We start from the raw sequence: 55489 nt of genomic DNA, 5'->3' as shown, positions 1-55489 counted from the left end.
CGATTCTAGGGCGATCACGCCTCTCCGGGCGGGCACATGCGGGCCCACCTGCACATTTCAGTCTGTTACCAGTCCGTTGCAGAGCGTTGCAACAAAAGCCCTTGCGGCCCGTCGGATCTCACGACTACTGTCCAATCTCGTTGGACACGGCGTCCGACATCATTGGACGGACGCCGCCACTGCCACCCCGAGGGGGACTCATGAGCATGGACATGCACGAGCTGGAGGCCGAGTCGGCGGAGCTGCTGCCGGGCCGCGAGGCGCTGGGCCGCCTGAAGTTCAGCTTCACCAAGACGGTCAACGTCACCAAGCACGTGGCGCACGTCAGCGCCCACAACCACTCCAGCGCGCTGAACGTCGACTCGAACTGCGCCACCGCCGCCTCGGACGCGCAGCAGTCGATCGTGATCCACCAGTAAACCTGAAGCTCACCGCAGGGGACCGCACCGGAACCCGAGAAGACCCGAAACCCGAGAAGACAGAGAACAGGGAGAAATCATGAGCATGGAGATGCACGAGCTGGAGTCCGAGTCGGCCGAGCTGCTGCCGGGCCGTGAGGCGCTGGGCCGCCTGAAGTTCAGCTTCACCAAGACGGTCAACGTCACCAAGCACGTGGTGCACGTCAGCGCCCACAACCACTCCTTCGCCGGCAACTTCGGCTCCGACGGCGCGACGGCCCAGTCCGAGGCCGCCCAGTCGATCGTCATCAGCCAGTAGTCCACGCACCAGGCGGGTCCGCGCCGTGGGTCGGCTCAGGGGAGGGGCCGACCCACGCCTACGGGGGAGGACACATCCACATGACAGTCACTGCGGAGACGGGGGCGGCATTCGTCCCCGGGCCAGGTGGCTTCGCGACACCCGTGCAGCCGTCGTGCCCGTTCGGCCCGGAGTTCCCCGTACCCCGGCTCAGCGCGGGGCTGCGGTTGCACGGGGAATACCAGGGCTCCGGCTTCACCGAGCCCAAGTACATCGCCCGCCGGGGGGACGGCCAGGTGGTGCAGCTGTCACGGCTGCTCCACCTGGTCGCCGGGGCCATCGACGGCGTGCGGGACACCGAGGGGATCTCACACCGTGTCAGTGGTCTCTTCGGCAGGGAGGTCAGCGAGGAGAACATCTCCTTCCTGATCGAGAAGAAGCTGATTCCGCTGGGCGTCACTGTTCCCTGGGGGCAGGAACACGACGAGGTCGACGCCCCGCGCTCGGACCTGCTGCTCGCACTCAAGGGACACAAGGTCCTCTTCGGCGAGCGGCGGGTCCACCGCATCGCCCGCTCGCTGGCCTGGCTGCACCGGCCGCCGGTGGTGGCCGCGGTGCTGATCGCCGCCGTCGCCATGGACGTCTGGATGTTCGGCTACTACGGGGCGATCACGCCGGTGCTCCATGTGCTGGACCAGCCGGTGCTGCTGCTCGCCGTCTTCGCGCTCACGGTGGCCTCGCTGGTCTTCCACGAGTTCGGGCACGCCTCGGCCTGCCACTACGGCGGGGCCAGACCCGGCTGCATCGGCTGCGGCCTCTTCCTGATCTGGCCCTCCCTGTACACGGACGTCACCGACGTCTACCGGATCGGCCGCTCCGGCCGGATCCGGACGGACCTTGGCGGGGTCTACTTCAACGTCGTCTTCATGCTCGGCCTGGCCGGCTGCTACCTGTTGACGGGTCAGCCGTTCTTCCTCAGCGCCGTCTACCTCGGCCACTTCGAGGTGCTGGAGCAGTTGATGCCGGCAGTCCGACTGGACGGCTACTACATCCTCGGCGACCTGGCCGGCATCCCTGACCTCTACGGCAAGATCCGCCCGATCCTGCTCAGCATGGTGCCCGGCCGGCGCACTCCCCCCGAGGTCGCCGAGCTCAAGCGCTCGGCCCGGGTGATAGTCACGGTCTGGGTCTGCAGCATGGTCCCGCTACTCCTGGGAGATCTGGGCTACGCACTCTGGAACCTGCCCCGCATCCTGGCTACCGGCGTGCGCTCCCTGACCGGGCAACTCGCCGGCACCGGATCAGCCTTCACCCACGGCCAGCTCGCCGCCGGCGCGGCCGGTCTGGTGGGTTCCCTGATGCTGATCTGCCCACTGGCCGGTATGACCTATCTCTCGGTACGACTGGCCGGACGCCTGCTCCGCGCCGCTCGCCGGGCCACGGCGGGCAAGCCCCGGATACGTGCCGGGCTGTGCGCCCTCGGCCTCGTCGCGGCGGGCGGCCTCTGCTGTGCCTGGGTCGTCGGGTTGACGCCCAAACCGCTGCCGGCCCAGCCGCCGATCGTTCCCGTGCTCCAGCCTGGCGTGCCAACGGTCGTGCCCAGCCCCTCGCCAAGCCGTCCGGCCGAGCCAGGCGGTGCCTCGGCTGTCCCGACCGCCCAGGGACTGGGGGGCTCCGGGCATCCCAGGCACGGTGCCGCGCCGGGCGGGAGCCCGCTTGCGACCAGCGGAAGCTCCGCCTCGGCCGCGCCCTCGGCGACACCTTCCGCCCGCCCCTCGGGCCACCCCTCCCCGCGCCCCTCGGCCTCCGGCTCGGCAGTTGGACCGAGCACCAGCGCGTCGCCCGCGCCGACCGGTACTCCGACGTCCACAAGAACCCCGTCCGCCTCGACGTCTCCCCCGCCCACGCCGGCCGCGTCGGTCAGTCCGCCTCCCAGCCCGGCGCCCCAGCAATCAGCCCACGCAGCCACGTAGCAGAGGAGTCACATCATGGAGCTCAACCACCACAGAAAGGTCCGCCTGCCCGGCGGCGCGGCGCGCCGCGCCCTGCGCTTCGGCCTGCTGGCCACGGCCGGCCTCGGCGTGATCGGCACCACGACGGGCGCCGCGCAGGCGGCCGGCTTCGGCAGCGGCCCGGTCCAGGGCATCGCGGTCGCCGACGACAGCGCGCACACGCTCGCCAACCCCGCCCACGAATCCCGGTTCCAGGATTCGTTCACGGTCCACCAGTACGGCGCGCTCTTCGCGGCCGGGGTGCGCAACCAGGCGACGGCGACGGCCTCCCATTGCAGCGCAGCAGATCCGTGCCGCTCAGTGGCGCTCTCCTTCCAGATCGTCACCATGGCCGGCACGAACATCCACCTCAACGCGGTCAACCTCAGCCGGGCCGCGAACGTCCACTGCCCCGGCTGTGAATCCCTGGCCGGCGCCTACCAGTTCATCGTCTCGACGCCCCGACCGTTCACGCTGGACGCGGCCGCACAACGCCAACTGGCGGTGGTGCACCGCAAACTGGACGCCCTGGGGCGGTCCACGGCCTCCATCGCCGACATCAGGCGCCAGGCGGACGTGCTCGCCGCCCAGGTGGCGGCCATCCTCAAGTCCGCGGCGGCTTCGGCACCCAAGGGGCCCGGGGTGGACGCGCTTGCCCAGCTTGAGCCCCAGGTGACGGTCCACCGGGTCTTCGACCAGAGCTGACCGCCGCCTGCGCCCGGTCCGCGCCGTCGCCCGTCCCGGAGCGGGTCCTCCCCCGCCACGGAGGCCCGCTCCGGGGCGGGTGCGACGGTCTGTCAGTGGCGGCTGCTAGACAGTCCATATGACGGCCACCGAGGAATACGCTCAGCTCATCACGCTCGTCGCCGAGCGCTCCGCCGCCTTCCGAGCGGCGCTCGGCACCGAGGCCGATCTCGGGGCACCGGTCCCCAGCTGCCCCGACTGGTCGTTGCGGGATCTTGTTGCCCATCTCGGCATGGTCCACCGCTTCTGGGCGGCCACGGTCACGGCAGGCCCGGCCGACGGGCCACAGCCCGAGGAGAACTTCGTCTTCGAACTCCCGCAGGAGCGCGAGCAGGTTCTCGCCTGGTCCGCGGAGTCGACGGACTTGCTGCTCTCCGCCCTGCGAGCCACCGACCCCGAGCGCGGCTGCTGGACCTGGTGGGGCCGAGCCGACGCCCCGCAGACGGCAGGCGCCGTCGCGCGCCACCAGGTGCACGAGGCGCTGGTGCACACCTACGACGCGCAACTGAGCATCGGGCGTGTCGAGCCGCTGCCCGGCGTGATCGCGCTGGACACCGTCGACGAGTTCCTGCACGTCGCCTGTGGTGCGTCGGGCGCTTGGCCGCACGAGCCCGTGCTCGTCGCCCTGCACGCGGAGGAGGGGCCCGCTTGGCTGCTCTCCCTTTCCGCCGAGGGCGCGCGCACGCGTCCGCTCGCGCCGGGCTCCGACGAGGCCGCCTCCACCGCGACGGTCAGCGCGCGTGGCACGGCGAGCGACCTCGCCCTGGCCCTCTACGGCCGAGTGCCGCTGGACACCCTGAAGATCGAGGGCGAGCGCAGCGTCCTCGCCCAGCTCCGCGTCTGGCAGCCCTCGGAGTGAGCGCTCAACACATCATCCGCCCCGACGGACTGCCGCCGGTGAACGGATACAGCCACGCCGTCGTCGCCACCGGTCCGCTCGTCGCCGTCTCCGGCCAGGTCCCCGTGGACGCGAACGGCGTGCTCGTCGGCGCCGACGGCGACGCCGAGGCCCAGCTCAGGCAGGTCTTCCGCAACCTCGCGGCCGCGCTCGCCGCGTCGGGCGCGGACTGGGAACACGTCGTCAAACTGACGGTCTTCCTCACCGACCTCGCGGACCTGCCGACGTTCCGTTCGGTGCGCGACGAGTTCGTGGACACGAGCCGCCCGCCCGCCTGCTCGCTGGTCCAGGTCAGCGCGTTGGTGCATCCGGCGTTCCGGGTAGAGGTCGATGCCCTCGCGGTACTGTCCGGACATCCCACGGCCCGGGAGTAGCTCGATCGAGAAAGGCAATGGAAGACGTGAGCGCACTGTCACTGCCAGGTCCCCTGGTCACCGTCGACTGGCTGGCGGAGCGGCTGGACGAGCCGGGGCTGCTCGTTCTCGACGCGAGCGTCGGCAGCCACCGGCGCCCGGTGCCCGCGATACCGGGAGCCCAACTGTTCGACCTCGACGGCTCGCTGTCGGCGCCCGACAGCGCGCTCCCGCACACCATGCCGAGCCCCGAGCAGTTCGAGCGCGAGCTGCGTGAGCTCGGCCTGAACGAGACCGGCACGGTCGTCGTCTACGACAATGCGGGTGTCTACTCCAGCGCACGCGGCTGGTGGATGCTGCGCGCGATGGGCTTCGACGCGGTCGCCGTCCTCGACGGCGGCCTGCCCGCCTGGTCGGCGGCCGGACTTCCGCAGCAGGAAGCGCCGGCGCAGGTCGCTCGGCCGGGCGACTTCACGGCCGGGCCCAGGCCGGAGCTGATCGTCGACAGCGCCGTCGTCCTGGCCGCGCTGAGCGACCCTGGTGCCGCCGTCCTCGACGCCCGCGCCCACGACCGCTTCACCGGCGCGTCCCCGGAACCCCGTCCAGGGCTGCGCGGCGGCCACATGCCCGGCGCGTTCAGCCTCCCCTTCACTGCCCTGCTGGACGACTCCGGCCGCTTCCGGCCGGCGGACGAGCTGCGCGCCCTGTTCGCCGACCGCTTCAGCCCGCAGCCTGAGCGCCTCCTGTTCAGCTGTGGCTCCGGTGTCACGGCCTGCGTACTCGCCCTCGGCGCGACGCTCGCCGGCTACGCCCGGGGCTCTGCGCTCGCGGTATACGACGGCTCGTGGAGCGAATGGGGGCTGCCGTCGGCACTGCCCGTGGTATCCGACGAGTTGTCAGCGGCACCATCTACGTTGTGATCTGTCGGGCCGCCCACCCTCCTCAACAGCCTCCCCGCGGCCCCGACGGAAGGGTGCTGCCATGAGCTACGCGGACGTGAACGGTCTGTCGCTGTACTACGAGGAGCACGGGTCAGGCGCGCCGCTGATCCTGCTCCACGGGGGTCTCGGCTCGGGCGAGATGTTCGCGCCGCTGCTGCCGGAGCTCTCCGCGGGACGCCGTGTGATCGCGGTCGATCTGCAGGGCCACGGCCGGACGGCCGACATCGACCGGCCGCTCCGCCCCGCCCTGCTGGCGGACGACGTCGCCGCCCTGATCGAGCGCCTCGGCCTGGCCGACGCCGACCTGTTGGGCTATTCGCTCGGCGCGGGGGTCGCGCTGCGGACCGCCATCCAGCACCCGACTCTGGTGCGGCGGCTCGTCACGGTCTCCGTTCCGTTCCGGCGCACGGGCTGGCTGCCGGACGTGCTGGCCCAGATGGAGTTGATGAGCGCCGAGACGGCCGAAATGATGAAGCCGTCCCCGATCTACCGGACCTACGCCGCGACGGCGCCGAGGCCCGAGGACTGGCCCGTCCTGGTCGGCAAGACCGCCGAGTTGCTCCGTGAGGACTACGACTGGTCCAAGGAGGTCAGCGACCTGGCCATGCCCACCCTGCTCGTCTTCGCCGACGCCGACTCCTTCAGCCTGGCCCACGTCGCGGAGTTCTACACCCTCTTGGGCGGTGGCCTCCGCGACGCCGGCTGGGACGGCTCCGCCCGCCCGGCCTCCCGCCTCGCCGTCCTGCCCGGCACGACCCACTACGACGTGCTCAACTCCCCACTGCTGCCGGGCGCGGTCCTGCCCTTCCTGAACGCGCCGGCCTGAGGGATGCCGTCCCTGCCCGACCCACGCCGCCGATCCGGCTACTGAAGCCGTCGCAGGCCGTCACGCAGGCGGCGGGCATCACGCAGGCGCTGCTCATAGCGGGCGCCGAGCAGGAGCAGGAGGAGCCCGGCCGCGGCCAGCGGGACCCAGCGCGGGAGCAGTCCGAGGACCTGGAGAACTGTCGGGGCCAGCTCGTGCACGCCGGTGAGGAGGAGCACGGCCCCGCCGATCAGCAGCGGCGCCCGAAGGCGGAACCGAACCCCCAGCACGACGGCGAGCAGCGCGGCGAGGCCGAGCAGGAGCGGACGCAGCCAGTGACCGTCGGTCCAGAGCGTCAGCAGGCTCGGCAGCAGCGCGACGGTCAACCCGGGGCCGTAGGTGGCCGACGACGAGGCCGCCGGGTCGCGCCGGTGACGAAGATGGCCGATCGTCAGCGCGAGGGCGGCGACAGCGATCGTGTACGCCTCCGGCGTGTGCACGTCCCAGAGCGCCAACCGGATCCACGAGGCGCCGATGAACAGGCAGGACGCCGCGATCGTGGCCGCCTTGCGACGGTCGGCGCGCAGGGCCACGCCGAGGGCGGCGACCCCGGTGACGGTCAGGGCGAGGGCAAGGCGGCCCGGGTAGGGAAGAGTGAGCAGCAGCGCGACGGCGGCCAGGCCGTAGCCGGTGCCCTCGACGACGCTGGAGACGTGGGCCAGGTCGACCGCGGTGGTCCGGGCGAGGCGGGCGCTTCGCGCGATGCGGGCGGCTGCCGGCGCCGAGGCGACGGCGACGCCGAGGACCGCCAGCGCCGTGGCCGGGACCGAGAGGCCGGCCGTGGCACCGACGGCCGCGGCCTCCACACCGACCGCGAGCACGGTGCAGGCGGCAGTGAGTGGCGCCGTGGCAGGCGTGCGCCAGGTGAGCCCGGCGCCGAAGACGGCGCAGACGGCCAGTGCGGCGATGCTCGCGGCGCGGTCGGCCGAGGCCCAGAGCAGCGCGAGCCCAGTCGCGACGGCCAGCACCGTCAGCACGGCCGGGCGAGAAGGGCGGGACAGGCGAGCCGGGCTCAGCACGACGGCCGCCGTGGCGAGGGCGGCCATCAGCAGCGCGACCGCGACGGCCAGGCCGTACGGCAGGCCCACGCCGACCGGCAGCAACGCGAGGGCCGGGACGACAGCCGACGCGGCACACGCTTCGAGGACGGCGCGAGGCACCTTGGGCATCCCCAGCACGGCGAAGATCGTGAGAACAGCGGCCAGCAGCCCGAGTCCGGTCAGCGCGGCGGGCGCAATGTGCCAGCTCCAGCCCGGGACGGGAGTGCCGGCCCAAGTGGCCCGGACCCGACCCAGCGGCGCGAGGATCGCGCGGACGAGCTCGGGGACGTCGGCGACCGAGGTGAACACCAACACCAGCCCGGCCGCACAGCCGGCCCCGAGGAGGACGGGGTGTTGCCCGCTCCCGCGACGCAACGCCACGGCGGCGGCCAGGACGAGCGCGGCAGCCGGGGCGCCGTACGCCAGCGGCGTCCAGGCGGGTGCGGCCAGCAGCACCCGGAAGACGCCGGCAGCCGCCAGCAGCAGCGCCGCAGCCGCTCCGCCTGCTGCCACCTGACGACCCGAGTCCGGCAGGCCCGGGTACCGGAGGGACACGGCCAGCGCGAGCACCGCCAGCGTGCCGAGCGGGGCGGCTGCCCAGGCGACGAGGGTGAGATGAGTGGCCGTCATCGATCCGGCACCGGCGACAGAGCCCCCGATCACCGCCCAGATGACGGCGAACGTGGCGGCCACCTGATAGAGCGCCACTCCGCCGAGCCGCTCCCGCGCAGCATCACCTTGAGGCGCCGCGCTGATCCTGTGGACACCCGAAAGCAGCGCGCAGTCGACCACCGTCGCGCTGACGAAGGCGGCCGCGTAGGCCTCGACGCGTCCCGAGCCGCTCGCCGCGACGAGCAGCAGCGCAGGCAGCCGGATCAGGAGGAAGCCCGCCACGAGCGGGGACTTCATCCGCAGCCCCCAGCCGTACACCAGGGCGCCGACGCTGACCAGCGCGGTGGCCACGGCCCAGTAGCCGGAGGGGTTCATCCTGTCGAACCCGCCCAGTCCGGCGGCCCGAGCGCCGTAGCAGTCCAGCAGGACGAGCCCCAACCCGACGGCGGCGGACACCTCGGCGGTGGCCGCCAGCCGCCGACGACGCAACACCACCGGGAGGCTCAGCGCGCAGGCGGTCAGCGCGAGGAGGATGGCGGTGCGCGCAGCGAGACCCAGGGTGCCCCAGCTCACGACGGTGAACACCAATGCGGCGAGGCTGACCAACAAGCCGCCCAGCACCAGCAGCACGGTCTGCGCGGACCGCCCGGACACCTCCCTCACGGCCCCGACCCCGGGCGCGGGCAGTAGGCCGGGCCCGCCGGGCACGGACGTGCCCGGCACGGGCGCTTCCGGCGCGTCGCGTCGGGAACGCAGCTGAGCGAGCAGCCCCTCCCGGTGCGCCACCAGCATCAACCGCTGGTGGTCGATCGCCTGCAGCGCCATCGTCACCTGCCAGAGCGCGGCCGCGTCCGGGCCAACCAACGGCAGCCCGCACTGCGGGCATCGGGCCTGCCAACCCGGACCCAGGGGCGCGCCGCAGTCGGGGCAGATGGGCGAAATGCTGGTCATGCGGCAGAGTGTGACGGCCCCATCGACGCCGTACATGAGTACGGGTACTCAGCTTGTCACCCAAGACGCCTCATGGGCGGAGAGAGCGCGGATCGAACGCGCGCAGGGTTGCCCCTGACTACGGCTCAGCAAGCCGCTGCCTTGCCACTCGGCCATCTCTCCGTAGCGCTGACAGGATTCGAACCTGCACCGTGCGGTCCCTCAGACCGCCGCCTCTACCCATTGGGCCACAGCGCCTCGCGTAGCGTCGGTGCGATTCGAACGCACACTGTTCCGGTCCTGAACCGGATCCCTCTGCCGTTGGGGTACGACGCCGTTGGCCTGGCAGGATTTGAACCCGCCACCTCCCGGTTCGTAGCCGGGTGCTCTGTCCAACTGAGCTACAGGCCATTGAAGCCGCCCGTCGGCGTCCTCGTGGTGACTTCAGCCTACGAATCGAACACGCCATGCGACAAAGGGTTTTCCTTGCTCGCCCCGAGAACGGGCACTGGCGCTGGCACCGACCCTCAGGTTGCCGAGCGCACTCAGCCACTGGCACGGGGCGTCCGGGGATGCCCGGCGCATGGACCTGGACGGCGTCGTTGCGCCGGAGGAGCGGGCGGCGGCTCTTGAGCTGAGAGGTTGATCGTTTCCCGGCCCCGCCTCGTGGTCCACGTCACGTCACTGCTGCGCGGAACGACAGATGCCCTGCCCGGTCTCCCGGGCAGGGCATCTGCGTTGGGTGGAGCTGAGGGGATTCGAACCCCTGACCCCCTCGATGCGAACGAGGTGCGCTACCGGACTGCGCCACAGCCCCAACGAGAAGAAACTCTAGCAGGTCCGGAGGGGTGCTTGCGCACGGGTTACTCGTTGGCGGCGCGGGGGGTGTCCTCGGCGAACTGGTCGAAGAGGGGGGTCGCCGGCTTCGGGGCCGGGCGGCGAGGGGTCGCCGGCTTTGGGGTGGGGCGGCGGGCGGAGGAGTAGGTATTCGGGGAGGAGAGGTCGAGGCCGAGGGTGGCGCGGGGGGCCACCGGGGCGGTGACGTACGTCGGGAGCGGAACCGGGACCGGGCTCCAGGCGTCGTCGGCCGGGGCGGCGTGCGCGGAAGCGGGGGAGGCGTGGTCCGGGCGGTCGTCGTCGGACCACGGCTCCGCCTCGGCAGCGTGCGTCGCGGCCAGGGAGCCGGTGCCCGAGGTCGTCTGCTCGGCCGGAGGCTCGGCGGACGCCGGGGCGGGCGCCGGCGCGCGGCGGGCGGCCGCCTGCTGGCGGACCCGCTGGGCCGCCTCGCTGGCGCGCCTGCTGTCGAGCTTCACCTCGTAGCGGCGACGCTCCTGGCGGCGCATCTGTGCGATGTAGAGGGAGAAGAGGACCGCGGGGACCGCCGGAATCCAGAGCAGCGCGATGCCGCCCACCGCTGCGGCGATCATGCCCACGGTGAACGCGGCGAAGAGGACCACGACCATGCGCCGACGGCGCGCGAGCAGGGCCGCACGCCGGCGCGACTCCGCTGAGGCCGACGCGGGAGGCGAGGAGGGCGAAGAGGCCGGGGCAGGCGGAACGGGCACGGCCGGCACGGGGGTCGGCGGGGCCAGCGGCTGGGTCTCCTCCAACTGGCGGGAGATCTTCCGCTCCATGGCCGCGCGCCCCGACAGCAGCCGGATCGCCGTGCTGAACTTTTCCGTCGGACGCGCCTCGTTCAGCTCGTCCTGACGGCGGAGCCACATGGGGACCAGATACGCGGCCCAGGCCCCAACAATGACCGCGTAAATGAGGCCGCTACTGCTCACGCTTCACACCGTACGGGCGAGAGGGACGGCCCGGCGGCTATTTCGACCGGTGTGTCGCTGAATCATGTTCATATCGACCTATTTGTGATGGCTCTCAATCCCATGCCAACGTGCCAGCAAACCCTCCGGCACCTCGTCGGCCGTCAACGCGAAGACCAGGTGGTCCCGCCAGCCCCCGTCGATGTGCAGGTAGCGGGGGCGCAGCCCCTCCTCGCGGAAGCCCAGCTTCTCCACCACTCGGCGGCTCGGCAGGTTCTCCGGCCGGATGCAGACCTCGATCCGGTGCAGGCCCATGGACTGGAAGCAATGGTCCACGGAAAGCGCGACCACCGTCGGGATGATCCCCCGCCCCGCATATGACTCGTCGATCCAGTACCCGATATTCGCCGAGCACATCGACCCCCACGTGATTCCGCCCACAGTCAGCTGCCCGACCAGCTGCCCCTCATACGTGACGACAAAGGGAAGCATTCGTCCGGCATGTGCCTCGGCGCGCAGAAAGCGCACCATCTGACGGTATGTCGGCCTCGGTCCGGGCGGAAATCCGGGGCGCGGCGGCGGCACGGTGGCCTCCCAGCGCCGCAGCCAGTCGCGGTTGCGGCGGCTGACCTCCTGCCAGGACCGCTGGTCGCGGACCCGGATGGGGCGCAGCGCGATCGGCCCCTCGCTCAGCTCGACCGGCCAGAAGGCGTTCAGTGCGGGCCCCCTCTGCGCTGGTCGCCGCTGGAGGGAGAGTGGCCGCCGGACGGGGCGTGGTCGCCGCCCGCGACCTGGTCGACCGCGTGCGCCAGGATCGGGCCGAGCACGGCCAGGCCGTCCTTGACCCCGCCCGTCGAGCCCGGCAGGTTCACGATCAGGGTCCGACCGGCCAGCCCCGAGAGCCCGCGCGAGAGCGCCGCCGTCGGCACACCGTTCTCGCGCCCATAGGCGCGGATCGCTTCGGCGATGCCCGGCACCGGCCTGGTGATCACCTGGGCGGTCATCTCCGGGGTGAGGTCGAGCGGCGTCAGGCCCGTGCCGCCGGTGGTCACCACCACGTCGTAACCGTCCGCGACAGCCATCCGCAGCGCGGTCAGCACCGGATCCCCGTCCGGCACCACGACCGGGCCGACGACCATGCAGCCGAGCGCCGCCAGGCCGGACGCCACGAGCGGACCGCCGCGGTCCTCGTAGACCCCCGCGTGGGCCCGGTTCGAGACGGTGAGCACGAAGGCGCGCATCAGCGGATCGCCCCCTGCTCGTCCAGGTCCTCGCGGCGCCAGTCCCCGCTCTTGCCGCCTGTCTTCTGCTCGACCTGGACGGCGTCGATCCTGGCGCCCTTGTCGACGGCCTTGACCATGTCGATCACGGTCAGCCCGGCCACGGCGACGGCGGTCAGCGCCTCCATCTCGACGCCGGTCCGGTCCGCCGTGCGGACCGTGGCGCTGATCTCGACGGCGTCGTCCGCGACGACGAGGTCGACCGTCACGCCGGAGACCGCGATCGGGTGGCAGAGCGGGATCAGCTCCGGCGTGCGCTTCGCACCCATGATTCCGGCGATGCGGGCGACGGAGAGCGCGTCGCCCTTCGGCACGCCGTCGCCGCGAAGCAGCTCCACGACCCGTGGCGAGACCAGCACACGACCGGTCGCCCGCGCGGTGCGCGTGGTCGTGGCCTTCTCGGAGACGTCGACCATGCGGGCCGCGCCCGAGGCGTCGACGTGGGTCAAGCCGGACCCGGACGGGTCGGGGCTGGTGCTGTGCACTTGCGCTCCTGCGATCGTGACGGCGGGCTGCGGCGCCAGGGTATCGCTGCCCGGCCGAGACGTCTCTTCGGCCGCCACGACCGCCCGGCGCCGGGCCTTCGGCGCACGGGGCGTGCGGCTGCGGCCGGGACGCGCCGGGCGTGATGCGGCGGTCGGCGGTCAGCTCGTGGGGTCGAGCAGGATCGTGCGGACCTCCGCGCCCTCGGCGACCTCCGTCGCCTCCTCCTCCACCACGATCAGTGCGTTCGCCTGCGCCAACGCGCCCAGCAGGTGCGAGGCCGCGCCGCCGGCCGGCGTCACCGTGCCGGCCTCAGGGTCGTACGCGGCGCGCGCGAACTGGCGGCGGCCGGCCGGAGAGGAGAGGCCCTCGGTCAGTCGGGCCGCCACCACCGGGCGGTGGATGTCGGCGGCGCCCAGCATGGCCCGGATCGCGGGCCGCACGAAGAGCTCGAAGGAGAGGTAGGCGCTCACCGGGTTGCCCGGCAGCGCCAGCAGCGGCACCGGGCCGCTGGACCCGTCCAGCACGCCGAAGCCCTGCGGCTTCCCCGGCTGCATGCGCAGCTTGCGGAAGGAGATCTGCTCGCCCAGCGCCTCCTTGACCACGTCGTAGGCGCCGACGCTCACGCCGCCGCTGGTGACGATGAGGTCCGCGCGGATCAGCTGGTCGTCGATCACCTCGCGCAGCCGCTCGGCATCGTCGGGGACGCCGCCGACGCGGTAGGCGATCGCGCCCGCGTCCCGTGCGGCCGCGGTCAGCGCGAAGCTGTTGGAGTCCGAGATCTGACCGGGACCGACCGGCATGCCCGGCTGGACCAGCTCGCTGCCGGTCGACAGGACGACCACGCGCGGTCGGGGCCGGACCCGAACCATGTCGTGCCCGGTCGCGGCGAGCAGGCCGATCTGGGTCGGACCGAGCCGGGTGCCGGCAGGCAGCAGCGGCTGCCCGACGGAGATGTCGTCCCCCCGCCTCCGGACGAAGGCGCCGGGCTCGACGGGCCGGAAGATCCGCACCTCGCCGGTCCCGACCGGCTGCCCGGCCTGCGGCGACATCGTCGTGGCTGCCTCGCCCGAGCCGGTCCCGGCATCGGTCCACTCGACCGGGACGACGGCCTCCGCGCCGGGCGGCATCGGCGCGCCCGTCATGATCCTCGCGCACTGGCCGGGACCGATCACCGGCAGCGCCGCCGCGCCCGCGGCGACGTCGCCGACGACGGTCAGCACGGAGGGGTACTCGGCGGTCGCCCCGTCGAGATCAGCGACGCGCACGGCGTAGCCGTCCATGGAGCTGTTGTCGAACGGCGGCAGGGCGACCGTGGAGACGATGTCCTCGACGGTCAGGCACCCCTGTGCCTCCAGCAGTTGCAGTTCGAGCGGCGGCAGCGGGGCGACGGCGGCGAGGACGTCGGCGAGGTGCTCGTCGACGGTCCACAGCCGATGCCCACCCGGCTTGGTCACCTCGACCGCGCACGGGTCGTCAGCCGGTCCCGCGCCGTGCCCGTGACCGAGCTTCTGCCCGTGGTCGTGCTGGTGCTGCTGCTGATCGGTCATGGTGCGCTCCCCCATGGTGGTGCGTCGCTGCGCGGTCCCATCGCTGCGCGAGGTCCCGCGTCTGCCTCCTGCGTCGTGGCGTGCCCTGCCGGTCAGCGTCCCGCCGTCCGGTGCCGTGAGGCAACGGCTCAGGGCTGCGTCGCCGCCGGGCCGTCGAGCTCGCCGCTGCCGACGAAGTCCTTGAGCCAGGAGCGGAACTCCGGCCCCAGGTCCTCACGCTCGCAGGCCAGACGCACGATGGCACGCAGGTAGTCGCCCTTGTCGCCCGTGTCGTAGCGACGGCCGCGGAAGATCACGCCGTGCACCGGGCCGCCGCGGCCCGGCGTGCGCTGGGCCAGCACGCGCAGCGCGTCGGTCAGCTGAATCTCGCCGTTCTTGCCGGGGGGCGTCTCGTGCAGCACGTCGAAGATGGTCGGGTCGAGCACGTAGCGGCCGATGACCGCGAAGTTGCTGGGGGCCTCGCCGGGTGCGGGCTTCTCGACGAGGTCGGTGATCCGGACGATGTCCTCGTCGCCACCCAGGGTGCCGTGCCACTCCGCGGGACGGATCGAGGCACAGCCGTAGAGGTGGGCCAGCGCCGGGTCGACCTCGATCAGCGCGACGACGCTGCCGCCCAGCTCGCTCTGGACCTCGATCATCTTCGCCAGCAGCGGGTCACGCGGGTCGATCAGGTCGTCGCCGAGGAGGACGGCGAAGGGCTGGTCGGCGACGTGCGGCTCGGCGCAGAGCACGGCGTGGCCGAGGCCCTTCGGGTCGCCCTGCCGGACGTAGTGCATGGTGGCGAGCTCGCTCGACTCGCGGACCCGGTCCAGCTTGGCCTGGTCGCCCTTGCGGGCGAGCTGCTCCTCGAGCTCGTATGCGCGGTCGAAGTGGTCCTCGAGCGGACGCTTGTTGCGGCCCGTGATCATCAGGACATCGGTCAGACCGGCGGACGCGGCCTCCTCCACGACGTACTGGATCGCCGGCTTGTCGACCACCGGCAACATCTCCTTGGGAGTCGCCTTGGTGGCCGGCAGGAAGCGGGTGCCGAGCCCAGCGGCGGGGATGACCGCCTTGGAGATTTCGCGGATTCGAGCCTTTGTCATACGGACGACTCTAGCTTCCTCAATGTGTCGCCCGCGTGTCTCTCCGCCGTCAAGGACTTGTCAGCCGCGCGCAGCAGGAGGGCCGCGTGCGAACCGTCTGCGGGCAGCCGCCCCATACCGATCCTGGCCGAGAGGCCGTTCCCTGGGAGAGCGCCGCTCTCGTCTGTGAGCACCGGCACTGAGGGCAGCGCGAGCGGATGGCGGCGCACCGTCCACGCCAGTCGGTCGGCGACCGTCCTGGCGCCCGCCTCGTCCGTGTCCGGGAGCAGGACGAGAAATTCCTCGCCGCCGTAGCGGCCGAAGACGTCCTCCTCCCGCACCTCCATCGCCAGCCGCTGGGCCAGATCGCGCAGCACCGCGCCCGAGCGCTGGTAGCCGTGCTCGCGCCGGATCTCGGCGAAGCCGTCGATCTCCACCAGCAGGACGGCGAGCACCCGCTGCCCCGGGCGCCGGTTGCAGCGCGCGATCTCCCGGTCGAGGGCCAGCTGCAGGTAGCGGTAGTTCCAGACGCCGGTCAGCGCGTCCGTGCACGAGGTCCGCTCCAGCTCGGTCCGCCCGGCGCGCAGCTCCTCCAGCTCGGCGGCCTGCGTCCCGAGGACGGCCCGCACCCGCGCCCGGCCGCGCAGCATCGCGCCGACGGCGAGCAGCGCGGGCAGGCAGAGAGCAGCGAGGATGTTCGCGAGGACGGGCGGCATGATCGTCCCTCCGCACAGTGCAGGCCGGTTACGAGACGGAAGGCCGTCCCATCCGATGGTGAACGAGAAGAAGGCGATGAGGTCACGGCTGCTCGCCGCGCGCGCGGCGATGTCACCCGTCGAGCGGGACGCCGCAGCGAACGCGCTGGCCACGGAAGCACTGGCGTTCGTACTCGCCGTCGGCGCCCGGACGGTGGCCTGCTACGTCTCGATGGGCTCCGAACCCGGCACTCGGGCCCTGCTGGACACGCTGCGCGCCCAGGGGATCGAGGTGCTGCTGCCGGTGCTGCTGCCTGACAACGACCTCGACTGGGCCCGGTACGAGGGCGCCGTGCAGCTCACCCCCGCGCGGCTCGGTCTGTTGGAGCCGACGGGACCGCGGCTGGGCGTGGGAGCCGTCTGCGGTGCGGACGTCGTGCTGCTGCCCGGACTGGCCGTCGACCCCGCGAACGGCCTCCGGCTGGGGCGTGGCGGCGGCAGCTACGACCGCGTCCTGGCCCGCCTGGACGCGGCGGCCTCCCCTGCGCGGCTTGCGACGCTGCTCTTCGACGCCGAGCTCGTCCCCGGCCTGCCCACGGAGCAACACGACCGCCCCGTGGACGCGGCCCTGACGCCCACCCGGACGATCACCTTCCCGCGAAACGCGTGACCTGCCGCGCGGGGGCGGCGGCTCAGGGCGTCAGGGCGTCAGGGCGTCAGGGCGTCAGGGCGTCAGGGCGTCAGCGAGAGCTTGTCCTTGGCCGCGGCTTCGACCGTCTTGCGGTCGTACGCCCAGCTGAGCATCTGACCGGAGGCCCACAGCGGGGTCTGGTCGTCGTAATGCGGGCTGAACGCGTGCCCCGAGGCTCCGCCGATGTTGATCCAGCGGGAGCCGTCGAAGTCCGCCAGGTTGACGATCATCCGCATCGACGGTGCCTCGTCGACGGTGAAACCGTTCGCCGAGTCCCAGCTCGCAGCGTCCACCGCGGCGCTGCCGCCGTTGAGCTTGTACGGGCCGCGGTTGAGCAGCCAGTGGACCGCGCTGGAGGCGATGGACGAATCGTCCGTGCCGAGGGTGCGCTCCTTGAGGTCGAGCGTGTGAATCCGGCCCCAGCTCCAACCGCTGATGTCCTTGCCCATCAGCGAGGTCAGCTGCTTGCGGGCGTCGACCATGGCCGCTTTCAGCAGGCTGTCCCGACCCTGGGCCTGCTGCTGGCCGAGGCCGTCGGTCCAGGTCCACCACGGGCTGCTCGGCTGGTCCAGCAGCGAGCCCACGACCGTCGTCCACTGGTCGTTGCCGTCCGGCTGCGCGGTCGCGCCGTCCCGCAGGCCACAGCTGCGGACCCGCTTGGGCTTGCCGTTCACGTCGTCCGCCGGGATGCCGGCCTTGTCGGCCGGGACGACCATGATGCAGTCGGTCGTACTGCGCACCTCAGCGGGGAACTTCGCGTCCAGCGCGAGGTGGAGCAGGTTCGACCAGACGGCGTTGTAGTACGCCGCCGCCGCCGACCCCGCGTCCTGCTGGAAGTTCCAGCCGCGGAGCAGGTCCTGTGCGTCCCTGTAGTAGGGGTCGTTCAGCTGGATCTTGAGCAGGTACGGCACCAGTGTCTGGGCGAAAACGCTGGTGTCGTCCAGCTGGATGGAGGCCATGTCGTCCGGCGAGATCTTGCCGCCGCCGCTGAGCTTGCCCTTGATCAGCGTGGTGATCTGGGCGGCGCGGCTGCCGTAGTCCCAGTCCTTGGTGATCAGGTACGGGTAGACGTTCGGGTCCACCGCGGCCTGGTTCGCCGTCACGATGTAGCCGCTCGCCGGGTCCTCGACCCAGGGCAGCGCCTTGAAGTCGACGAACTTCGACTCCCACTTGTAGCGGGAGTCCCAGCCCGGCTGCGGGTAGGTGCCGTCGCTCGCCGTGCCGCCGACCTTCTGGCGGATCGGGATCTGGCCCGGCATCTGGTAGCCGATGTGGCCGCTGGTGTCCGCGTAGATCAGGTTCTGCGCCGGGACGGCGAAGTGCTCCGCTGCGCCCCGGAACTCGGTGAAGCTTGTCGCCTTGTCGAGCTCGAAGACCGCGTCCATGGTCTTGTTCGGCATCAGCGCGGTCCATTTGAGCGCGATCGCGTAGCCGCCGCCGCGCGGCGGGGCCGTGCCGTCGGCCGGCGCGCTGCGGCCGACGGTCTGCTCCTCCGTGCTGTGGTCCGAGATGATCGGCATGCCGTCCGTGGTGCGCCGCACGGTGATGGTCTGGGCCGCGCCGCCGGCCACCTGGATGATCTCCTGGTGGGAGTCGAACGCCACGGGCTTGCCGTCGTAGAGGTAGGTGCCGTCGCTGTTGACCTGCTCCAGGTAGAGGTCCTGGACGTCGGCGCCGAGATTGGTGAAGCCCCAGGAGATGTTCTGGTTGTGACCGATGATCACGCCGGGCATGCCGGGGAAGGTGAAGCCGGTGACGTCGAACGGGCACTGCGCGCTGACGGTGTTGCAGTGCAGGCCCATCTGGTACCAGATGGACGGGATCCCGGGCGCGAGGTGCGGGTCGTTGGCCAGCAGCGGCTTTCCGGTGGTGGTGTGCTTGCCGTCGACGACCCAGGAGTTGGAGCCGATACCGGCCGCGCCGGGGCGGCCGAGCATGGTCGGCAGCACGGAGAGGTTGGCCGCCAGGGCCTGCGCGGCCTGCTGGGCGCCCTGCGCGGCGGGTCGACCACCGGCCGTCTGGTAGGAGGCGGGGTTCGTCGTGGACCCGGTGCCGGAACCGGCCGCGCCGGACGCACCGGAAGTCCCAGAAGAAGTCCCGGACCCGCCAGGGGTCGCACCGGTCGGGGCCTTCAGGCCGTCGGCCGGCACGTACTTGCCGTCCTTGCCGACAGTGCCGGTCTTCGCCAGGATCGTCCCGTTCTTCGCATACGGGTACTCCGGGTACAGCTGCGCGATCTGGTCGGTGGTGAAGGTCCCGGCGAGCAGCGAGCGGTCGACCTCCTGCTGCATGTTGCCGCTCAGGTCCCAGGCCATCGCCTTGAGCCAGGAGACCGAGTCGACCGGCGTCCACTCGGCGGGCTTGTAGCCGCCGTAGGCCGCGCCGAGCAGCGCGTACTCCAGCGAGGCGCCGGCGCCGCCCGGGTGCTCCTTCAGCCAGGCGTTGACGCCGTCGCTGTAGGCCTGCAGGTACTTCTTCGTCGCGGGCGAGAGCTGGTGGTCCCACTCGTCCTGCGCCACGCCGTGCCAGTTCATGGTGCGGATGAAGGCGTCGGTCTGCACCTGCCCCGAGCCGAACATCGAGGCGAGCGTGCCGGAGGTGATGTGCCGGTCCACGTCCATCTGCCAGAAGCGGTCCTGCGCCTGCACATAGCCCTGGGCCATGAACAGGTCCTCGGCGCTGGCGGCGTAGACCTGCGGGATGCCCTTGTCGTCCCGGATCACGTCGACCGGGCCGGAGAGGCCCTGCAGGTGGATGCTGCCGGTGGTCTGCGGGTAGGAGGCGTGCGCCTGGCGCACGCCGTACCAGCCGCCGAGGGCGACGCCGGCCACCAGCAGCAGCACGACCAGCACCACCAGCAGGCGCAGACGACGGAACTTCTTGGAGCGGGGCATCAGGGTCCTTGTGAGGGGCAGTGACTGTACCGCGACGTACCGCGCTAAGCGGCGGTGCTGACGCTAACACCCGAAGCGGAAGCGGTTGCGCGCGGCCGAGGCGTCGTCGGTGCCCGGCCGATGACCAGGGGTCACCGGTGCAGCGTGCCCAGCCTGTGGACGAACGCGAGTGCGCACCCGCCACAACGGTAAAATCTTGCCCCAGAGAAGTGGAAGCAACGATTCTGCTGTGCGAGGTGCCCCTGCGTGTCCGTCCACCGGCTCGACCTGCTCCTCCTGCTGTTCTCCCTGGTGTTGCTGGTGGCCGTCGCGGCGGTCCGGCTCTCCTCCCGCAGCGGGCTCCCCAGCCTGCTGTTGTACCTGGGCATCGGGGTGCTGCTCGGGCATGACGGCATCGCCGGCATCACCTTCGACAACGCCATGCTCACGCAGGTGCTCGGCTATGCCGCGCTGGTGGTGATCCTCGCGGAGGGCGGTCTCGGCACCCGCTGGCACGACATCAGACCCTCCGTCCCGGCCGCCGCGGTGCTGGCCACCTTCGGCACCGCGATCAGCGTCGGTGTCGTGGCCGTCGGCGCGCACCTGCTGACGGGGGTGAGCTGGCGGATCGCCCTGCTGCTCGGCGCGATCGTCTCGTCCACGGACGCGGCGGCGGTCTTCTCCGTGCTGCGCCGCGTGCCCCTGCCGGCGCGGCTGAGCGGGCTGCTGGAGGCGGAGTCCGGCTTCAACGACGCGCCCGTGGTCATCCTGGTCGTCGCCTTCGCGACCTCGGGGCCGATCAGCTCCTGGTGGGTGCTGGCCGGGACGGTGGTGGTGGAGCTGGCGATCGGGCTCGCGGTGGGTGTGGCCGTCGGCCGGCTCGGCGCGCTGACGCTGCGCCACGTCGCGCTCCCCTCCTCCGGCCTCTACCCGATCGCCGTCGTCGCACTGACGCTGCTCGCCTACGCGGGCGGCGCGCTGCTGCACGGCTCCGGCTTTCTGGCCGTCTACATCTGCGCGCTGGTGCTGGGCAACGCGCGGTTGCCGCACGGCCCGGCGACCCGCGGCTTCGCCGAGGGCCTGGCCTGGATCGCGCAGATCAGCATGTTCGTCATGCTCGGCCTGCTGGTGAACCCGCACACGATGGCGGACTCGGTGGTGCCGGCGCTGGTCGTCGGGCTGGTGCTGGTGCTGGTCGCCCGCCCAGCCTCGGTGCTGCTGACCCTGACGCCGTTCCGGGTGCGCTGGCGCGAGCAGGCGCTGCTGAGCTGGGCCGGCCTGCGCGGCGCCGTGCCGATCGTGCTGGCCACCATCCCGGTGGTGCACGCCGTGCCGGGCGCGGACCAGCTCTTCAACACGGTCTTCCTGCTCGTCGTCGTCTTCACCTTGATCCAGGGCCCGACCCTGCCCTGGGTCGCGAAGCGCCTGCGGATCTCGGACTCCGCGCACGCCGACGACCTGGAGGTCGAGTCCGCTCCGCTGGAGCGGCTGCACGGGCACCTGCTCTCGGTCTCGATCGGCCCGGAGTCACGCCTCGCCGGCGTCGAGGTGAGCGAGCTGCGCCTGCCCAAGGGCGCGGCGGTGACCCTGGTCGTCCGCGAGGGGACGAGCTTCGTGCCGGGCCCGGCAACGGTGCTGCGGCACGCGGACGACCTGCTCGTGGTCACCACCGATGCGGTGCGCGACCGGACCGAACGCCGCTTGCGCGCGGTCGACCGGGGCGGCAAGCTGGCGGGCTGGCTCAGCGGCACCCGCGGCGAGTACTGAGCCGGAACGTGGGGGCGAGCGCTGCCTGGGTACTGAGGCTCACATCACGATCAGTGGACTTATCGACCCGGAATACCGCATCATTGAGGATCGTTAGCACTCATAGCCTTAGAGTGCCAGGAGGAAAACCAGTGCCGACGTACCAGTACCAGTGCACCCAGTGCGGCAGCGGCCTCGAAGCCGTGCAGAAGTTCAGCGACGCCGCGCTGACCGAGTGCCCCGAGTGCGGCGGCAAGCTGCGCAAGATCTTCTCCGCGGTGGGCGTGGTCTTCAAGGGATCCGGCTTCTACCGGACGGACAGCCGCTCGTCGTCCAGCAGCAGCGTCTCGTCCTCGTCGGCGAGCGCTCCGGCCGCGTCGTCCGGCTCCTCTTCGTCGACGTCCTCCTCGACGTCTTCGTCGAGTTCTTCCAGTTCCTCCTCGTCCGGCTCGGCCGGTTCCGCCGCCTGAGCCGACCCGCGCGGCTACGCTGCGGCGCATGACAGACCAGTCAGCTGCAGCGGGCAGGGCCGAGATCGGCATCATCGGCGGCACGGGGCTCTACGCGCTCGTGGACGACCTGGACGAGGTCGTCGTCGACACCCCGTACGGCGCTCCCAGCGACTCGCTCCTCGTGGGCGAGTTCGCGGGGCGCCGCGTGGCGTTTCTGCCGCGGCACGGGAGGGCGCACCGGATCCCCCCGCACGCGATCAACTACCGGGCCAACCTGTGGGCCCTGCGCGCGCTCGGCGTCCGCCAGGTGCTCGGCCCCTGCGCGACGGGCGGGCTGCGCCCCCAGTTCGGCCCCGGCACGCTCCTCGTCCCCGACCAGTTCGTGGACCGCACCTCCGGACGCATCCAGACTTACTACGACGGTCTGACACGTGCCGACGGCCGCGTCCCCGAGGTCGTCCATGTCTCCGCCGCCGACCCCTACTGCCCGCGCGGGCGGTCGGTCGCGGTGAAGGGTGCGCACGAGGCAGGCTGGCCGCCAGTGGACGGCGGCACGCTCGTGGTGATCGAGGGCCCGCGCTTCTCCACCCGCGCCGAGTCGCGCTGGTACAGCTCGCAGGGCTGGTCGGTGGTGGGCATGACGGGCCACCCGGAGGCCGTGCTCGCCCGCGAGCTGGCCCTCTGCTACACCTCGCTGACGCTGGTCACCGACCTGGACGCGGGCGTGGAGACGGGCCAGGGCGTGACCCACGCGGAGGTGCTGGCCGAGTTCGGCCGCAACATCGACCGGCTGCGCGGCGTGCTGGCCCAGACGGTGGCGGCGCTGCCGACCACCGAGGACCGGGACTGCATCTGCGCACACGCGCTGGACGGCCTGGAGACCGGCCTGGAGTCGGAGTAGGAGCCACCCCGGCGCAAGCAGGGGCCTGGGACCTTCTCTCGGTGCGGCCCCTCACCCGATCGGGTGGCGAGGTTTTCCACAGGGCCGGGTTTTCCACAGGTTGTGGGGACGCCGCTGGATCGCGTCGTGACGTGGGAGCAGGGTTGGGCCACGGCGAATCACCGCCGACGCCCCGCCCGCTCCGCCCAGTCCCGTCCCGGCCCGATCCCGTCCTGGAGGTATCCGGTGTCCCTCTCCATCCCGCCCACGTACTGCATCGCCGCCTTCCCTCCCATCCGCGCGGGCGGCGGCCGACATCGGCTACCGACGCCGGTGCGGCGCCGTCCCGGGCCGATCGCGGCCGGATTGATCGTCGCGGCGACGACGCTGGCCGTCGGGTCACTCCGGCAGATCCCCGGTTCGAGTGAAAAGGGAGCGGCTGCGGGCGCACGCCCCCATACCGAAGCGGGGACGTTTGCTCAGGTCGCGCCGGTGCCCCCGGCCACGACACCCCCGCACGGGTGAATTTCCGCGTGCCCCGAGCCCCGGGCTTCTGCCGTAACTTCCGTTGACCATGAAAGGCTTCAAGGCATTCCTGCTCCGCGGCAACGTCGTGGATCTCGCAGTCGCGGTCGTCATCGGCGCCGCGTTCACCAAGGTCATCAACTCGATCGTCGACGGGATCATCAACCCGGTTGTCGGCGCCTTCGGCACCCAGGACCTCAACGCCTACACGTCCTGCCTGAAGGGCACCTGCCAGCTGGACAAGGCCACGGGGAAGGTCGACGGCATCCTGATCCAGTGGGGCACCGTACTCGGCGCGGTCCTCAGCTTCGTCATCACCGCAGCCGTCGTCTACTTCCTGATCGTGCTGCCGGTGAACCACCTCATGAAGCGCTACATGTCCAAGAAGGACGAGGCCGTCGAGGTCATCAAGGAGGCGGAGGTCAACGAGGTGGTCATCCTCAGCGAGATCCGCGATCTGCTCGTCGCCCAGCGCGGCTGAGGCCCGCGCCGGCACTGACCCCCGTTACTTCTCCCCATGGTGCGGTGGGGTCTCGCGCAGGTACCAGTCCTTGTCCCGCGAGCCCTCGCCGCGCCCGGTCCGCTCGTCGCCCCAGCCGGCATCCGTGTCGTCCTGGCTGCGGCCACTCATCGGGTCGTCGAAGACGATCTTCTTCTTCTCGCTACCACTCACCACTCCAGGGTAGGCCAGCCAGCTCAGCTGGGAGCCTCCGCACCGGGGCGGGCGTAGAACCACCAGCACACGCCCAGACAGAGGGCGTAGTACCCGACGAACACCCACAGCGAGGCCGTGACGGCGAAGCTCGCGAACATCGCCGGGATGAAGAAGAACCCGAAGGCCGCAATGGCGGCACTGAAGCCGATCACCGCCCCCGACTCCATCTCGGCCTGGTGCTGCGCCTCCGCCAACGCGGCCTCGCCCCGACCCGCAGCGGCCGCCCGGTGCTGATTGAGGAAGATCACCGGGATCTGCCGGAACGTCGACCCGTTGCCGATGCCCGAGAAGATAAAGGCGCATAGAAACCCGATGTAGAAGGTCCAGAAGTTGCCTTTGTCCCCTCCCGAGGGCACCGCGTTGATCACCACGATCAGCGAAGCGGCCATGCCGATGAACGAGATGATCGTGCAGCGCGCGCCGCCGACCTTGTCGGAGATCCAGCCACCCGCCCAACGGAACATGGCACCGAGGAACGGGCCGACCCAGGCGTAGGTGGTGGCCGAATAGCTGGTGAAGGTGTTGTTGATCAGGTTCGGCAGGGCCGAGGCGAAGCCGATGAACGATCCGAAGGTGCCGACATAGAGCACCGTCATCAGCCAGTTGTGCTTACGCCGGAAGATGATCTTCTGCTGGCTGAAGGGGGCGGCCGCGACCTTGAGGTCGTTCATCAGGAACCAGGCCAACAGCGCCATGATCACCAGGAGTGGGATCCACAGGAAGGCGCTGTTCTGCAGCCACACATCGCCCCCAGCCTTCTTGTGCTGCGGGCCGCCGGCCGGGGCGCCGAGGATGCCCGCGGTGATGACCAGCGGTGCGAGCAGCTGCACGACGCTGACGCCCAGATTGCCGAGGCCGCCGTTGATGCCGTTCGCGTTGCCCTTCATCTGCTTCGGATAGAAGAAGCCGATGTTCGCCATCGAGGACGAGAAGTTGGCGCCGCCGATCCCGCACAGCGCGGCGATCACGGCCATCACCCAGTACGGCGTCGAAGGGTGCTGCACCGCGAAGCCCAGCCAGAGCAGCGGCCCGACCAGGATGATCGTGCTGAACGCGGTCCAGCGGCGCTCCCCCGCGACCGGCCCGATGAAGGTGTAGAAGAGGCGCCCGATCCCGCCGGTCAGCCCGGGGATCGCGGTCAGCCAGAACTTCTGCGACTCGGAGAAGGTGAAACCCACCTTGCTCAGCTGAACCACCGTCACCGACCAGACCTGCCAGACCACGAAGGCCAGCATCAGCGCCGGCACCGAGACCCACAGATTGCGGGCGGCCACCTTCGAACCGGTGGACTGCCAGAACGCCGGGTCCTCCGGATGCCACTCGCCGATGGTCGAGCCAGGGCGGTAGCTGTCCTTCCGGCGAGAAGTGGTCACCGTCATCGCGAATCCCGCTCCCGGTTCAGTGGTCGGTGCTCAGTGGTCGGCGCTCAGTGGTCGGTCGGCCCGAACCGCCAGGCGGCCAGGGCGATCAGGAAGGACAAGACCTCGAATCCGGCGCACCACCAGGCGATCGAGGTGTGGCCCTGCATCCAGGCGTCGACACCGACGCCGAGGGCCCAGAGCTGGCCCACGACGATGCTCAGCACCACGATCAGCCGGCCGCTCAGCATCGCCGAGCGCTCGGGATCGTGGTCGGTCCCCGCCCCCGGGCCGGGACCGCTGTGCCGGATACGGGAGTCCGCGTGGCCGCTGGTCGGCCGGATCTGCGGGTAGCGCTCCGCCACCGGCCGGTTGAGCCGGGGCTGGGCACTGCCCGGGGCGCTCCAGTCCACCGCGCCGGTGGCGAGGGCTTCTTCGGGCTGGGGCTGGTCGGCGGGATGCGGCATTTCGGGTCAGTCCCTCACCGTCTTGGGGCAGGCGACCTGCCCGAGCTTCGCGTCCTTGGCGTTCAGCTGACGGCAGGCCGCATGCACGGGGCTCTCGTCGGAGTAGGCGGTGCCCACGGCCCAGACGGAGCCGTCGACCTGCTCCAGCATCAGCACCTTGGGCAGGCCCCTCGGTGGCGGACCCTGTACCACCGCGCCGTTGCGCGGCTCGAAGGCACCCTCGTGGCAGGGGCAGTACAGCTGCCCCTCGTCTCCCCGCTCCTCCCGCCACAGCACTCCGCAGGCGAGGTGGGTGCAGACGGTGGAGTAGCCCACCAGCGTGCCGTCCTGGAGCCGGATGGCGATGGCCCGGTCGTGCTCGGTCGGGTAGTTGAAGGTCACCGCCCGACCCTTGGGCAGGTCGTCGGCGACCCGGAGCGGGACCACCTCCGCCGCCTTCGCGTCGCCGTGCCGGGGCAGCACCCCGGCGGCGACGGCGACGGAGCCCACGGCCAGGCCTCCGGACACGGTGGCCATGACGCGCAGGTAGTCCCGACGACTGGTCAGCGAGTCGGCGCTGAGCCGGTCCCGGAGCCGGTCCTGCTCCTCGGCCCCCTGCGGGCCCGTCTCTTGAGGGCCCGTCCCTTGCGGACCCGTCCCTTGCCGGTCGGTCACGCCGCACCTCCGCCGGGGAGGCCGCCGCTGGCGGCGCTGCTGCCGCCGACGTCGCGTCCGTTGATCGCCACCAGCGGCAGGCCGCCGGGGACCGGGCGCTCGCCGCGGTCCCAGGGGACGATCATGCCGACGCCGGTGCTGATGCTGGTGTCGCCGAACTCGAACCAGCTGGACACGGAGACGCCGGGCCGCTCGGCCTGGAGCTCCTCCAGGGTTCCGTAGAAGAGCGCGCCCGTCGGACAGACCGTCGCGCACATCGGGGCCAGGCCCAGCTCGGTGCGGTCGTAGCAGAGATTGCACTTGAGCTGGAGCTTCGCCTCCAGGTCGATCTTGGGGACGCCGAAGGGGCAGGCGTTGACGCAGTTCGAGCAGCCGATGCAGCGGGTCGGGTCGGCCTCGTGGACCACCCCGTCCGGGCTGATCAGGATCGCATCCGCCGGGCAGACCTCGGCGCAGGGCGCGACCGGGTCCTCGCAGTGCATGCAGACCGTCGGCAGCGAGGCGACGCTGTGGCCCTCGTCCGGGTAGTCGAGGTGGATCATCGACTTGCCGCGGTGCGAATCGCACTCCCGGCAGCCGGAGACGCAAGCCTGACAGCCGATGCAGCGTCCCGGGTCGATGAAAAGGGTCCGGCCCATCATCGCGGCCTCAGCTCCCTTCGCCGGTGCCGCGCCCCTGCGGGGAGGACGGCGGTCGGGTGGTGGTCCGCGAGGCCTGGGCCTCCGGGTAGGCGGGGCGACCCGGCGGCGTGGGCGGCGCCGGCACCTCGTCCACGTGCTGGGCGCGCTCGATCCTGCAGGCGCAGACCTTGTACTCGGGGATCTTCGAGCGCGGGTCCAGGGCGTCGATGGTGAGTGCGTTGGCGGCGGTCGGCACCGGCCAGTGGTAGGGCACGAAGACGTGGTCCGGCCGGATGGCTTCGGTGACCAGGGCGGGGAAGACCTCGCTGCCGCGCCGGGTGACGACCCGGACCGGGTCACCGGTGCGGAAGCCGTGCGAGGGGTGCACCTCGACCCACGGGCGCGGCGTCTGTTCGACCAGTGCGCCGAGCCGACGCGTCTGGTTGCCCGAGAGGTAGTGCGCCACGGTCCGGCCGGTGGTCAGCCGCATCGGGTAGGCCTCGTCGAAGGCGTCGGCGGGCGGGTGCCACTCGACGACCTGCAGGTGGACCTTGCCATCGGCGTGGTAGGTCTTGCCGCCCTCGAAGAGGCGCGGCGTGCCGGGGTGGTCCAGCTCGGGGCAGGGCCACGCGATGCCGCCGGTCTGATCCAGCCGCTCGTAGGTGATGCCGTAGTAGTCGTTGACGGACCCTCGGGAGGCGGCCCGCAGTTCGTCGAAGACCTCGCGGGCGCCAGGGAAGGCGAACTTGTCCCCCTCCCCCAGCCGCTTCGCCAGCTCGCACATCACCCAGGTGTCGGTGCGCACCCCGGGCGGCGGCTCCTGCGCCTTGTTGTGCTTGACCACGCGGGCCTCGGCGTTGGCCATGACGCCCTCGTCCTCGGCCCAGGTCGTCACCGGGAAGACCACGTGCGCGTTGGCCGCCGTCTCGGAGAGGAAGAAGTCGAACTGGGCATGGAACTGCAGCCGGTCGTAGCCGTCCTTGACCGTGGCGTAGTGGGGCAGCGAGACGAAGGGGTTGTTGCAGACGCCGAGCAGCCCGCGGATCTCCTCGCGCTGCATCTGCCAGACCATCTCCATCATGGAGGTCCCGGCCTGGGGCAGTTCCGACTCCTGGATGCCCCAGAACTCCGAGATGAAGGCACGCGCGGCCGGGTCCGCGATGGAGCGGCCGCCGGGGAGCATGTCCGACTTCTGGCCGTGCTCGCGCCCGCCCTGGCCGTTGCCCTGGCCGGTGATGGTGCCGTAGCCGGCACCCGGTCGGCCGAGCTGGCCGGTCGCCGCGCACAGGTTGATGACGGAGAGGCAGTTCTCGACGCCCTGGGTGTGGTGCTCGATCCCACGGGCGTGCCAGGCCATCGCCTTCTCCGCACCGCCGAACATCCGGGCCACCTGGACGACCTGCTCGGCAGGGATGCCGCAGATCTCTGCGGCGCGCTCGGGCGTGTAGGAGGCGACGGTCGCCTGCACTTCCTCCCAGCCGGTGGTGTGGGCGGCGACGAACTCCTCGTCGACCAGGCCCTCCTTGATCACCATGTGCAGCACCGCGTTGAAGAACGCCGAGTCGGTGCCCGAGCGAAGGGCGACGTGCACGTCCGCGGTTCGCGCGATCGCGGTCTCGCGCGGGTCGACGACGACCAGCGTCGCGCCCCGGTCCCGCGCGCCCCACAGGTACTGGGTCATCACCGGGAAGCACTCGCCGACGTTGGAGCCCGCGATGAGCAGGCAGTCCGTCTGCAGGATGTCGCGGAAGGGGTTGCCGGCGCGGTCGATGCCGAAGGCGAGCTTGTTGGCGCCGGCGGCGCTCACCATGCAGAGGCGGCCGTTGTAGTCGACGTGCCGGGTCTTGAGGGCGACCCGGGCGAACTTGCCGACCAGATAGGTCTTCTCCGAGAAGAGACTGGCCCCGCCGAGCATGCCGAAGGCGTCACGTCCGTACTCCGCCTGGATCCGGCGGATCTCGGCGACGGTGAAGTCCAGCGCCTCCTCCCAGCTCGCCTCACGGAACTCCTCGTCCCGGCTGCGCCGGATCAGCGGAGCGGTGAGCCGGTCCGGGTGGTTGACCTGCTGGTAGGCGTTGAGGCCCTTGGGGCAGAGCCGGCTGCGGTTGATGTCGTGGTTGCGCGGCTCGACACCGAACACCTTGCCGTGCTCGTCGACCCTCAGGTACATCCCGCACTGCACGCCGCAGAAGCAGCAGTGCGTCGGCACCAGCGTCTGCTTCGTCTGGTCGGCCCGCCAGCGATCGGCGGGCAGACCGCCCGCGTCGCGGAAGTTGCGGGTGCCGGGCGGCGCGACGGACGGATCGAGTGGCACGTCCTGTGGCACCGTCCAGTTGAACGCAGCATCCACGCCGGTCACTTGAACCCCCGCTTCACATCGGTCAGGTAGGCGCCGCCGCGCAGGACGCGCTTGCAGCGCGGGCAGTACTCGGCCCACTCGTCGAAGCCGAGTCCCATGTCGCGCATGGTGCCGCGAAGGTTCTCCACGGCCGGGACGGTGTCGATCTCGGTGCCGCAGCGCCGGCAGGTGAACAGCTCCTGGCCGGCGTCGCGTGAGGTGAACTTGAACAGCTGCATGCCGACCGCTGCCGGGCGCTGCACGATGTGGAAGAACTTGCCGAAGGGCAGGTAGACCAGCGTGAAGACGACCGAGACCATGTGCAGCACGGCGAGGAACTCGTAGCCGCCGCCGTGCAGGAAGATCTCGGAGAAGGTCAGCAGCAGGCCGGTCACCGAGACGGTGAGCAGCGCCAGCAGCGGCAGGAAGTCGTAGGCGAAGCGCTGACCCGTGGTCGCCGCGCGGTCGTGGTAGCGCCGCCACAGGAAGTAGCCGACCCCGCCGATCACCAGAACGGCCGCCAGGTCCAGGCCGTGGAACATGGCCCACCCGATCACGCTGCTGGAGGTGAAACCGAGGACCTTGAAGCCCCAGATCCGCATCTCGTATCCGGGCCCGGTGGCGCTGGAGGCGGTGAAGGTGAACCAGCCCCAGGTCAGCGGGAAGGTGATCGCGGCCGCGAGCAGGCAGCCCCAGAACATCAGCTGGTGTGCCGCCCAGCGCGCGTGCGAACGGGCGCCGAGGAACTTCTGGAAGCCGAGGTAGGTCGTCGCCATCCGGGGCAGCGCGGTCGGGGCGCGGCGGAAGTTCTCCATCGAGAACGCGGCGCGCAGCCCCTTGCGGAACATCCGCCAGGCGGCCGGCTCACTGACCCACATCGTGTACCGGTAGGTGACGCCGAAGGCGAGGAAGACGGTGGCGACGGCGTAGGGCAACAGGGCGGAGTCGAAGTCCCGCAGCCCCCGGCTGCCCAGCACAATGGCCACGACCAGCGCGAGCGAGACCAGGGCCGCCACCAGAGCAGCGCGCTGCCGCAGCTTTCTTCTGTCCACCGGTATCCCCTCGTCGCGACCGCTTGCGGCGAGCGTAGACAGACAAAAAGGATCATTGCAGGACAAGCGCTGCCAAAAGAGCCCCCGCAGCACCTGTTCGGTGCAACGGGGGCTCTCTCGGGGTGGCCCAACCTCTGGCGGTAAGCCTTACGCGGCCTCGAAGCCGGCGTGGTCGGCGATCTTCCGAAGCTCGGCCAGCGCGTGCTTCTCGATCTGGCGGATCCGCTCACGGGTCAGCCCGTGCTGCTTGCCGACCTCGGTGAGCGTGCGTTCGCGGCCGTCCTCGATGCCGTAGCGGGAGCGGATGATCGATGCCGTGCGATCGTCCAGCCGGTCGATGAGCTTGTCGAGCTCCTCGCGGCGGAGCATCACCAGCACCGCGTCCTCGGGCGAGGTGGCTCCGGTGTCCTCGACGAGGTCGCCGAACTGGGTCTCGCCGTCGTCGTCGACGGTCATGTTGAGGCTGACCGGGTCTCGGGCCCAGTCGAGGACGTCCTTGATCCGCTCCTCGGTCGTGTCCAGCTCGGCCGCGACCTCGGAGGGCGCGACCTCGCGGCCCAGCTCCTTGGACTTCTCGCGCTGGACGCGCCGGATCCGGCCCAGCTCCTCGACCAGGTGGACGGGCAGCCGGATGGTGCGCGACTGGTCCGCGATGGACCGGGTGATCGCCTGGCGGATCCACCAGGTCGCGTAGGTGGAGAACTTGAAGCCCTTGCCGAAGTCGAACTTCTCGACGGCACGGACCAGACCCGCGTTGCCCTCCTGGATCAGATCCAGCAGCGGCAGGCCGCTGCGAGGGTACCTGCGGGCCACCGCGACCACGAGGCGGAGGTTCGAACGGATGAAGACGTCCTTGGCGCGCCGACCGTCAGCGGCTATCGCGTGGAGCTCCTCCTCGGTCGCCCCGCCGACGGTGCCGCCCTCTTCGAGCAGATGCTCGGCGAAGACGCCCGCCTCGATCCGGGTCGACAGCTCGACCTCCTGCGCCGCGTCGAGCAGCGGGGTTCGCGCGATCTCGTCCAGGTACATACCGACGAGGTCTCGGTCGGCCTCACCAGCGGTCGGACGCGCGGAACGCATCCGATCGGCCTTGTCGCGGACGACGGCACGGGTGGCCATACGTACTCCCTCGGGTTACCTGACGGGCCTGGCTGGCCCGTGTCTGGGAACTGCTTACGTAACGACTCAACGAGGAGTTTCCAGGAATCATTCCCGAAGCGGTGATTTTCTTCGCCCGTAGCAGTATGCTGTCCGGTTTCACCCCGATCGTCGGCGGAGCGTCATCGCTCGGTCACAGTGGGGCGGGCGTCCGGATCTGTCACTCTCTGGGACGATTGTCCGCCTGGCCTTAGTTCCCCGCTCGGCGAACTTGGCACCGGTCGAACGGACAGCGCACTGGTCAAAGGCCTGCGCGCCAGGAGGAGACGTACGTGCGGCTCTGGCGGCTGTGGGCAGGAGCGGCTGTGTCCCTCCTGCTCTTCGGGATCCTCCTCGCGCTCGTCGAGGCGCCCTGGCACGCGCTGCTGCGCTTCGACCTCTCCTTCGACCTGCGCCTGCACGCCACCGCGCTGCGCCACGCCGCCTGGACCGGCTCGATGCGCACGGTCACCTCGGTCCTGTCCCCGCTGGTGCTCCGGGTGGCGCTGGGGGTGGTCGTCGTCTGGCTCTGGTGGCGCGGGGCGCGGATCGCCGCAGTCTGGGCCGCGAGCTGTGGGTTGGTCCAGGGGGCACTGGAGGTCGGGGTGAAGCAGGCGGTCGCCCGGCCCCGACCGGCGCTGCCGCATCCGGTGTCCACAGCGACGGACTGGGCCTTCCCCTCCGGTCACGCGATGACCGCGGCGGTGATCATCCCGCTCCTGGTCGCCGTGGTCTGGCCCCGGCTCCACCGCCGCGCCGCACGGGCACTCGCGGCCGGAACCGCGGCCTTCCTCGTCGTGCTGGTCGGCTGGACCCGGCTCGCCCTCGGCGTGCACTGGCCGAGCGACGTGCTGGCGGGCTGGCTGCTCGCCGGCTTCACACTCTGCGCGGTGACGGCGGCCGTGGACACCTGGCGGCCGGGCATGCGCGACGCGGAGTTGCGCCGCCTCCTCCCACGCGCGGCGCAGCGCGTACAACGGCGGAGCGCGGACTCGATGTAGCTCTGAGCCCGCGCCCCGCCGACCTTCTTCCCGCTCTCGCTATGCCTTGCAGTCGTAGAGAACCTGCGAGGACGAGTCTGTACTGGTCGTCGAGGCCGAGGTGGTGGCGCCGTACTCGGATGCCTTGACCACCGTGCAGGTCGACGTCACGTAGGCGGTCGCCTCACTGTTGGCCTGACCGCCGCCGGGGCCGCCCCCGCCACCGACCAGGACGTAGCGGAGCTGTCCCGAAGCGACGTAGGACTTGATCTTGGCCACGGACATCGCCGGGTCGGAGCCCGTGAACCCGCCCATGCCGATCACGGGCCTGCCGCCGGACTGCAGGATCATCTCCGCCGCCGACTGCGCGCTGGAGACGGCGACCATCCAGGTCGCGTTCCCCTGGTTCTTCTCCAGGTAGGAGAGGAGCGCCGAGCTGACGCTGCCGCCCATCCCACCGCCGAAGCCGCCGGCCCGCCTGGCCCCACCGTCCGCGCTCCCGGCCGCCGCACCACCACCTGCCGCACCGCCCGCAGCCGCACCACCCGCGGCACCGCCCGCAGCCGCACCGCCCGCGCCGCCCGGCGCGGTCCCGCCTGGGAACCCGCCTCCGAAGCCGCCCGCAGGCCGCTCGCCCCGGCCGCCGCCGGGGAAGCCGTCGCGCCCGCCGAAACCGCCCGGCATGCCGCCGCCGAAGCCGCCCCCGGTCGACGGGCCGCCCGTCGGGTTGACGCCCTGGACCGCGCCGGACGTCATCGTGTCCGCCGCGTAGGCGGCCGGTCCGGCGACCAGTGCGAGCGCCGCCGCCACCGCGCCGACGGCGAGCAGCCGTCCGCGCACGGCGGCCAGGGCCGCGCTCGCACCGAAGCGCGCGACCAGCAGGGCCACGACGCCCGCCGCCGCCAGCACGGCGATCGTCGGCCAGAGCCACGGCGCGAACGTCGAGGTCCGCCGCAGCAGCACCACCGCCCACACCGCCGAGACCACCACGCCCACCGGCAGCACGGCGGCCCAGACCGCCCGGCGCGAGCGCGAGCGCAGGGCGCGCAGCAGCATCGTGCCGCCCGCGCCGGTCAGCGCGGCGATGGCCGGCGCGAGCATCGTCGTGTAGTAGGGGTGGAAGGTCCCGGACGCGAAGCTGAAGACGACGTAGTGCGTCAGCAGCCAGCCGCCCCAGAGCAGCAGCGAGGCCCGCTGCATGTCGATCCGGGGCCTACGTCCGCGCAGCACCAGCGCGCCCACGAGCGCGATGAGCGCGAACGGGATCAGCCAGGAGATCTGGCCGCCGAGGATGGAGTTGAAGAGTCGTCCAGCGCCAGAGGTCCCACCGAAGTTGGCACCCGCACCGGCGAACCTTCCGGCGGCCGAGCCGCCCGAGGCCCCGCCCGCGCCGAGCACCCGCTGCAGTCCGTTGTAGCCGATGACCAGGTTCCACACCGTGCCGTCCGTGCTGGACCCGATGAAGGGATGGTTCTTGGTCGAGTCGACGATCAGCATCCACCAGGCGCTGGACACCACCAGCGCCATCGCAGCGACCAGCAGGTTCCGCACCCGTCGCAGCCAACCCCCGCGCGCCGCCCAGACGTAGGCCAGGAAGAGCGCCGGCAGCACCATGTACGCCTGCAGCATCTTGGTGTTGAACGCGAAGCCGACCAGCACCGCGCTGACCACCAGCTGCCAGAGCGTGCCGCGCCGGATCGCCTCCAGGCAGAACCAGGCCGCCGAGACGGTCAGCAGCACCAGGACCGGATCGGGGTTGTTGTCACGGTTGATCGCCACGGTGATCGGCGTGATCGCCATCACCACGGCCGCCACCGTCGCCGCGACCGCGCCGAAGCTGCGCCGCACCGCGCTGTAGAGCACGGCGACGGACGCCACGCCGCAGAGCGCGATCGGCAGCAGCATCTGCCAACTGCCGAACCCGAAGATCCGGGAGGAGATCTCCATCAGCCAGAGTGCGAAGGGCGGCTTGTCGACGGTGATGAAGTTGCCCGCGTCCAACGAGCCGTAGAACATCGCGGACCAGCTCTTGGTCCCGCTCAGGACCGCCGCCGCGTAGTAGGAGTTGGCGTTCCCGTTCTGACCCAGGCCGTAGCAGTAGACCAGGGCCGCGAGCAGCAGACTCCCCCAGTAAGCGGGTCTGACCCAACGCGCTGAGCGGGGGCGTGCGGCCTTGGTGCGGCCGGGCCGGACGGCGGACGTGTCCACCGGGGCTTCGATATGGGCACTCACCGGTGCAACTCCTGGTTCAAGTGGGAAAGTTCGGCCTGCCGCGTGTGCCGGGCCGCACGCTTGGGGTTGAACACCCAGGCCCGCAGCAACACGAAGCGCACGACCGTCGCGAGCGCGTTCGCGCCGACCAGCCAGCCGAGCTCGGCGGCGTGCGAGGCCCCCGGCGCGACCACGCCGGCCACGGCGAGGGCGAGCGTGCTGAGCACCAGCCCGATCAGGAAGGCGATGCCGCCCTCGACCTGGTGCTTGAGCGCGTCGCGCGGGCCGGTGACGCCGAAGGTGAAGCGCCGGTTGGCCGCGGTGTTCGCGATGGCGGTCAGCAACAGCGCGAACGCGTTGGCCAGTTCGGCCGGCACGGTCTGCCGCAGCGCCAGGTAGAGCAGCAGGTAGGCGAGCGTGCTCAGCACTCCGACCACGGCGAAACTGGCCAGCTGCCAGCGCATCCCGTTGGGCAGCTGCGCCTGCCGTACACGCGGCGGGACGGGCAGTCTGGTCGCCCCGAAGACGGCCTTCCGGCCGACCCGCCACATGCCCTTCAGGTCGTCCTTGACCGTCCGGACGATGTCGACACGGCTGTCAGGGTCGTCGGTCCAGTCGACGGGGACCTCGTGGATCCGCAGGCCGCTGCGCTCGGCGAGCAGCAGCAGCTCGGTGTCGAAGAACCAGGTCTCGTCCTCGACCTCGGCGAGCAGCGCCTTGGCCACCTCGGTGCGGGCAGCCTTGAAGCCGCACTGGGCGTCGGAGAACTTGGCGGCGAGGGTCGCCCGGAGCAGGAAGTTGTAGGTGCGGGAGATGATCTCCCGCTTGGGCCCGCGCACGACGGCGGAGCCGCGGTGCAGTCGGCTGCCGATCGCGAGGTCGCTGTGCCCGGACAGCAGCGGCGCGACGAGCGGGAGGAAGGCGTCCAGGTCGGTGGAGAGGTCCACGTCCATGTAGCTCACGACGTCGGCGTCGCTGGCACCCCAGACGTGGCGCAGGGCGCGGCCGCGCCCCTTCTGGTCCAGATGGACGGCGCGGACCTCGGCGAGCTCGGCGGCGAGCTCGCTGGCCACCTGCCAGGTGCCGTCGATGCTGGCGTTGTCGGCGACGGTGATCCGGAAGCGGTAGGGGAAGTTCTCCCGTAGGTACGCGTGCAGGGTGCGGACGCTGTGGGCGAGGACGTGCTCCTCGTTGTAGACGGGGACGACCACCTCGACCAGCTTGGTGCGGGTGCCGGTGCCGTCCCGGCCTGCTGCGGGAGGGGCGGGCTGTGCCGCCAGCGCGGACGAATGGCTCATGCCGAGCACTTTTCGCTGTGGCGCTGTGCCGGGGCTGTGACGTGCTTAGGCGCGGACTAGGGCCCTTCGGACCTCCGGGGGCGCGAGGAACTGCGCGGCAAGCCACCGGCATGCGGATGGTCCTCAACGCGCAGGGCCATCCGCTCGTCGGTGGCTTCTCGCGCAGTTCCTCGCGCCCCCGGAGGTACAACTCCCTCGACTGCAGAGACTTCACGCCCTACCGGCTCCTGAGTTCGGCCTTCAGGACCTTGCCGAGGGCGTTCCTCGGCAGGTCCGGCACGAACACCACCTCGCGCGGCACCTTGTAGTTCGCCATCTCCCTGCGGCACCAGGCGATCAGCTCCTCCGCCGCGTCGTCCGCCGGTGTCGCCCGGGGGACGACGAAGGCGCGGCCGACCTCGCCGAGGCGGGGGTCGGGGACGCCGATCACCGCGGAGTCCGCGACCAGCGGGTGGCGGGCCAGGACGCGTTCGATCTCCGCCGGGTAGGCGTTGAAGCCGCCCACGGTGTACATGTCCTTGAGCCGGTCGGTGATCCGCAGGTTGCCGTCCGCGTCCAGGACGCCCACGTCGCCCGTGCGGAGCCAGCCGTCGTCCGTGAAGGTGTCCGTTGTCGCCGCCGGGTCCTCGAAGTACTCGCGCATCACCGTGTAGCCGCGGACCTGGACCTCGCCCGGCATGCCCGGGGGCTGGTCCTTGCCGTCCGCGTCGCGCACCCGTACCTCGACCCCGGGGATGGCCCGGCCCGACGTCGCCGCCACCGTGTCGGGCTCGTCGCCCCGGCGGCACATGGTGACCATGCCGCAGGACTCCGTCAGGCCGTAGGCCGTCAGGACCGTGGCGAAGCCCAGCTCGTCGCGGACGCGGTGGACCAGTTCCAGCGGGACCACCGCCGCGCCGGTGACGGCCAGCCGCAGTGAGGAGAGGTCGTGCTGGTCCCGGGACGGGTGGTCCAGCAGTGATTGGTAGACCGTCGGGGCGCCGGGCAGCACGGTGACGCGTTCCGTGGAGATCTTGGCCAGCACCGCCTCGGGGTCGAAGACCGGCTGCGGCAGGATCGTCGCGCCGCGCATCAGCGCGGCGAGGATGCCCGCCTTCCAGCCGAAGGTGTGGGTGAAGGGGTTGATCACCAGGTAGCGGTCCCCCTCCGCGAGGCCCGCCAGGTCGGCCCAGGTGCCGAAGGCGCGCAGGGTCTGTGCGTGCGTGGTGACCGCGCCCTTCGGCAGGCCGGTCGTGCCGGAGGTGAACATGATGTCCGCCGGGTCCTCCGGCCGCACGGCCGCGATCCGGTCCAGCACCGCGCGCTCCGGCACGTCCGCGCCCGCCGCGAGGAAGCCGCGCCAGGACAGCAGCCCCTCCGCCACCGCCTCGGTCTCGCCCAGCACTACCGTCGCCCGCAGCTCCGGCAGCGGGCCGGCGGCCTTGAGGGCGGAGATGTAGCTGACGCCGAGGAAGTTCGCCGTGACGAAGAGCAGTGAAGCCCGGGTCCTGCGCAGCAGCTCCGCCGCCTCGCCGCCCTTGAGCCGGGTGTTCAGCGGTACCAGCACCGCACCCGCGCTCACCGCGCCGAGCGCGGCCACCACGTAGTCCGGCGCGTTCGGCGCCCAGATCCCGACGCGGTCGCCGGGCCGGACGCCCGCCGCCATCACGCCCGCCGCGGCGCGCCGCACCCGCTGCGCGAGCTGCTCGTAGCTGATCCGGGTGCGCGGGCCGACCACCGCCTCGCGGTCCGCGAAGCGTGCGCCCGCCTCTTGGACCAGCTTGGCGATCGTGCCCCACTCCAGGTCTGCCCGCATCTCCCCGACCCTTCCGACGGCCCGACCTCGCATATGACTGAGTGTCAGATTAGGCTGGCCCCAGCCTTCCCGGAAGGGCCCGTGGCGCATATTCTGACGGCACGTCAGATAATCTTGGCCGCCTGCTCGCACGCCCCGGCCTCGGATGGGGAGACGCCATGCTCAAGGACCGCACGGCCATCGTCGGCATCGGCCAGACCCGCTTCGCCAAGCACCTGGAGGAATCGGAGAAGGCCCTCGCCTGCCGCGCCGTCCTGGCCGCCCTCGACGACGCCGGTATCGAGCCGCGCGAGGTCGACGCCCTCGCCTCCTTCACCATGGAGGAGACCGACGAGGTGGAGCTGGCCAAGGCGATCGGCGCGGGCGACATCACCTTCTTCTCCCGGACCGGCTTCGGCGGCGGCGGCTCCTGCGCGACGGTGGCGCATCTGGCGATGGCTGTGGCGAGCGGGCAGGCGAGCGTCGGCGTCGCCTGGCGCAGCCGCAAGCGCGGGAGCGGCAAGCGGCCGTGGACCAACACCGCGCAGCAGCTGCCGACCCCGGCCCAGTGGACCCGCCCGTTCGGCCTGCTGCGCCCGGCGGACGAGATCGGCATGCTGGCCCGCCGCTACATGCACGAGCACGGCGCCACCCGCGACCACCTCTTCAACGTCGCCCTCGCCTGCCGCAACCGGGCCAACCAGAACCCGGACGCGATCATGTACGACCGGCCGCTGACCCGCGAGATGTACATGGACGCGCGCTGGATCAGCGAGCCGCTCTGCCTCTACGACAACTGTCTGGAGACGGACGGCGCGCTCGCCTGCGTCGTGGTCAGCGCCGAGCGCGCCCGCGACTGCCGCCGCAAACCCGTCTACCTCCATTCCGTCGCCCAGGGTCTGCCGTCCCAGCACCACGGGATGGTCAACTACTGGAACGACGACCCGCTGACCGGCCCCTCCTGGGCCGCCGCGCGCCAGCTGTGGAAGACCGCGGACTTCGGACCGGAGGACGTGGACGTCGCGCAGATCTACGACGCCTTCACCCCGCTGATCCCGCTCTCGCTGGAGGGCTACGGCTTCTGCGGGCGCGGCGAGGGCGCGGCCTTCACCGAGGGCGGCGCGCTGGAGCTGGGCGGCCGCCTGCCCGTCAACACCGGCGGCGGCGGGCTCTCCGAGGGCTACGTACACGGCTTCAACCTGATCAACGAGGGCGTCAAGCAGCTGCGCGGCGCCTCCACCGCGCAGGTGCCGGACGCCGCGACCTGCCTGGTCACCGCAGGCGAGGGCGTACCCACCTCGGCCCTGCTGCTGCGCGCCTGACCCCGGCACCCGAAGCCCGGCACCCGAAGCCCGAGGAGGCAATGCCGATGGACACCATGACCGCGGACGGACTGCTGCTGCCGTGGCCCGACGACGACGGCGAACCCTTCTGGGAGTACACCCGCCGCGGCGAACTGCGCGTCCAGGCCTGCGCGGACTGCGGCCGGCTGCGCTTCCCGCCCCGCCCCTGCTGCCCGCACTGCGGCAGCTTCGCCGACGAGTGGCGGCAGATGTCTGGACGCGGGCGGCTCTGGTCCTTCGTGGTGGCCCACCCGCCGCTGCTGCCCGCGTACGCGGAGCGCGCGCCCTATCCGGTCGCCGTGGTGGAACTGGACGAGGACCCGAAGATCCGCCTGGTCGGCACGCTGACGGCCTCCCCCCGGCGGCCGAACGCGCCGTGGAACGCGGTGCCGCCGCAGCGGCTGCGGATCGGGGCGCCGGTCCAGGCGGTCTTCCAGGCACTGACCCCGGACGTCACCGTCGTCCGCTGGGCTCTGTGCAGTGGCTGACTGCGGCACTGGCTGACCGAGTCGGTGGCTGACCGAGCCGGTGACTGGCCGGCGCAGACCGGAACAGGTCAACCGGGGGCCACGGGAACCCTCGTCCATCCGGGTGAAGCCACTGCGGTGCATTCTGGGCGAGAACAGTGCGTTTCCTCGTGGTGAACTTGGCTCCCCGCGGCCCACCTGTCTGCTTCCATCGAATAAAGTGCAACGTCGTCCGTGCCCTTGTCCCCCGCGCGGTCGAACCGGCCGGATTCAGGACCAGCAGGAGCCACAGTGACCAAGCCCGCCACTCTGCCCGAGGACTGGGCGCAGACCCCGGTCACCGTCGTCATGCCGACGTACAACGAGATCGGCAGTCTCGAAGCGACGGTCGACCAGGTGATGGCCCTGGATCTGCCCGGTCTTCACCTCAAGATCGTCGACGACAGCAGCCCCGACGGCACCGGCGAACTCGCCGAGAAGCTGGCGCTGGCCCACCTGCTCGACGGTAAGCCGCGGATCAGCGTGCTGCACCGCAAGGGCAAGGAAGGCCTGGGCAAGGCCTACGCCGCCGGCATGTCGCTGGCCGTGGAGGAGGGCGCCCGCTACGTCATCCAGATGGACGCCGACGGCAGCCACCCGGCCGGGGCGATCCCGCAGATGCTGGGCACCGCGCTGGCGACCGGCGCCGGCCTCGTCGTCGGCAGCCGCTACGTCCCCGGCGGCGAGCTGGCGGAGGAGTGGGGCTGGCACCGCCGCCTCCTCTCCCGCTGGGCCAACGCCTACGCGGGCATGATCCTCTCGACGCGGGTGCGCGACATCACCGCGGGCTTCAACCTGTGGAGCGCGGAGACGCTGCGCGCGGTCAACCTCGACTCCCTCGAGAGCGCCGGCTACAGCTTCCAGGTCGAGCTCAAGTTCCGGGCCGTGCACGCCGGGTTCAGCGCGATGGAGGTCCCGATCCGCTTCGAGGAGCGGCGCGCGGGCGAGTCCAAGATGAGCTTCGCGGTCCAGCTGGAGTCGGCGGTCGTGCCGTGGCGACTGCGGCTGCGGGCGCGCTCACGCCAGGGGTGACCCTGCACAGCGCGCCCTGAGGCGCGCGTCGGGCTCGCTAGAGTGGCTGCATGACCTGGCTTGTCACCGGTGGTGCCGGCTACATCGGAGCTCACGTCGTCCGCGCGATGGTGGCGTCCGGCCACGACGTGGTCGTTCTCGACGACCTCAGTACGGGCGACGCCGCCCGCCTGCCCGCGGGCGTGCCGCTGATCACCGGCTCGACGCTGGAGCGACCCCTGCTGGACGCGACGCTGCGCGAGCACGCCGTGACCGGCGTGCTGCACATCGCGGCGAAGAAGCAGGTCGGCGAGTCGGTGCAGGAGCCGCTCCGGTACTACCGGGAGAACGTCGAGGGCCTGCGCGTGGTCCTCGAGGCGGCGGCGGAGGCCGGCGTCCGAAGCTTCCTGTTCTCCTCCTCGGCGGCGGTCTACGGCATGCCGGACGTGGAGCTGGTCACCGAGGACACCCCGTGCGAGCCGATGAGCCCGTACGGGGAGACGAAGCTGGTCGGCGAGTGGCTGGTCCGGGCGGTCGGCCGGGCTCACGGCATCGGCACGGTGTCGCTCCGTTACTTCAACGTCGCGGGCGCGGCGACGGCCGAGCTGGGCGACCCCGGCGTCTTCAACCTGATCCCGATGGTCTTCGAGCGCCTGGACGCGGGAGAGCCGCCGCGCATCTTCGGCGACGACTACCCGACACCGGACGGCACCTGCGTGCGCGACTACATCCATGTCGCGGACGTGGCGGAAGCGCATGTCGCCGCGGTGCGGCGGTTGACGGACGCGGCGGACGGTTCGACGGACCTGGTCCTGAACATCGGCCGCGGCGAGGGCGTCTCCGTCCGCGAAATCCTGGACGCCATCAGCGAGGTCACCGGCCTGGACGCGACGGGCGTGGTCACGCCCCGCCGAGCGGGCGACCCGGCCCGGGTGGTCGCCTCGGCCGACCGCATCGCCCGCGAACTGGGCTGGAAGGCCCGCTTCGACGTCTCCGACATGATCACCTCCGCCTGGTCCGCGTGGCGCTCCCGCAGGTAGTTGCACCCTCCAGGGGCGCGGGGCCCTGCTTGATCAACTGCGTGCGCGAGAAACCACCCTGTGCGGATGGCCCTGCGCGTTCGGCCTACCAGCTCCGTGGGTGGCTTGTCGCGCAGTTCCTCGCGCCCCCAGGTAGTGCAACTGCCCGTAGGCGCGAGAGCGCTCAGTCGCGGTTGGTGGCCGTGCCCCGCGCGGCGTCGAGGGCGTAGACGCAGTGGTCCTTGCTGCAGGCGAAGACGCGGCCGTCAGCCGCCACCGGGGAGCCGGTGATCTCGCCGCCGGTGTCCAGCTTCCAGCGGAGTCGGCCTGTCGCCAGGTCGAGCGTGTGCAGGGAGTGGTCGCGGCTGCCGACGTGGACGAGGCCGCCCGCCGACGCGGGGACGCCGGTCAGCTCGCCACGGGTGGTGTAGCGCCAGCGTTCCGAGCCACCGCGCACGCCGAAGGCGAAGACCGTGTCGCCGCTGCTGACCAGCACCGTGTCCGCGGCCAGCACCACCGGGTCCGCGCCCTGGCGGCCGCCCGTCCGCGCGTGCCAGCGCACCGCGCCCGTGGCGGGGTCGAGCGCGAAGACCGTGCCGAGGTAGTCGGCGACGAAGACGCCGTCGTCACTCACCGCCGGCGGGGTGAACAGCACGACCGGCGCGTCGAAGCGCCACCGCTCGACGCCTGTCGCCTCGTCCAGCGCGAGGACCCGTGTGCCGTTGCAGACATACAGCACACCCCGGTGCGGCACCGGACGTGACGGAACGTCCTCACCCAGCGGGACCGTCCACTGGAGCTGCCCGGTCGTCAACTCGACCGAGCGGAGCCGACCGCCGCCGTAGTAGTAGACCGTGTCGCCGATCACGCACGGCCCGGAGGCCGCGTTCTCGTAGTCCTGCTGAGCGTCCTTCGCCTGCCACATCTCGCTGCCGTCGATCGCGGAGCGCACCTGCACTCCGCCGCCACGGGTCCCCGCGACGACCGCGCCGCCCGCAGCGTCCAGGGCGTAGACCCAGGCGTCGACCGAGACGCGCCAGCGCTCGGCGCCGTCGGTCGCCTGGAGCGTGAACAGGTTCGGGCCGTCGGCGGCGTGCACCCGACCGTCCGCGACGGCCAGTGCCCAGGCGACGTCGCCGGTACGGAACCGACGCCGACCGCTGGCGATGTCGAGGGCGTGGACCTCGAAGCTGGTGACGTAGAGGACGCCGTCCGCGACCAGGGGCGAGCCCCAGACGTCGTGCGACATCCGGAACCGCCACGGCCGCCACGGCGCCTCCGGGCTCGTCGCCGGCGAGGGCACCACCAGCTGAGCAACGGGCTGGGCAGCCGGCTGAGCGACTGGCGGTGCAATAGGCGGCGCAATCGGCGCCATGGACGCGACCGGCGCCGCGTGCGCGCCGCGGCGGACCCAGCCGGTCGTCGGCGGGGTCACCGGCTCGGCCGGCCGGCCGACCGGAACCCGCACCCCGGGCCCGATCGGCGCGTCGACGCCGGGCAGCCGCACCATCGCCGGCGAGGCCGTCCGCGCCTCCTCCTGCCGCACGACCGGCGGAGCCGACGGCGGGGGCGGCGGGGTGCGGCGGCCGCGCTTCGCGTCGATCAGGGCGAGCGCCGACGGCGGCAGCCACTCGCCGGAGTCGCTCTCGCCTCCGTCGCCGGATGCGTAGAGGTGGGGGCCGAGCTCCGCCGCGATCTGGGCGGGCGAGGGCCGGCGCTCGGGCGCGGGCCGCATGCAGGCCTTGACCAGCGGTGCCAGCTCCTCCGGCAGGCCGGAGAGGTCCGGGTTCTCACGCAGCAGCATGAAGACCGTCTCGACCGGGTTCGCCCCGTGGTAGGGCGCGTGGCCCGTCGCCGAGTAGACCAGCAGCGAGCCGAGCGAGAAGACGTCCGAGGCGCCCTTCACGCCGCGGCTGTCCCGCGCCTGCTCGGGCGACATGTAGGCCGGGGTGCCCACGGCCACGTTCGTCATGGTCAGGCGGGTGTGCGAGACGCCCGCCGCGATGCCGAAGTCGATCACGCGCGGGCCGTCCTCGGTGACCAGCACGTTCGACGGCTTCAGGTCCCGGTGCACCAGACCCGCCGCATGGATCGACTGCAGCGCCTCCGCGATCCCGGCGACCAGCCAGCGCACCGTGCCGACCGGCAGCGGGCCGCAGTCGGTGACCAGGTCCTCCAGCGAGGGCGCCGGGATGTAGGCGGTGGCCAGCCACGGCACCGCCGCGTCCGCGTCCGCGTCGACCACGGCGGCCGTGTAGAAGCCGCTCACCGTCCGCGCCGCCGCGATCTCGCGGGCGAAGCGCACCCGGAACAGCTGGTCCTCGGCCAGCTCCGCCCGCACCGTCTTGATCGCGACCCGGCGCCCCGCCGCGGAGCGCGCCAGGTAGACCAAGCCCATCCCGCCCGCGCCGAGCCGGCCCAGCACCTCGAAGGGCCCGATCCGCCTGGGATCGTGCGCCGTCAGCTGGTCCACGTCCTCAGCACCTCCCCGTTGGGTCACAAACGCCCCCCGCAGGGAGGCGCAGCTCTGATTGTCCATGCCGGAGCACCCCACAGGCCAACGCATCGCGCGGGACATCAGCCACAACCCGGCAACGAAACCGCGCCGGTCTCTCCACATGTCCGCCGCACGTCCGCCGCACCTTCGTCGCCGGTCGACTTCGGCGACGCGCAGCAGAATGCGCGGGAATCCCCCCGACTCGAGCTGACGCGTCCTAAATTGTGAGCAGAGCATCCCCCACTGACACCTCGTACCTGACACCCGGCGACCTCCGAGGAGCCGTGATGAGCGACAGTGCCCAGGCCCTTCGCACGCTGCTGACGGAGCTGCTCGGTGCGGAGCCGCCGTTCCGCGTCCGCACCTGGGACAACGCGGAGGCGGGCCCGCCCGAGGCGCCCGTCCTGGCGCTGGCCAACCGCCGCGCCCTGCGCCACCTGCTCTGGGCCCCGAACGAGCTGGGCCTGGCCCGTGCCTACGTCTCCGGCGACATCGCACTGCCCGGCGAGACTGCGTTGTCCGGCGAGACTGCGCTGCCCGGCGAGACCGCGCTGTTCGGCAGAGATGGCACCCCGGACGACGACGCCGAGTTCTACGAGCTGCTGCGTCGCCTCGGCCGGCTCTCCGAGGCCCGCCCCGAGCTCTCGCTGCGCCCGAGCCCACGGACGCTGGTCGGGCCGCAGGGACGCCGCCTGGTCGGCACCGCCGCCCGGCTGGGCGTGTTCGGCCCGCGCCCGCCGATCCCGCCGGAGGAGGCGCGCCGCCCGCGCGGCTCGGTGCACACGCTGCGCCGCGACCGGGCGGCGATCAGTCACCACTACGACGTGGGCAACGACTTCTACCGGCTGGTACTCGGCCCCTCCCTCGTCTACTCCTGCGCCTACTGGCCCCCGGGGACGACGACGCTGGAGGCCGCGCAGGAGGCCAAGCTGGACCTGGTCTGCCGCAAGCTGGGCCTGCACCTGCTCGGCGAGGGGGCCAGGCTGCTCGACGTGGGCTGCGGCTGGGGCTCGCTGCTGCTGCACGCCGCCCGCCACTACGGCGTCACCGGCGTCGGGATCACCCTCTCCACCGAGCAGGCGCGCGGCGCGCGCGAGCGGATCGCCGAGGCCGGGCTGACGGACCGGCTGACGGTCCGGGTGCAGGACTACCGCGAGGTCGATGACGGCCCGTTCGACGCGATCTCCAGCATCGGGATGGCCGAGCACGTGGGCTCGGCCCAGTACCGCCGCTACGCCGCCACCCTGCGTGAGCTGCTGCGTCCCGGCGGACGGCTGCTCAACCATCAGATCGCCCGCCGCCCGGACATGCCCGGCGAGCGCTACCGGCTCAGCCCCTTCATCGCGGCGTACGTCTTTCCCGACGGCGAGCTCGCCCCGCTGGGCAGCACCGTCACCCTGTTGGAGGAGGCCGGCTTCGAGGTCCGCGACGTGGAGTCGCTGCGCGAACACTACGCGCTGACGCTGCGGCGCTGGGTGGCCAATCTGCAGGAGGAGTGGACCCAGGCGGTGAAGCTGGTGGGCCTGGGCAGGGCCCGGGTCTGGCGGCTCTACATGGCCGCTTCGGCGCTGGCCTTCGAGGAGAACAGGATCGGCGTGAACCAGGTCCTGGCCGTCAGAACCGGCCCGGACGGCGGCAGTGGACTGCCGCTCAGCCGCGGGGCCTGGCTGGAGGGGCCGACGGCGACCTGAAACAGGGCGCAGCAGAGGGCCTGTCAGCCTGACGGAGCATTCACATTTCCCGCCGAATAGCGCCCCGATCATGCCACGGTAAACTGACGGCATGACAGGACAAGTTCGCACCGTCGATGGGCGTGTCGCCGGGCGGCGCGGGCAGGCGACGCGGCAGAAGCTGCTCGACTGCCTCCGCGAAATGCTCGGCACGTCGCCCTACCGGGACGTCAAGGTCATCGACGTCGCCCGGATGGCGGGTACCTCCCCCGCAACCTTCTACCAGTACTTCCCCGACGTCGAGGGCGCTGTCCTCGAGATCGCGGATGACATGGCCAAGGACGGCGCCGGTCTCAAGGACCTCGTCGCCGACAAGTCGTGGGTCGGCAAAGCCGGCTACCAGACGGCAGAGGAGCTGGTCGACGGCTTCCTCTCGTTCTGGCGCGACAACGAGGCCATCCTCCGTGTCGTGACGCTGGGCGCGGCGGAAGGGGACAAGCGGTTCTTCAAGATCCGCATGAAGATCCTCAACGCCGTGACCAACTCACTCACGGACTCCCTGAAGGCCATGCAGGCCTCTGGCAAGGCGGACAAGTCGGTCAGCGCACCGGCCATCGCCGGCTCCCTGGTGGCCATGCTGGCCGCCGTCGCGGAGCACCAGAAGGGCTTCGACTCCTGGGGCGTCAAGGCCAAGGAACTCGGACCCAACCTGGCCCTGCTGGTCTACCTCGGCATGACCGGCAAGAAGCCGCCGAAGTAGCCTCCGGCTTCAGCTTCACCCCCACTTACGGAGCCGCGGGCCCGGTCGCCTGTCCGCCGGCCTGAACGCGGGCTGTGCCTCGGGGGAGGTACGCCCAGCGCCTCCGCGCTCCGTCCCGCCAGGGCGGCATCCGTCTCATGACCCGACGGGTGTCGCCCTCCTTTTGTTGCACTATCTGGGGGCGCGAGGCTCTGCTTGATCAACTGCGTGCGCGAGAAACCACCGTGTGCGGATGGCCCTGCGCGTTGAGGACCATCCGAACAGGGTGGCTTGTCGCGCACGCAGTTGATCAAGCAGAGCCTCGCGCCCCCAGGTGTTGCCACTAACTCCTCGGTTCCAGTCTGAAGATCCGGATCTCCCGGTCCACCCGGGCCTGGTACGTCGCGTACGGGGGCCACATCCGCAGGAGCGCGGCCCACGCGTCCGCCCGTTCCTCGCCCGACAGCAGACGCCCGCGCATGCTCCGGACCTTGCCGCGGTGGTCCACGGTCGCCTCCGCGTCGGCGAGCAGGTTGCCCGTCCAGGCCGGGTGGGAGGTGCGGCCGAAGTTGCTGCCGATGACCAGGAAGGCCTCCCCCTGCGGCAGGCAGGCCAGCGGGGTGGTCCGCGGTTCGCCGCTCTTGCGGCCCGTCGTCGTCAGGAACAGCGACGGCAGCATCCACTGACTCAGCATGAACTTCCCGCCGCTGAGACGATGCACCGCCTTGTCCAGCCGGGGCACGATCCTCGGTGCGATCTTCGCGAAGGTCGGCGTCGACGAGACCTTCTGCATCACGCTCTCCATGACCTTCATCGCTTCTCCTCCACGCCCGCCGTCACCGATCCGGTCAGCACGCCCGCCAGCTCCGCCGCCTTCGCGCGCAGCAGATGCGGGGGGCCGAAGAGCAGTTCGTCCGCCGCCGCGCGCTTGAAGTACAGGTGGGCGTCGTGTTCCCAGGTGATCGCGATGCCGCCGTGCAGCTGGATCGCCTCCGCTGCCGCCGACCGCTGGGCGGTGAGCGCGTGGGCCAGTGCCAGCAGCGCCGGGACGGGCTGGTCGGGGTCCACCGTGGCCGACCAGGCGGCGTAGAGCGTCGCGGAACGGGCCGTCTCCACCGCCACGTAGACGTCGGCCAGCCGGTGCTTGACCGCCTGGAAGGACCCGATCGCCCGGCCGAACTGTTGCCTGACCTGCACGTACTCCACCGTTCGTGCCAGCGTCTGCGCCGCCGCGCCGACCGCCTCCGCCGCGAGGGCGACCGCGGCTCCCCGGCCCAGCCTGGCCAGCGCGGGGCCGGCGTCCAGCGTCGGGTCGCCGAGGGGGCGCGCGAGCACGTCCCGCAGTTCGACGCGACCGACGCTGCGGGTCTGGTCGATGCCCGCGCTGCGCTCGCGGTGCACCCCGGGGGCTGCGCCGTCGAGGACGAGGAGCACCGTGCGGCTGCGCGGGAAGCCGCCCGCGTGCGCGGCCGCGACCAGCAGGTCGGCGCGGGCGCCGTCCAGCGCGTACTCGGCCTCGCCGTAGAGGGACCAGAGCCCGTCCGCGGCGGGCTTGGCCTGGATCCCTCCGGCGCGGCCGCCACCCGCGGGGACGTCGCCCGGCGGGAGGCCGGGGTCCGCGGCGGGCACCAACCCGAGTGCGACGGCGGGGGTACCGGGCAGGACCAGGGCGGCGGTGCGCGCACCGGAGGCGAGCGGGGGCAGCAGTTCCTCGCGCTGTGCCGCGCTGCCGCAGGCGGTGATCGCCCCGGCCGCCAGTACCGAGCTGGCCAGCAGCGGCGAGGGCAGCAGCACACGCCCGGCCTCCTGGCAGGCGAGCGCCAGCTCGACCGGACCGAGTCCGGTGCCGCCGTGGCACTCGGGCAGGGAGAGCCCGGCCAGTCCGAGCTGCTCGGCGAGGCGTCGCCACAGCTCAGGGTCGTAGCCGGCGGCCGAGGCCGCCGCTGCCCGGACCTCGTCCGGTCCCGCCTGCTTGGCGAGCGCGTCGCGCAGCGCGCGGGCGATCTCGTCCTGTTCCTGGGTGAGCGCGGGATCCATGCCGCCTCCTGGCCTTCGCACGGTGCAGTGGCTTCGCAACAGCTGACGGTTCGTCATACTAGGAGGCGGCGGAGACGACGCACAGGGGCGCGCGGGGCAAATCTGATGTACCGTCAGATTTATGACTGCTGCTGGTACTCCGGGTTCCGACACGGTCGGCCGTCTGCGTCACCCGGTCCCCGACGACGCGTCGCGCCGCCGCCGGGTGGCCGTCGTCGGCGTCGCGCTCAGCGACTGCGGACGGGTGGACGAGGCGACGCCGTTCCAGCTCCACGCGCAGGCCGCGCGCCGCGCGCTCGCCGACTCGGGGCTGTCCAAGGACGTCATCGACGGCGTCGCCTCGGCGGGGCTCGGCATCCTCGCACCGGTGGAGGTCTCGGAGTACCTGGGCCTGCGGCCCACCTGGACGGACTCGACCTCCGTCGGCGGCTCCACCTGGGAGGTCATGGCCGCGCACGCGGTCGACGCGATCGCAGCCGGCCATGCCAACGCGGTGCTGCTGGTCTACGGCTCCACCGCTCGCGCCGACCTCAAGGCGCGCCGCCGCACGGCGGGCATCGCCCTCGGCGCGCGCGGCCCGCTCCAGTTCGAGGCGCCCTACGGGCACACGCTGATCGCCAAGTACGCGATGGCGGCCCGCCGCCACATGAACGAGTACGGCACCACGCTGGAGCAGCTGGCCGGCGTCGCGGTCCAGGCGCGGGCGAATGCCGCGAGCAACCCGGACGCGATGTACCGCGAGCCGATCACCGTGGACGAGGTGCTGGCCGGCCCGATGATGGCCGACCCCTTCACCAAGCTGCACTGCTGCATCCGCTCGGACGGCGGCTGCGCGGTGCTGCTGGCGGCGGAGGACTATGTCCCGGACACGGCGCGGGACCCGGTCTGGGTGCTGGGCACGGGCGAATACCTGAGCCACAGCCTGATGTCGGAGTGGGAGGACTTCACCGTCTCCCCCGCCGCGACCTCAGGCCGGCTGGCCTACCAGCGGGCCGGGGTCACCCCTGCGGACATCGACATGGCCCAGCTCTACGACGCCTTCACCTACATGCCGCTGGTCGCCCTGGAGGACCTGGGCTTCTGCGCGAAGGGCGAGGGCGGCGCCTTCGTCGACGCCAAGGCGGGCCGCCTCCTCCGCGACGGCGAACTGCCGACCAACACGGACGGCGGCGGCCTCTCCGCCTGCCACCCCGGCATGCGCGGGCTCTTCCTGATCGTCGAGGCGGTCCGCCAGCTGCGCCGCGGCCACACGGCCGACCGTCAGGTCCCCGGCGAACCGGAGCTCGCACTGGTCAGCGGCACGGGCGGCTGGTTCTGCTCCTCGGGCACGCTGATCCTGGGGCGTTGATCCCGGGGCGCCGATCCTGGGCCGCTGACCGCCGCTCAGTCCTCCGGAGCGAGCAGGTAGACCTCGATCATCCGCACGGCCTCACGCAACAGCACCGGATCCCCCTCCGGATCCTCGCGGAAGGCGAGGCCCAGCAGGTACGAGCCTGTCTCGACCGCCAGCCAGGACCGGCGGCGGCGGCTCTCGTCATCCGGCACACCGTACTCGGCGACGAGCACGGCGTGGATCCGCTCGGCGATGAACCGGTTCGTCTCCCTCCCGGCCGGCCCCGCCACCCACGGACCCTCGAACCAGACCTTTCGGTATCCCGGCTCGGCGCGAAAGCGCTCCGCGTAGGCCGCCAGCAGCCGCTCGACGAGCTCGCGCGGTTTCGACGGCACGGGGGCCGAGGTCGCCTCGGCGACGATCGCGAGGTCGCGGTCGAGCCAGCCGCGGACCAAGGAATCGACGATCGCCTCCTTGTCCGGGAAGAAGCGGTACAGCACGCCGACCGAGACCCCCGCCTCCGCCGCGATCAGCTTGGTGCCCAACTCGTCGTAGGGCGTGGTCTCCAGCAGTCGCGCCGTCGTCGCCAGGATCCGGGCGTACTTCTCCCGGCTCCGCGCCTGCTGCGGCTCCCGAACCTCACCCGCCACCACGCCCACCGTCCTCTTGACAAAGAAGGAAACCTGAACCAGATTCTAGTTCATGTTTGGTTCCCGCTTCGGCCTCGTCTGGGCCGCAGTCACCGTATCCAGCCTCGGCGACGGCGTCCGCTTCATCGCGCTGCCATTGCTCGCGGCCAGCCTGACGAGCGATCCGCGACAGGTCGCCCTGGTCGCCTTCGCGGAACAGCTGCCCTGGCTGCTGACTGCGCTGCCCGCAGGCGTTCTCGCCGACCGGCTCGACCGGCGGCGGATCCTGTGGATCGCCGACGCCGCGCGCACCCTGATCGCGGCGGGGATCGCCCTCGCCGTGGCACTCCACGCGGTCTCCGTTCCGCTGCTCGCGGGGACCGGCTTCCTGCTGGGCTGCGGCGAGACCGCCTACGCCGCCGCCTGGAACGGGCTGGTGCCGGACCTGGTTGCCGCCGACCTGCGGGGCAGGGCGAACGGGCGGCTCCAGGCGAGCGCGCTGATCACGGACACGCTGCTCGGCTCGCCGCTGGCTGCGGTGCTCTTCGGACTCGCCGCCGCACTGCCCTTCGCCGTCGACGCCGGGTCCTTCGCGATCGCCGCGACACTCGTCTTCCTGCTGCGTGGCGGCTACCGACCGGAAGCCGGCTCGCCGGTGGAGCGACCACACGGTCTGCGGGGCGACATCGCCGAGGGGGTCCGCTGGTTGGCCCGCCATCCCCTGCTGCGCAATCTCTGCCTGGTGGCCGCAGTCGGAAACCTGGTCGGCATCGGCCTGATCGCCATCCTGGTCCTCTACGCCCGGCACACCCTCGGCCTCAGCGGGCTCGGCTACGCACTGCTGACCGCGTCCTTCGCCATCGGCGGCGTCTCGGGCGCGCTTCTCGCACCCCGCCTCGCCGCCAGGATCGGCGCGCCGCGGCTGCTGCGGATCAGCCTCCTCGGTGTGGTGGCCGCCGCGGTCGGCGCTGGCCTGGCCAGGAACGGTCTGACGGCGGGCGCCGCGGTCGCGGGCTACGGCCTGGCGAACATCGCGTGGAACACGACAGCCGTGACGCTGCGCCAGAACCTGGTCCCGAACGCGCTGCTCGGCCGGGTCACCATGGCCTACCAGATGCTGGCCGCCGGTGCCGGAGCATTCGGCGCCGCCACGGCCGGTCTGCTCGCCCACGCGACGACGCTGCGCACAACCTTCTTCGTCGGCGCAGCGCTTCTCCTGATCGCCTGGCTGGTACCGCTGAGGTCTCCCGCGCCCGCGCCGCCGAAACCTTCACTCCCCCGGGTGATCCCCACGCAGCAGAAAGGATCCGGCACGGCCGCACGGCCATAGCATCTGCGCTATGGGCTGGGGTACCGTGGAACTGGAACCAGAGGTCGCACAGTGGCTGGCCTCGCTCGACGATGGACGCTGGGCGCAAGCACTCATGCACTTGGACCTGCTCGAAGAGCGCGGCCCCCTGCTCGGCGAGCCGTACACACGGCAGCTTGACCGCAAGCTCCGCGAACTCCGCTTCTACTGCGGGGGCGAACGCACGCGTATCAGCTATTGGATCGCTTCAGGGCGGAGAATCATCATGCTGACCGTGTTCGTCAAGACGAGGATGCGCGAACGCGAAGAGGTGGAGCGAGCTCGGCGCGCGCTGAAGATCTGCCTGAGCGAGGCCCACTCAGTCGACGAGGAGGAGCTGCAGCCATGACCGCTTCCGATCGCAGGACCAGCCTCGCCGATGCCCGGCGCGCCCGCCCGAACACGCCCGAAATCGATGAGGCATACGCCGCAACTCGCCTCCGCTTCGAGCTCGGCGAGGCCGTGCGGCTGCGTCGCGGCGAGCGCGGACTGTCCCAGAGCGAGTTGGGCCGCCTGGCCGGCATGACCCAGTCGGCCGTCGCACGCTTCGAGGCCGGCGGAACCGTCCCCACTCTGCCGTTGCTTGAGCGGCTGGCGGACGCACTTGACCTGGACCTGCGCGTCGAGTTCGTGGAGCACGCCCGAAGCGCGTGAGCCCTCGAGTCGCCGCTCAGGGGCAGCGGACGACCTGGCCGGCGTAGGCGAGGCCGCCGCCGAAGCCGAAGAGGAGGACCGGGGCGCCGGAGGGGATCTCGCCGCGTTCGACGAGCTTGGAGAGGGCGAGCGGGACCGAGGCGGCCGAGGTGTTGCCGGATTCGACGACGTCGCGGGCGATGACCGCGGAGTCGGAGAGGCCGAGCTTGCCCGCGATGGCGTCGATGATGCGCAGGTTCGCCTGGTGGGGGACGAAGGCGGCCAGCTCGTCCGGGCGGACGCCGGCGCGCTCGCAGGCCTGGAGGGCGATCGGGGCGATCTGCGTGGTCGCCCAGCGGAAGACGGTCTGGCCCTGCTGGCTGATGGTCGGGTCCCAGCCGTCGATCCTGACCGCGTCGCCCTTGCTCGGGTCCGAGCCCCAGACGACGGGGCCGACGCCCGGGGTCTCGCCGGGGCCGGTGGCTTCGAGGATCGCCGCGCCCGCGCCGTCCGCGAAGATCACGCAGGTGGTGCGGTCGGTCCAGTCGACGGTGTCGGACATCTTCTCCGCGCCGATGACCAGGGCCCGGCGCGCGGCGCCCGCCCGGAGGGCGTGGTCAGCGGTGGCCAGGGCGTAGGAGAAGCCCGAGCAGACGGTGTTGATGTCGAACGCCGCCGGAGCGGGGACGCCGAGGCGGGCGGCGACCTGGGCGGCGGTGTTGGGGCTGCGGTCGATCGCGGTGCAGGTCGCGACGACGACCAGGTCCACGCTCTCGGCGTCGAAGCCGCTCGCCGCGAGCGCCTTCTCCGCGGCGCGGGCCGCCATGTCGGCCACGGTCTCGTCCGGCGCGGCGAGGTGCCGGCTGCGAATGCCGACGCGGGAGGTGATCCACTCGTCGCTGGTGTCGACCAGAGTCGCGAGATCCTCGTTGGTGAGCACCTTGGACGGCTGGTAGTGGCCCAGAGCGACGATGCGGGAACCTGTCATGAGACCACTCAAGCCGGTTACCGGCCGGTCTTCGGGGGCGACTCGGCACAGGATAAGCAGGCAGGAGCTGTAGATCCTGGACAAACCGTGCCCCTGGCGGGGTCAGTTCACTGCGAAAGTGATGCCGCGTCGCCCATGACGATGACCGGGTGCTTGGCCGGGTCCAGCGCGCGCAGCAGCGCCGCCATGTCCGCCTTCGACAGTGCGACGCAGCCGTGCGTCGGGCCGCCGTGGTCCACGTGGACCCAGATGCCGCCGCCGCGCGAGGCGCCCATCGGGCGCTGGCCGTTCAGCGGCGAGGTGCCTGGAACGTGGTTGTAGTTGATCGCGACGACGTAGTCGAACGCGTCCTGGAGCGACTCGCCCTCGAAGCCCGTGCCCGGCGCCTGGAACGCGGAGGAGCGGGTGTAGGGGAGCTTCGTGCCGGGGTTGGCGTCGAGGCCGCCGGCGTCGGTGAGGCTGAAGACGCCGATCGGGCTGTGCAGGTCGCCGGCGTGGTGGTCGGTGGTCCAGCCGTCCTTGCCGTTGCGCGAGGCCCAGGCCGTTCCGGCGATCCAGCTGCCGTCGGCGGTGCGGGTATAGAGGACGGCCGTGCCGGTGTTCTGGTCCTTGGCTTTGCCGGTGACCAGCAGCACCTGCTGCGCACTCTTCGGCACCTTGGCGGCGAAGCCCGCGCCGAGGCCCGGCAGCTGCTTGAGCGCGGCGGCGGGAGTGGCGCGGTCGACCGAGCGGGAGGCGTCGCCCTGCCCGGTACGGCCGGCGACGGGGGTGGCCGCGGGATCCGCCTGGGCGGCTGCGCCGCCGGCGTGGTGCGGGTTCAGGAATCCGGCCACTGCGATGACCGCGACCGCCGCGACCGAGCCGACCCCGAGGAAGCTCGTGCGCACCAGGCGCTTGCGCCTGGCCTTGGCACGGGCCGCGGCACGCGCTTGCGCGCGGGTGAGCCGGGGGGCTGAGCTGGTTCGGGCGTGGCTGGCCATAGGGGGGATCCTCGCAGGTGATCGACGTGACGCGGACCGTGAAGCCGCTGCGCTGCCACCCTTCGGGTCGTACACCGGCACCCTTCTGTGCAGGCGTCACCCGCGCCACGGTACCCCCATCGAGTGATGCGGGACCGCAACGGCGTGCAGTAAACCGAGTGGAATTGAGCCGCAGTCAGCGTCGACACGCCGGGCCTGCCAGCGCGGACCTCGGCCGACCGGTGCGTCGGAGCGCTTCGCGTGCGCATCACTCGATGTGTCTAAGGTCACAGGTGGCTCACAGCAACACTCACGGGGTGTCGCGCAGTCATACCTGGGTCGCCCGGCACCTCCAGGGGCGCGAGGCTCTGCGCGAGAAACCACCGGCGTGCGGATGGTCCTCAGTGCGCAGGGCCATCCGCGCGTGGGTGGCTTGTCGCGCAGTTCCTCGCGCCCCCGAGGTGTTGCAACTGACTACTGCACGCTGAAGACCGGCACCAGGGGTCCAGGCTCGTCCGCCGCAGAGAAAGCCGCAAAGTCGGCGATGACCGGCATATCCACCTGAAGCTCCGTCGGATCGCATCCCACCAGCGTCGTCATCAGGCGCGGCCCCTCCGCCAACTGCACCACCGCCGCGATGTACGGCAGGCGCTCGCGGAAGGGTGGGAGGTCGTTGGCGTGGACGACGGACCAGGTGTAAAGCGTGGCCCGGCCGCTCGCCTGCTCCCAGTGGACGTCCTCGCTCCAGCAGTACGGGCAGAACTCGCGCGGGTAGTGGTGCGCGCGGCCGCAGGCGTCGCAGCGGCGGAGGAGCAGGCGGCCCTCGGCGGCGGCGTCCCAGTAGGGCTGGGTGAAGGCGTCCGGCTCGGGCAGGTCGGTGCGGGGGATCGCGGTCACGGGTGGGTTCTCCTCACGCGCCGAAGAGGTGGAAGGCGTGGTCCAGGGACCAGCACTGCCAGCTCGCGGCGAGCAGGCAGACCAGCGAGACCAGCGCCATCATCAGGTTCTGTCCCTGCTCGGCCCAGTCGTGGATCATCAGCACGAAGTAGAGAAGGTTCAGCAGCAGGCCGGCCGCCAGCGCGATCGGGCTGAGCAGCC

At 71.6% G+C, this 55489-nt stretch carries 52 protein-coding genes and 5 tRNA genes (1 of these 57 cut by a window edge); 24 read left to right on the top strand and 33 right to left on the bottom strand.

The features are described 5' to 3' along the window. Nucleotides 1–200: 200 nt before the first annotated feature. The 8 genes from ABIA32_RS05990 to ABIA32_RS05955 all read left to right on the top strand — a co-directional run bounded on the left by ABIA32_RS05990 (nucleotide 201) and on the right by ABIA32_RS05955 (nucleotide 6449). Entirely contained in the window at nucleotides 201–419 is a 219-nt protein-coding gene (locus ABIA32_RS05990) for a hypothetical protein (RefSeq protein WP_370092780.1), read from the top strand. Nucleotides 420–498: 79 nt separating this feature from the next. Continuing rightward, nucleotides 499–717: a hypothetical protein gene (locus tag ABIA32_RS05985; protein WP_370092779.1), complete on the top strand. Its 219-nt coding sequence runs from the start codon at nucleotides 499–501 to the stop codon at nucleotides 715–717. An 80-nt stretch (nucleotides 718–797) separates the two neighbouring features. After that, nucleotides 798–2669, top strand: coding sequence for a hypothetical protein (locus tag ABIA32_RS05980; RefSeq protein WP_370092778.1), 1872 nt, complete (start codon nucleotides 798–800; stop codon nucleotides 2667–2669). 15 nt (nucleotides 2670–2684) lie between these two features. Continuing rightward, complete coding sequence (locus ABIA32_RS05975; RefSeq protein ID WP_370092777.1) at nucleotides 2685–3392, top strand: hypothetical protein; 708 nt, start codon at nucleotides 2685–2687, stop codon at nucleotides 3390–3392. Nucleotides 3393–3510: 118 nt separating this feature from the next. After that, nucleotides 3511–4290, top strand: coding sequence for a maleylpyruvate isomerase family mycothiol-dependent enzyme (locus tag ABIA32_RS05970; RefSeq protein ID WP_370092776.1), 780 nt, complete (start codon nucleotides 3511–3513; stop codon nucleotides 4288–4290). Then, complete coding sequence (locus ABIA32_RS05965; RefSeq protein ID WP_370092775.1) at nucleotides 4287–4703, top strand: RidA family protein; 417 nt, start codon at nucleotides 4287–4289, stop codon at nucleotides 4701–4703. Before ABIA32_RS05970 ends, ABIA32_RS05965 begins: the two co-directional genes overlap by 4 nt. Before the next feature lie 17 nt (nucleotides 4704–4720). After that, on the top strand, nucleotides 4721–5602 hold the full coding sequence (locus ABIA32_RS05960; RefSeq protein ID WP_370092774.1) for a sulfurtransferase: 882 nt from the start codon (nucleotides 4721–4723) through the stop codon (nucleotides 5600–5602). A 61-nt stretch (nucleotides 5603–5663) separates the two neighbouring features. Continuing rightward, entirely contained in the window at nucleotides 5664–6449 is a 786-nt protein-coding gene (locus tag ABIA32_RS05955) for an alpha/beta fold hydrolase (protein ID WP_370092773.1), read from the top strand. Nucleotides 6450–6487: 38 nt separating this feature from the next. On the opposite strand, the gene ABIA32_RS05950 is transcribed toward ABIA32_RS05955, so the two are convergent. The 13 genes from ABIA32_RS05950 to ABIA32_RS05890 form a co-directional block, all read right to left on the bottom strand. Further along, on the bottom strand, nucleotides 6488–9091 hold the full coding sequence (locus ABIA32_RS05950) for an SCO7613 C-terminal domain-containing membrane protein (RefSeq protein ID WP_370092772.1): 2604 nt from the start codon (nucleotides 9089–9091) through the stop codon (nucleotides 6488–6490). 77 nt (nucleotides 9092–9168) lie between these two features. Beyond that, nucleotides 9169–9253, bottom strand: a tRNA-Ser gene (locus ABIA32_RS05945). 1 nt (nucleotide 9254) lies between these two features. Then, nucleotides 9255–9328, bottom strand: a tRNA-Leu gene (locus tag ABIA32_RS05940). 5 nt (nucleotides 9329–9333) lie between these two features. Beyond that, nucleotides 9334–9406 (bottom strand) — tRNA-Leu (locus ABIA32_RS05935). A gap of 1 nt (nucleotide 9407) precedes the next feature. Then, nucleotides 9408–9481, bottom strand: a tRNA-Arg gene (locus tag ABIA32_RS05930). A gap of 332 nt (nucleotides 9482–9813) precedes the next feature. Further along, nucleotides 9814–9887: transfer RNA gene (locus ABIA32_RS05925), tRNA-Ala, on the bottom strand. Nucleotides 9888–9933: 46 nt separating this feature from the next. Then, a complete protein-coding gene (locus ABIA32_RS05920; protein WP_370092770.1) occupies nucleotides 9934–10857 on the bottom strand; it encodes a hypothetical protein in 924 nt (307 codons plus the stop codon). A 78-nt stretch (nucleotides 10858–10935) separates the two neighbouring features. Next, a complete protein-coding gene (locus tag ABIA32_RS05915; protein ID WP_370092818.1) occupies nucleotides 10936–11553 on the bottom strand; it encodes a GNAT family N-acetyltransferase in 618 nt (205 codons plus the stop codon). Next, nucleotides 11550–12077 carry a molybdenum cofactor biosynthesis protein B gene (locus tag ABIA32_RS05910; RefSeq protein WP_370092769.1) on the bottom strand — a complete coding sequence of 176 codons (528 nt, stop codon included), beginning with the start codon at nucleotides 12075–12077 and terminating at the stop codon, nucleotides 11550–11552. The genes ABIA32_RS05915 and ABIA32_RS05910 overlap by 4 nt, the downstream gene beginning before the upstream one ends. After that, nucleotides 12077–12532, bottom strand: coding sequence for a cyclic pyranopterin monophosphate synthase MoaC (gene moaC / locus ABIA32_RS05905; RefSeq protein ID WP_370092817.1), 456 nt, complete (start codon nucleotides 12530–12532; stop codon nucleotides 12077–12079). Before moaC ends, ABIA32_RS05910 begins: the two co-directional genes overlap by 1 nt. 228 nt (nucleotides 12533–12760) lie before the next feature. Next, nucleotides 12761–14149, bottom strand: coding sequence for a gephyrin-like molybdotransferase Glp (gene glp, locus ABIA32_RS05900; protein WP_370092767.1), 1389 nt, complete (start codon nucleotides 14147–14149; stop codon nucleotides 12761–12763). Nucleotides 14150–14277: 128 nt separating this feature from the next. Beyond that, nucleotides 14278–15234 (bottom strand): UTP--glucose-1-phosphate uridylyltransferase, encoded by a 957-nt coding sequence (locus ABIA32_RS05895; RefSeq protein ID WP_370092766.1) that lies wholly within the window; start codon nucleotides 15232–15234, stop codon nucleotides 14278–14280. After that, on the bottom strand, nucleotides 15231–15929 hold the full coding sequence (locus ABIA32_RS05890; RefSeq protein WP_370092765.1) for a GGDEF domain-containing protein: 699 nt from the start codon (nucleotides 15927–15929) through the stop codon (nucleotides 15231–15233). The genes ABIA32_RS05895 and ABIA32_RS05890 overlap by 4 nt, the downstream gene beginning before the upstream one ends. 55 nt (nucleotides 15930–15984) lie before the next feature. Between ABIA32_RS05890 and ABIA32_RS05885 the strand changes: the two genes are divergently transcribed. Further along, on the top strand, nucleotides 15985–16578 hold the full coding sequence (locus ABIA32_RS05885) for a 5-formyltetrahydrofolate cyclo-ligase (protein ID WP_370092764.1): 594 nt from the start codon (nucleotides 15985–15987) through the stop codon (nucleotides 16576–16578). A gap of 62 nt (nucleotides 16579–16640) precedes the next feature. Here the strand turns inward: ABIA32_RS05885 and ABIA32_RS05880 are convergent, their stop codons facing one another. Next, nucleotides 16641–19493: a penicillin acylase family protein gene (locus tag ABIA32_RS05880; RefSeq protein WP_370092763.1), complete on the bottom strand. Its 2853-nt coding sequence runs from the start codon at nucleotides 19491–19493 to the stop codon at nucleotides 16641–16643. Nucleotides 19494–19739: 246 nt separating this feature from the next. On the opposite strand from ABIA32_RS05880, the gene ABIA32_RS05875 reads away from it, so the two are divergent. The 4 genes from ABIA32_RS05875 to mscL all read left to right on the top strand — a co-directional run bounded on the left by ABIA32_RS05875 (nucleotide 19740) and on the right by mscL (nucleotide 23556). Next, on the top strand, nucleotides 19740–21239 hold the full coding sequence (locus ABIA32_RS05875) for a potassium/proton antiporter (protein ID WP_370092762.1): 1500 nt from the start codon (nucleotides 19740–19742) through the stop codon (nucleotides 21237–21239). A 131-nt stretch (nucleotides 21240–21370) separates the two neighbouring features. Continuing rightward, nucleotides 21371–21688: an FmdB family zinc ribbon protein gene (locus ABIA32_RS05870; protein WP_370092761.1), complete on the top strand. Its 318-nt coding sequence runs from the start codon at nucleotides 21371–21373 to the stop codon at nucleotides 21686–21688. Nucleotides 21689–21716: 28 nt separating this feature from the next. Beyond that, on the top strand, nucleotides 21717–22571 hold the full coding sequence (locus ABIA32_RS05865) for an S-methyl-5'-thioadenosine phosphorylase (RefSeq protein WP_370092760.1): 855 nt from the start codon (nucleotides 21717–21719) through the stop codon (nucleotides 22569–22571). Nucleotides 22572–23124: 553 nt separating this feature from the next. After that, nucleotides 23125–23556, top strand: coding sequence for a large conductance mechanosensitive channel protein MscL (gene mscL, locus ABIA32_RS05860; RefSeq protein WP_370092759.1), 432 nt, complete (start codon nucleotides 23125–23127; stop codon nucleotides 23554–23556). A gap of 24 nt (nucleotides 23557–23580) precedes the next feature. On the opposite strand, the gene ABIA32_RS05855 is transcribed toward mscL, so the two are convergent. From ABIA32_RS05855 to ABIA32_RS05820, 8 genes are all read right to left on the bottom strand, one after another. After that, on the bottom strand, nucleotides 23581–23748 hold the full coding sequence (locus ABIA32_RS05855; protein WP_370092758.1) for a hypothetical protein: 168 nt from the start codon (nucleotides 23746–23748) through the stop codon (nucleotides 23581–23583). A gap of 23 nt (nucleotides 23749–23771) precedes the next feature. Then, a complete protein-coding gene (locus tag ABIA32_RS05850; RefSeq protein ID WP_370092757.1) occupies nucleotides 23772–25169 on the bottom strand; it encodes a NarK family nitrate/nitrite MFS transporter in 1398 nt (465 codons plus the stop codon). A gap of 47 nt (nucleotides 25170–25216) precedes the next feature. Next, nucleotides 25217–25615, bottom strand: coding sequence for a hypothetical protein (locus ABIA32_RS05845; protein WP_370092756.1), 399 nt, complete (start codon nucleotides 25613–25615; stop codon nucleotides 25217–25219). A gap of 6 nt (nucleotides 25616–25621) precedes the next feature. Further along, complete coding sequence (locus ABIA32_RS05840; protein ID WP_370092755.1) at nucleotides 25622–26269, bottom strand: ubiquinol-cytochrome c reductase iron-sulfur subunit; 648 nt, start codon at nucleotides 26267–26269, stop codon at nucleotides 25622–25624. Next, entirely contained in the window at nucleotides 26266–26910 is a 645-nt protein-coding gene (locus tag ABIA32_RS05835; RefSeq protein ID WP_370092754.1) for a 4Fe-4S dicluster domain-containing protein, read from the bottom strand. Before ABIA32_RS05835 ends, ABIA32_RS05840 begins: the two co-directional genes overlap by 4 nt. 7 nt (nucleotides 26911–26917) lie before the next feature. Further along, nucleotides 26918–29239, bottom strand: coding sequence for a molybdopterin oxidoreductase family protein (locus tag ABIA32_RS05830; RefSeq protein ID WP_370092753.1), 2322 nt, complete (start codon nucleotides 29237–29239; stop codon nucleotides 26918–26920). 5 nt (nucleotides 29240–29244) lie between these two features. Then, the gene (locus ABIA32_RS05825; protein ID WP_370092752.1) at nucleotides 29245–30279 is read right to left on the bottom strand and encodes an MFS transporter; all 1035 of its coding nucleotides are present in this window, start codon (nucleotides 30277–30279) and stop codon (nucleotides 29245–29247) included. Between the two features lie 147 nt (nucleotides 30280–30426). Next, a complete protein-coding gene (locus tag ABIA32_RS05820; RefSeq protein ID WP_370092751.1) occupies nucleotides 30427–31398 on the bottom strand; it encodes a sigma-70 family RNA polymerase sigma factor in 972 nt (323 codons plus the stop codon). A gap of 344 nt (nucleotides 31399–31742) precedes the next feature. On the opposite strand from ABIA32_RS05820, the gene ABIA32_RS05815 reads away from it, so the two are divergent. After that, nucleotides 31743–32417, top strand: coding sequence for a phosphatase PAP2 family protein (locus ABIA32_RS05815; protein WP_370092750.1), 675 nt, complete (start codon nucleotides 31743–31745; stop codon nucleotides 32415–32417). 39 nt (nucleotides 32418–32456) lie between these two features. Here ABIA32_RS05815 and ABIA32_RS05810 read toward each other — a convergent pair whose 3' ends face one another. The 3 genes from ABIA32_RS05810 to ABIA32_RS05800 form a co-directional block, all read right to left on the bottom strand. Further along, entirely contained in the window at nucleotides 32457–34628 is a 2172-nt protein-coding gene (locus ABIA32_RS05810; RefSeq protein WP_370092749.1) for a glycosyltransferase family 39 protein, read from the bottom strand. Further along, the gene (locus ABIA32_RS05805; RefSeq protein ID WP_370092748.1) at nucleotides 34625–35905 is read right to left on the bottom strand and encodes a glycosyltransferase; all 1281 of its coding nucleotides are present in this window, start codon (nucleotides 35903–35905) and stop codon (nucleotides 34625–34627) included. The genes ABIA32_RS05810 and ABIA32_RS05805 overlap by 4 nt, the downstream gene beginning before the upstream one ends. A 217-nt stretch (nucleotides 35906–36122) precedes the next feature. Continuing rightward, nucleotides 36123–37700: a FadD3 family acyl-CoA ligase gene (locus ABIA32_RS05800; RefSeq protein ID WP_370092747.1), complete on the bottom strand. Its 1578-nt coding sequence runs from the start codon at nucleotides 37698–37700 to the stop codon at nucleotides 36123–36125. A 158-nt stretch (nucleotides 37701–37858) separates the two neighbouring features. On the opposite strand from ABIA32_RS05800, the gene ABIA32_RS05795 reads away from it, so the two are divergent. The 4 genes from ABIA32_RS05795 to galE all read left to right on the top strand — a co-directional run bounded on the left by ABIA32_RS05795 (nucleotide 37859) and on the right by galE (nucleotide 41579). After that, nucleotides 37859–39001: a lipid-transfer protein gene (locus tag ABIA32_RS05795; protein ID WP_370092746.1), complete on the top strand. Its 1143-nt coding sequence runs from the start codon at nucleotides 37859–37861 to the stop codon at nucleotides 38999–39001. 47 nt (nucleotides 39002–39048) lie between these two features. Beyond that, entirely contained in the window at nucleotides 39049–39510 is a 462-nt protein-coding gene (locus ABIA32_RS05790; RefSeq protein WP_370092745.1) for a Zn-ribbon domain-containing OB-fold protein, read from the top strand. A gap of 270 nt (nucleotides 39511–39780) precedes the next feature. Continuing rightward, nucleotides 39781–40560 (top strand): polyprenol monophosphomannose synthase, encoded by a 780-nt coding sequence (locus ABIA32_RS05785; protein WP_370092744.1) that lies wholly within the window; start codon nucleotides 39781–39783, stop codon nucleotides 40558–40560. Between the two features lie 50 nt (nucleotides 40561–40610). Beyond that, nucleotides 40611–41579, top strand: a complete 969-nt coding sequence (gene galE, locus ABIA32_RS05780) for a UDP-glucose 4-epimerase GalE (RefSeq protein ID WP_370092743.1) — start codon at nucleotides 40611–40613, stop codon at nucleotides 41577–41579. Between the two features lie 163 nt (nucleotides 41580–41742). Here galE and ABIA32_RS05775 read toward each other — a convergent pair whose 3' ends face one another. Beyond that, nucleotides 41743–44031 carry a serine/threonine-protein kinase gene (locus ABIA32_RS05775; protein WP_370092742.1) on the bottom strand — a complete coding sequence of 763 codons (2289 nt, stop codon included), beginning with the start codon at nucleotides 44029–44031 and terminating at the stop codon, nucleotides 41743–41745. A 311-nt stretch (nucleotides 44032–44342) separates the two neighbouring features. Between ABIA32_RS05775 and ABIA32_RS05770 the strand changes: the two genes are divergently transcribed. Beyond that, the gene (locus tag ABIA32_RS05770; RefSeq protein WP_370092741.1) at nucleotides 44343–45746 is read left to right on the top strand and encodes a class I SAM-dependent methyltransferase; all 1404 of its coding nucleotides are present in this window, start codon (nucleotides 44343–44345) and stop codon (nucleotides 45744–45746) included. A 91-nt stretch (nucleotides 45747–45837) separates the two neighbouring features. Beyond that, entirely contained in the window at nucleotides 45838–46485 is a 648-nt protein-coding gene (locus ABIA32_RS05765; RefSeq protein ID WP_370092740.1) for a TetR family transcriptional regulator, read from the top strand. Between the two features lie 322 nt (nucleotides 46486–46807). Here the strand turns inward: ABIA32_RS05765 and ABIA32_RS05760 are convergent, their stop codons facing one another. Next, nucleotides 46808–47278 carry a nitroreductase family deazaflavin-dependent oxidoreductase gene (locus ABIA32_RS05760; RefSeq protein ID WP_370092739.1) on the bottom strand — a complete coding sequence of 157 codons (471 nt, stop codon included), beginning with the start codon at nucleotides 47276–47278 and terminating at the stop codon, nucleotides 46808–46810. After that, on the bottom strand, nucleotides 47275–48501 hold the full coding sequence (locus tag ABIA32_RS05755; protein WP_370092737.1) for an acyl-CoA dehydrogenase family protein: 1227 nt from the start codon (nucleotides 48499–48501) through the stop codon (nucleotides 47275–47277). Before ABIA32_RS05755 ends, ABIA32_RS05760 begins: the two co-directional genes overlap by 4 nt. A 121-nt stretch (nucleotides 48502–48622) precedes the next feature. Between ABIA32_RS05755 and ABIA32_RS05750 the strand changes: the two genes are divergently transcribed. Next, entirely contained in the window at nucleotides 48623–49849 is a 1227-nt protein-coding gene (locus tag ABIA32_RS05750; protein WP_370092736.1) for an acetyl-CoA acetyltransferase, read from the top strand. A 35-nt stretch (nucleotides 49850–49884) separates the two neighbouring features. Here ABIA32_RS05750 and ABIA32_RS05745 read toward each other — a convergent pair whose 3' ends face one another. Next, entirely contained in the window at nucleotides 49885–50484 is a 600-nt protein-coding gene (locus ABIA32_RS05745; RefSeq protein WP_370092734.1) for a TetR/AcrR family transcriptional regulator, read from the bottom strand. 52 nt (nucleotides 50485–50536) lie between these two features. Here ABIA32_RS05745 and ABIA32_RS05740 point away from each other — a divergent pair, with 52 nt between their 5' ends. Genes ABIA32_RS05740 through ABIA32_RS05730 form a run of 3 tightly spaced genes read left to right on the top strand, consistent with a single transcriptional unit; the run spans nucleotide 50537 to nucleotide 52465 of the window. Further along, entirely contained in the window at nucleotides 50537–51793 is a 1257-nt protein-coding gene (locus ABIA32_RS05740; protein WP_370092733.1) for an MFS transporter, read from the top strand. A gap of 10 nt (nucleotides 51794–51803) precedes the next feature. After that, nucleotides 51804–52160 carry a type II toxin-antitoxin system RelE/ParE family toxin gene (locus ABIA32_RS05735; RefSeq protein WP_370092731.1) on the top strand — a complete coding sequence of 119 codons (357 nt, stop codon included), beginning with the start codon at nucleotides 51804–51806 and terminating at the stop codon, nucleotides 52158–52160. Next, the gene (locus ABIA32_RS05730; protein ID WP_370092730.1) at nucleotides 52157–52465 is read left to right on the top strand and encodes a helix-turn-helix domain-containing protein; all 309 of its coding nucleotides are present in this window, start codon (nucleotides 52157–52159) and stop codon (nucleotides 52463–52465) included. The genes ABIA32_RS05735 and ABIA32_RS05730 overlap by 4 nt, the downstream gene beginning before the upstream one ends. A gap of 16 nt (nucleotides 52466–52481) precedes the next feature. On the opposite strand, the gene ABIA32_RS05725 is transcribed toward ABIA32_RS05730, so the two are convergent. The 4 genes from ABIA32_RS05725 to ABIA32_RS05710 all read right to left on the bottom strand — a co-directional run. Continuing rightward, nucleotides 52482–53432 carry a beta-ketoacyl-ACP synthase III gene (locus ABIA32_RS05725; RefSeq protein WP_370092728.1) on the bottom strand — a complete coding sequence of 317 codons (951 nt, stop codon included), beginning with the start codon at nucleotides 53430–53432 and terminating at the stop codon, nucleotides 52482–52484. A 107-nt stretch (nucleotides 53433–53539) separates the two neighbouring features. Further along, complete coding sequence (locus ABIA32_RS05720; protein ID WP_370092726.1) at nucleotides 53540–54412, bottom strand: L,D-transpeptidase family protein; 873 nt, start codon at nucleotides 54410–54412, stop codon at nucleotides 53540–53542. 453 nt (nucleotides 54413–54865) lie between these two features. After that, the gene (locus ABIA32_RS05715; RefSeq protein ID WP_370092725.1) at nucleotides 54866–55288 is read right to left on the bottom strand and encodes a Zn-ribbon domain-containing OB-fold protein; all 423 of its coding nucleotides are present in this window, start codon (nucleotides 55286–55288) and stop codon (nucleotides 54866–54868) included. A 13-nt stretch (nucleotides 55289–55301) separates the two neighbouring features. Further along, nucleotides 55302–55489, bottom strand: partial view of a DoxX family protein gene (locus ABIA32_RS05710; protein WP_370092816.1) — the final stretch only. 268 nt of this gene lie beyond the right edge of the window; only the last 188 of its 456 coding nucleotides appear in the window; its start codon lies off the right edge, out of view; the stop codon is at nucleotides 55302–55304.

The sequence above is a fragment of the Streptacidiphilus sp. MAP12-20 genome, assembly GCF_041262525.1.
Classification (GTDB): domain Bacteria; phylum Actinomycetota; class Actinomycetes; order Streptomycetales; family Streptomycetaceae; genus Streptacidiphilus.
The sequence above is the reverse complement of the archived record's forward strand: the minus strand, read 5'-3'. Positions and strand labels throughout refer to the sequence as shown.

Coding starts and splice junctions, on each gene's coding strand:
- ABIA32_RS05985 (WP_370092779.1), top strand. CDS start 499: ATGAGCATGGAGATGCACGAGCTGGAGTCCGAGTCGGCCGAGCTGCTG.
- ABIA32_RS05755 (WP_370092737.1), bottom strand. CDS start 48,501: ATGGATCCCGCGCTCACCCAGGAACAGGACGAGATCGCCCGCGCGCTG.
- ABIA32_RS05955 (WP_370092773.1), top strand. CDS start 5,664: ATGAGCTACGCGGACGTGAACGGTCTGTCGCTGTACTACGAGGAGCAC.
- ABIA32_RS05975 (WP_370092777.1), top strand. CDS start 2,685: ATGGAGCTCAACCACCACAGAAAGGTCCGCCTGCCCGGCGGCGCGGCG.
- ABIA32_RS05880 (WP_370092763.1), bottom strand. CDS start 19,493: ATGCCCCGCTCCAAGAAGTTCCGTCGTCTGCGCCTGCTGGTGGTGCTG.
- ABIA32_RS05735 (WP_370092731.1), top strand. CDS start 51,804: ATGGGCTGGGGTACCGTGGAACTGGAACCAGAGGTCGCACAGTGGCTG.
- ABIA32_RS05795 (WP_370092746.1), top strand. CDS start 37,859: ATGCTCAAGGACCGCACGGCCATCGTCGGCATCGGCCAGACCCGCTTC.
- ABIA32_RS05910 (WP_370092769.1), bottom strand. CDS start 12,077: ATGCGCGCCTTCGTGCTCACCGTCTCGAACCGGGCCCACGCGGGGGTC.
- ABIA32_RS05820 (WP_370092751.1), bottom strand. CDS start 31,398: ATGGCCACCCGTGCCGTCGTCCGCGACAAGGCCGATCGGATGCGTTCC.
- ABIA32_RS05725 (WP_370092728.1), bottom strand. CDS start 53,432: ATGACAGGTTCCCGCATCGTCGCTCTGGGCCACTACCAGCCGTCCAAG.
- ABIA32_RS05740 (WP_370092733.1), top strand. CDS start 50,537: ATGTTTGGTTCCCGCTTCGGCCTCGTCTGGGCCGCAGTCACCGTATCC.
- ABIA32_RS05770 (WP_370092741.1), top strand. CDS start 44,343: ATGAGCGACAGTGCCCAGGCCCTTCGCACGCTGCTGACGGAGCTGCTC.
- ABIA32_RS05760 (WP_370092739.1), bottom strand. CDS start 47,278: ATGAAGGTCATGGAGAGCGTGATGCAGAAGGTCTCGTCGACGCCGACC.
- ABIA32_RS05950 (WP_370092772.1), bottom strand. CDS start 9,091: ATGACCAGCATTTCGCCCATCTGCCCCGACTGCGGCGCGCCCCTGGGT.
- mscL (WP_370092759.1), top strand. CDS start 23,125: ATGAAAGGCTTCAAGGCATTCCTGCTCCGCGGCAACGTCGTGGATCTC.
- ABIA32_RS05885 (WP_370092764.1), top strand. CDS start 15,985: ATGGTGAACGAGAAGAAGGCGATGAGGTCACGGCTGCTCGCCGCGCGC.
- ABIA32_RS05800 (WP_370092747.1), bottom strand. CDS start 37,700: ATGCGGGCAGACCTGGAGTGGGGCACGATCGCCAAGCTGGTCCAAGAG.
- ABIA32_RS05895 (WP_370092766.1), bottom strand. CDS start 15,234: ATGACAAAGGCTCGAATCCGCGAAATCTCCAAGGCGGTCATCCCCGCC.
- ABIA32_RS05865 (WP_370092760.1), top strand. CDS start 21,717: ATGACAGACCAGTCAGCTGCAGCGGGCAGGGCCGAGATCGGCATCATC.
- ABIA32_RS05730 (WP_370092730.1), top strand. CDS start 52,157: ATGACCGCTTCCGATCGCAGGACCAGCCTCGCCGATGCCCGGCGCGCC.
- ABIA32_RS05790 (WP_370092745.1), top strand. CDS start 39,049: ATGGACACCATGACCGCGGACGGACTGCTGCTGCCGTGGCCCGACGAC.
- ABIA32_RS05765 (WP_370092740.1), top strand. CDS start 45,838: ATGACAGGACAAGTTCGCACCGTCGATGGGCGTGTCGCCGGGCGGCGC.
- ABIA32_RS05970 (WP_370092776.1), top strand. CDS start 3,511: ATGACGGCCACCGAGGAATACGCTCAGCTCATCACGCTCGTCGCCGAG.
- glp (WP_370092767.1), bottom strand. CDS start 14,149: ATGACCGATCAGCAGCAGCACCAGCACGACCACGGGCAGAAGCTCGGT.
- ABIA32_RS05835 (WP_370092754.1), bottom strand. CDS start 26,910: ATGATGGGCCGGACCCTTTTCATCGACCCGGGACGCTGCATCGGCTGT.
- galE (WP_370092743.1), top strand. CDS start 40,611: ATGACCTGGCTTGTCACCGGTGGTGCCGGCTACATCGGAGCTCACGTC.
- ABIA32_RS05960 (WP_370092774.1), top strand. CDS start 4,721: ATGGAAGACGTGAGCGCACTGTCACTGCCAGGTCCCCTGGTCACCGTC.
- ABIA32_RS05720 (WP_370092726.1), bottom strand. CDS start 54,412: ATGGCCAGCCACGCCCGAACCAGCTCAGCCCCCCGGCTCACCCGCGCG.
- ABIA32_RS05850 (WP_370092757.1), bottom strand. CDS start 25,169: ATGACGGTGACCACTTCTCGCCGGAAGGACAGCTACCGCCCTGGCTCG.
- ABIA32_RS05980 (WP_370092778.1), top strand. CDS start 798: ATGACAGTCACTGCGGAGACGGGGGCGGCATTCGTCCCCGGGCCAGGT.
- ABIA32_RS05990 (WP_370092780.1), top strand. CDS start 201: ATGAGCATGGACATGCACGAGCTGGAGGCCGAGTCGGCGGAGCTGCTG.
- ABIA32_RS05845 (WP_370092756.1), bottom strand. CDS start 25,615: ATGCCGCATCCCGCCGACCAGCCCCAGCCCGAAGAAGCCCTCGCCACC.
- ABIA32_RS05890 (WP_370092765.1), bottom strand. CDS start 15,929: ATGCCGCCCGTCCTCGCGAACATCCTCGCTGCTCTCTGCCTGCCCGCG.
- ABIA32_RS05750 (WP_370092736.1), top strand. CDS start 48,623: ATGACTGCTGCTGGTACTCCGGGTTCCGACACGGTCGGCCGTCTGCGT.
- moaC (WP_370092817.1), bottom strand. CDS start 12,532: ATGGTCGACGTCTCCGAGAAGGCCACGACCACGCGCACCGCGCGGGCG.
- ABIA32_RS05805 (WP_370092748.1), bottom strand. CDS start 35,905: ATGAGCCATTCGTCCGCGCTGGCGGCACAGCCCGCCCCTCCCGCAGCA.